The organism is Agromyces sp. NPDC058110 (assembly GCF_042884735.1).
Taxonomy (GTDB): domain Bacteria; phylum Actinomycetota; class Actinomycetes; order Actinomycetales; family Microbacteriaceae; genus Agromyces.
The window spans coordinates 57,109-114,779 of record NZ_JBHVTI010000006.1 but is presented as its reverse complement, the minus strand read 5'-3'; the positions used below and the strand labels follow the sequence as shown (position 1 = coordinate 114,779).

At 71.2% G+C, this 57,671-nt stretch carries 44 protein-coding genes (2 of these 44 only partly in view); 27 read left to right on the top strand and 17 right to left on the bottom strand.

Annotated features, from left to right (window positions below; all coding sequences use genetic code 11):
- The 3 genes from ACFVS8_RS15605 to ACFVS8_RS15595 all read left to right on the top strand — a co-directional run.
- A protein-coding gene (locus ACFVS8_RS15605) for a hypothetical protein (protein ID WP_387064156.1) crosses the window boundary here: on the top strand, positions 1 to 476 show its 3' portion. Its footprint begins 175 nt before the window's first position; 476 of the gene's 651 nt are visible here — the last part of the coding sequence; the start codon falls outside the window, past its left edge; it ends in the stop codon at positions 474 to 476.
- Positions 477 to 567: 91 nt separating this feature from the next.
- On the top strand, positions 568 to 1,206 hold the full coding sequence (locus ACFVS8_RS15600; protein ID WP_387064153.1) for a dihydrofolate reductase family protein: 639 nt from the start codon (positions 568 to 570) through the stop codon (positions 1,204 to 1,206).
- 157 nt (positions 1,207 to 1,363) lie between these two features.
- On the top strand, positions 1,364 to 4,447 hold the full coding sequence (locus ACFVS8_RS15595) for a carboxypeptidase regulatory-like domain-containing protein (protein ID WP_387064150.1): 3,084 nt from the start codon (positions 1,364 to 1,366) through the stop codon (positions 4,445 to 4,447).
- 31 nt (positions 4,448 to 4,478) lie between these two features.
- On the opposite strand, the gene ACFVS8_RS15590 is transcribed toward ACFVS8_RS15595, so the two are convergent.
- The gene (locus ACFVS8_RS15590; protein ID WP_387064147.1) at positions 4,479 to 6,671 is read right to left on the bottom strand and encodes a S9 family peptidase; all 2,193 of its coding nucleotides are present in this window, start codon (positions 6,669 to 6,671) and stop codon (positions 4,479 to 4,481) included.
- 183 nt (positions 6,672 to 6,854) lie between these two features.
- On the opposite strand from ACFVS8_RS15590, the gene efeU reads away from it, so the two are divergent.
- From efeU to efeB, 3 genes are read left to right on the top strand one after another with little or no spacing between them, the layout of a single operon-like run.
- Entirely contained in the window at positions 6,855 to 7,799 is a 945-nt protein-coding gene (gene efeU, locus ACFVS8_RS15585) for an iron uptake transporter permease EfeU (protein ID WP_387064144.1), read from the top strand.
- A 56-nt stretch (positions 7,800 to 7,855) separates the two neighbouring features.
- Positions 7,856 to 9,061, top strand: coding sequence for an iron uptake system protein EfeO (gene efeO / locus ACFVS8_RS15580; RefSeq protein WP_387064141.1), 1,206 nt, complete (start codon positions 7,856 to 7,858; stop codon positions 9,059 to 9,061).
- On the top strand, positions 9,061 to 10,386 hold the full coding sequence (gene efeB / locus ACFVS8_RS15575; protein ID WP_387064139.1) for an iron uptake transporter deferrochelatase/peroxidase subunit: 1,326 nt from the start codon (positions 9,061 to 9,063) through the stop codon (positions 10,384 to 10,386). Before efeO ends, efeB begins: the two co-directional genes overlap by 1 nt.
- 60 nt (positions 10,387 to 10,446) lie before the next feature.
- Here efeB and ACFVS8_RS15570 read toward each other — a convergent pair whose 3' ends face one another.
- The gene (locus tag ACFVS8_RS15570) at positions 10,447 to 10,839 is read right to left on the bottom strand and encodes a hypothetical protein (RefSeq protein WP_387064136.1); all 393 of its coding nucleotides are present in this window, start codon (positions 10,837 to 10,839) and stop codon (positions 10,447 to 10,449) included.
- 176 nt (positions 10,840 to 11,015) lie between these two features.
- On the opposite strand from ACFVS8_RS15570, the gene ACFVS8_RS15565 reads away from it, so the two are divergent.
- Positions 11,016 to 14,135 carry a glycoside hydrolase N-terminal domain-containing protein gene (locus ACFVS8_RS15565; RefSeq protein WP_387064134.1) on the top strand — a complete coding sequence of 1,040 codons (3,120 nt, stop codon included), beginning with the start codon at positions 11,016 to 11,018 and terminating at the stop codon, positions 14,133 to 14,135.
- A 126-nt stretch (positions 14,136 to 14,261) separates the two neighbouring features.
- Positions 14,262 to 14,477 carry a hypothetical protein gene (locus ACFVS8_RS15560; RefSeq protein WP_387064131.1) on the top strand — a complete coding sequence of 72 codons (216 nt, stop codon included), beginning with the start codon at positions 14,262 to 14,264 and terminating at the stop codon, positions 14,475 to 14,477.
- Between the two features lie 10 nt (positions 14,478 to 14,487).
- On the opposite strand, the gene ACFVS8_RS15555 is transcribed toward ACFVS8_RS15560, so the two are convergent.
- Positions 14,488 to 16,056 carry a PLP-dependent aminotransferase family protein gene (locus ACFVS8_RS15555; RefSeq protein WP_387064129.1) on the bottom strand — a complete coding sequence of 523 codons (1,569 nt, stop codon included), beginning with the start codon at positions 16,054 to 16,056 and terminating at the stop codon, positions 14,488 to 14,490.
- A 45-nt stretch (positions 16,057 to 16,101) separates the two neighbouring features.
- Here ACFVS8_RS15555 and ACFVS8_RS15550 point away from each other — a divergent pair, with 45 nt between their 5' ends.
- The gene (locus tag ACFVS8_RS15550) at positions 16,102 to 16,815 is read left to right on the top strand and encodes a pyridoxamine 5'-phosphate oxidase family protein (protein WP_387064126.1); all 714 of its coding nucleotides are present in this window, start codon (positions 16,102 to 16,104) and stop codon (positions 16,813 to 16,815) included.
- 246 nt (positions 16,816 to 17,061) lie between these two features.
- Here ACFVS8_RS15550 and ACFVS8_RS15545 read toward each other — a convergent pair whose 3' ends face one another.
- Entirely contained in the window at positions 17,062 to 17,535 is a 474-nt protein-coding gene (locus ACFVS8_RS15545) for a LysM peptidoglycan-binding domain-containing protein (protein ID WP_387064123.1), read from the bottom strand.
- 171 nt (positions 17,536 to 17,706) lie between these two features.
- Between ACFVS8_RS15545 and ACFVS8_RS15540 the strand changes: the two genes are divergently transcribed.
- The 3 genes from ACFVS8_RS15540 to ACFVS8_RS15530 all read left to right on the top strand — a co-directional run bounded on the left by ACFVS8_RS15540 (position 17,707) and on the right by ACFVS8_RS15530 (position 21,988).
- On the top strand, positions 17,707 to 20,784 hold the full coding sequence (locus tag ACFVS8_RS15540; RefSeq protein WP_387064121.1) for an AAA family ATPase: 3,078 nt from the start codon (positions 17,707 to 17,709) through the stop codon (positions 20,782 to 20,784).
- A gap of 173 nt (positions 20,785 to 20,957) precedes the next feature.
- Positions 20,958 to 21,482: a glutathione peroxidase gene (locus tag ACFVS8_RS15535; protein ID WP_387064118.1), complete on the top strand. Its 525-nt coding sequence runs from the start codon at positions 20,958 to 20,960 to the stop codon at positions 21,480 to 21,482.
- Positions 21,479 to 21,988, top strand: coding sequence for a GNAT family N-acetyltransferase (locus tag ACFVS8_RS15530; protein WP_387064115.1), 510 nt, complete (start codon positions 21,479 to 21,481; stop codon positions 21,986 to 21,988). The genes ACFVS8_RS15535 and ACFVS8_RS15530 overlap by 4 nt, the downstream gene beginning before the upstream one ends.
- A gap of 63 nt (positions 21,989 to 22,051) precedes the next feature.
- Here ACFVS8_RS15530 and pepT read toward each other — a convergent pair whose 3' ends face one another.
- The gene (pepT, locus tag ACFVS8_RS15525; RefSeq protein ID WP_387064113.1) at positions 22,052 to 23,359 is read right to left on the bottom strand and encodes a peptidase T; all 1,308 of its coding nucleotides are present in this window, start codon (positions 23,357 to 23,359) and stop codon (positions 22,052 to 22,054) included.
- A gap of 122 nt (positions 23,360 to 23,481) precedes the next feature.
- Between pepT and ACFVS8_RS15520 the strand changes: the two genes are divergently transcribed.
- Positions 23,482 to 24,114 carry a TetR/AcrR family transcriptional regulator gene (locus ACFVS8_RS15520; RefSeq protein WP_387064110.1) on the top strand — a complete coding sequence of 211 codons (633 nt, stop codon included), beginning with the start codon at positions 23,482 to 23,484 and terminating at the stop codon, positions 24,112 to 24,114.
- Positions 24,115 to 24,269: 155 nt separating this feature from the next.
- On the opposite strand, the gene ACFVS8_RS15515 is transcribed toward ACFVS8_RS15520, so the two are convergent.
- Both ACFVS8_RS15515 and ACFVS8_RS15510 read right to left on the bottom strand, forming a co-directional pair.
- Positions 24,270 to 27,044: an immune inhibitor A domain-containing protein gene (locus ACFVS8_RS15515; protein WP_387064108.1), complete on the bottom strand. Its 2,775-nt coding sequence runs from the start codon at positions 27,042 to 27,044 to the stop codon at positions 24,270 to 24,272.
- A gap of 365 nt (positions 27,045 to 27,409) precedes the next feature.
- On the bottom strand, positions 27,410 to 28,096 hold the full coding sequence (locus ACFVS8_RS15510) for an HAD hydrolase-like protein (protein ID WP_387064106.1): 687 nt from the start codon (positions 28,094 to 28,096) through the stop codon (positions 27,410 to 27,412).
- 184 nt (positions 28,097 to 28,280) lie between these two features.
- Between ACFVS8_RS15510 and ACFVS8_RS15505 the strand changes: the two genes are divergently transcribed.
- Together ACFVS8_RS15505 and ACFVS8_RS15500 are read left to right on the top strand one after the other, a co-directional pair.
- On the top strand, positions 28,281 to 28,724 hold the full coding sequence (locus ACFVS8_RS15505; RefSeq protein WP_387064103.1) for a hypothetical protein: 444 nt from the start codon (positions 28,281 to 28,283) through the stop codon (positions 28,722 to 28,724).
- Between the two features lie 63 nt (positions 28,725 to 28,787).
- Entirely contained in the window at positions 28,788 to 29,390 is a 603-nt protein-coding gene (locus ACFVS8_RS15500; protein WP_387064100.1) for a 2'-5' RNA ligase family protein, read from the top strand.
- A gap of 16 nt (positions 29,391 to 29,406) precedes the next feature.
- Here the strand turns inward: ACFVS8_RS15500 and nucS are convergent, their stop codons facing one another.
- Positions 29,407 to 30,102 carry an endonuclease NucS gene (gene nucS / locus ACFVS8_RS15495; protein ID WP_387064097.1) on the bottom strand — a complete coding sequence of 232 codons (696 nt, stop codon included), beginning with the start codon at positions 30,100 to 30,102 and terminating at the stop codon, positions 29,407 to 29,409.
- Between the two features lie 128 nt (positions 30,103 to 30,230).
- Here nucS and ACFVS8_RS15490 point away from each other — a divergent pair, with 128 nt between their 5' ends.
- Positions 30,231 to 30,644, top strand: coding sequence for a hypothetical protein (locus tag ACFVS8_RS15490; RefSeq protein ID WP_387064094.1), 414 nt, complete (start codon positions 30,231 to 30,233; stop codon positions 30,642 to 30,644).
- 70 nt (positions 30,645 to 30,714) lie between these two features.
- Here the strand turns inward: ACFVS8_RS15490 and ACFVS8_RS15485 are convergent, their stop codons facing one another.
- Entirely contained in the window at positions 30,715 to 32,046 is a 1,332-nt protein-coding gene (locus ACFVS8_RS15485) for an MFS transporter (RefSeq protein ID WP_387064091.1), read from the bottom strand.
- A gap of 464 nt (positions 32,047 to 32,510) precedes the next feature.
- On the opposite strand from ACFVS8_RS15485, the gene ACFVS8_RS15480 reads away from it, so the two are divergent.
- From ACFVS8_RS15480 to ACFVS8_RS15450, 7 genes are all read left to right on the top strand, one after another.
- On the top strand, positions 32,511 to 33,779 hold the full coding sequence (locus ACFVS8_RS15480) for an ABC transporter substrate-binding protein (protein ID WP_387064088.1): 1,269 nt from the start codon (positions 32,511 to 32,513) through the stop codon (positions 33,777 to 33,779).
- Between the two features lie 4 nt (positions 33,780 to 33,783).
- Positions 33,784 to 34,797 carry a carbohydrate ABC transporter permease gene (locus ACFVS8_RS15475; protein WP_387064085.1) on the top strand — a complete coding sequence of 338 codons (1,014 nt, stop codon included), beginning with the start codon at positions 33,784 to 33,786 and terminating at the stop codon, positions 34,795 to 34,797.
- A complete protein-coding gene (locus tag ACFVS8_RS15470) occupies positions 34,790 to 35,701 on the top strand; it encodes a carbohydrate ABC transporter permease (RefSeq protein WP_387064083.1) in 912 nt (303 codons plus the stop codon). Before ACFVS8_RS15475 ends, ACFVS8_RS15470 begins: the two co-directional genes overlap by 8 nt.
- Before the next feature lie 3 nt (positions 35,702 to 35,704).
- Positions 35,705 to 36,766 (top strand): LacI family DNA-binding transcriptional regulator, encoded by a 1,062-nt coding sequence (locus ACFVS8_RS15465; RefSeq protein ID WP_387064080.1) that lies wholly within the window; start codon positions 35,705 to 35,707, stop codon positions 36,764 to 36,766.
- Between the two features lie 166 nt (positions 36,767 to 36,932).
- Positions 36,933 to 38,099, top strand: a complete 1,167-nt coding sequence (locus ACFVS8_RS15460; RefSeq protein WP_387064078.1) for a Gfo/Idh/MocA family protein — start codon at positions 36,933 to 36,935, stop codon at positions 38,097 to 38,099.
- Positions 38,100 to 38,318: 219 nt separating this feature from the next.
- Complete coding sequence (gene tdh / locus ACFVS8_RS15455) at positions 38,319 to 39,362, top strand: L-threonine 3-dehydrogenase (RefSeq protein WP_387064075.1); 1,044 nt, start codon at positions 38,319 to 38,321, stop codon at positions 39,360 to 39,362.
- A gap of 2 nt (positions 39,363 to 39,364) precedes the next feature.
- The gene (locus tag ACFVS8_RS15450; protein ID WP_387064073.1) at positions 39,365 to 40,540 is read left to right on the top strand and encodes a glycine C-acetyltransferase; all 1,176 of its coding nucleotides are present in this window, start codon (positions 39,365 to 39,367) and stop codon (positions 40,538 to 40,540) included.
- 10 nt (positions 40,541 to 40,550) lie between these two features.
- Here the strand turns inward: ACFVS8_RS15450 and ACFVS8_RS15445 are convergent, their stop codons facing one another.
- Positions 40,551 to 41,318, bottom strand: coding sequence for an SDR family NAD(P)-dependent oxidoreductase (locus tag ACFVS8_RS15445; RefSeq protein WP_387064070.1), 768 nt, complete (start codon positions 41,316 to 41,318; stop codon positions 40,551 to 40,553).
- Between the two features lie 108 nt (positions 41,319 to 41,426).
- Here ACFVS8_RS15445 and ACFVS8_RS15440 point away from each other — a divergent pair, with 108 nt between their 5' ends.
- Entirely contained in the window at positions 41,427 to 42,533 is a 1,107-nt protein-coding gene (locus ACFVS8_RS15440; protein ID WP_387064067.1) for a LacI family DNA-binding transcriptional regulator, read from the top strand.
- Here the strand turns inward: ACFVS8_RS15440 and ACFVS8_RS15435 are convergent, their stop codons facing one another.
- The 5 genes from ACFVS8_RS15435 to ACFVS8_RS15415 form a co-directional block, all read right to left on the bottom strand.
- Entirely contained in the window at positions 42,534 to 43,922 is a 1,389-nt protein-coding gene (locus ACFVS8_RS15435; protein WP_387064065.1) for an MATE family efflux transporter, read from the bottom strand.
- A gap of 108 nt (positions 43,923 to 44,030) precedes the next feature.
- Positions 44,031 to 45,089, bottom strand: a complete 1,059-nt coding sequence (locus ACFVS8_RS15430; protein ID WP_387064062.1) for a hypothetical protein — start codon at positions 45,087 to 45,089, stop codon at positions 44,031 to 44,033.
- 8 nt (positions 45,090 to 45,097) lie between these two features.
- Positions 45,098 to 46,969, bottom strand: coding sequence for a substrate-binding domain-containing protein (locus ACFVS8_RS15425; RefSeq protein ID WP_387064059.1), 1,872 nt, complete (start codon positions 46,967 to 46,969; stop codon positions 45,098 to 45,100).
- 147 nt (positions 46,970 to 47,116) lie between these two features.
- Positions 47,117 to 49,633: a hypothetical protein gene (locus ACFVS8_RS15420; protein WP_387064056.1), complete on the bottom strand. Its 2,517-nt coding sequence runs from the start codon at positions 49,631 to 49,633 to the stop codon at positions 47,117 to 47,119.
- A gap of 187 nt (positions 49,634 to 49,820) precedes the next feature.
- A complete protein-coding gene (locus tag ACFVS8_RS15415) occupies positions 49,821 to 52,901 on the bottom strand; it encodes a hypothetical protein (RefSeq protein WP_387064053.1) in 3,081 nt (1,026 codons plus the stop codon).
- Positions 52,902 to 53,102: 201 nt separating this feature from the next.
- Between ACFVS8_RS15415 and ACFVS8_RS15410 the strand changes: the two genes are divergently transcribed.
- Positions 53,103 to 55,097, top strand: coding sequence for a M13 family metallopeptidase (locus ACFVS8_RS15410; RefSeq protein ID WP_387064050.1), 1,995 nt, complete (start codon positions 53,103 to 53,105; stop codon positions 55,095 to 55,097).
- A gap of 104 nt (positions 55,098 to 55,201) precedes the next feature.
- Positions 55,202 to 56,110, top strand: a complete 909-nt coding sequence (locus ACFVS8_RS15405) for a serine hydrolase (protein ID WP_387064047.1) — start codon at positions 55,202 to 55,204, stop codon at positions 56,108 to 56,110.
- A gap of 49 nt (positions 56,111 to 56,159) precedes the next feature.
- Here the strand turns inward: ACFVS8_RS15405 and ACFVS8_RS15400 are convergent, their stop codons facing one another.
- A complete protein-coding gene (locus tag ACFVS8_RS15400) occupies positions 56,160 to 56,990 on the bottom strand; it encodes an esterase/lipase family protein (RefSeq protein WP_387064044.1) in 831 nt (276 codons plus the stop codon).
- Positions 56,990 to 57,394, bottom strand: coding sequence for an NUDIX domain-containing protein (locus tag ACFVS8_RS15395; RefSeq protein WP_387064041.1), 405 nt, complete (start codon positions 57,392 to 57,394; stop codon positions 56,990 to 56,992). The genes ACFVS8_RS15400 and ACFVS8_RS15395 overlap by 1 nt, the downstream gene beginning before the upstream one ends.
- A 75-nt stretch (positions 57,395 to 57,469) precedes the next feature.
- Between ACFVS8_RS15395 and ACFVS8_RS15390 the strand changes: the two genes are divergently transcribed.
- Positions 57,470 to 57,671, top strand: the 5' end (the start) of a protein-coding gene (locus ACFVS8_RS15390) for an alpha-hydroxy-acid oxidizing protein (RefSeq protein ID WP_387064039.1). It continues 1,109 nt past the right edge of the window; 202 of the gene's 1,311 nt are visible here — the first part of the coding sequence; its start codon is at positions 57,470 to 57,472; its stop codon lies off the right edge, out of view.

The following is a 57,671-nucleotide window of genomic DNA, read 5'->3' as shown; positions in this document are numbered from 1 at the left end:
ACGAGCCGTTCGACGCCGAGCGCGCGTCGGCCGAGGCCCGCGAGGTGCTGCGCGAGCTGATCCACGAATTCGACCAGGTCGCCGAATGGGCCGAGACCGAGCGCGAGTCGGCTGCCAAGCGCGAGGGGCGCTCGGCGCACCAGCACGACTACCACCGGTCGGACTCCTGGAACCTCCGACTGCGTGAGCGCATCAACGAGGCCGTCGCAGCCCGCCTCGGCGAGCTCCGGGGCGACCCCGAGTATCTCGCGGAGTTCGCCGAGCGAGCCCGCCAAGACGCGTGGGCCGAGCTCTCCGACGCGATCGAGCAGCGCCTCGCACGCGACTGGCCCGACATCGAGGTCGACGAGACGTACATCGCCGAGCGTGATGACCGCATGGCGGGGGTCGCGTCCGACCTGCTGAAGGACCTCGACGAGGTGCGGCAGCGGCGCGAGGAGCGCGACGCGCTCGACGACGCCTTCGGGGGTTGGTAGGCCGCTCGCCGTGCGGCTTCAGCGACTGGTCGGCCCGACCTGACGCGGACTGGTCTTCACCGCGTCGGCGGCTCGGAGTAGCCTCGCGCGCATGAGCATCGACGACGGCCTCGTGGTCGCGACCCTGACCATTTCGCTCGACGGCTTAGTCGCCGGGCCGAACCAGACCCTCGAGAATCCGCTGGGCGAGGGCGGCGAGAGCCTGCACGCCTGGATGTTCGAGGACCCCGATTCCAGTCAGCCGGTGATCGACACGATCCTCGGCGTGGCCGCTGTGATCCAGGGTCGCAACATGTTCGGGCCCATCAGGGGCGAGTGGCCGGATGACTCGTGGCGCGGCTGGTGGGGCGAGGACCCGCCCTACCACTCGCCCGTGTTCGTGCTCACCCACTACGAACGCGATTCCCTCGAGATGGAGGGCGGCACGACTTTCCACTTCGTCACGGGCGGCATCGAGGAGGCGTTCGCTCGGGCGCGCGAGGCGGCCGGCCCCGACGGGCACATCTCGATCGCCGGCGGCGCGAGCACCGTGCGGCAGGCGCTGCTCGCGGGCGTGCTCGACCGGCTGGTGCTGAGCGTGGCGCCGATCACGCTCGGCGCCGGCGAGCGGCTCTTCGACGGCGTGACGATCGGCGGCGAAGCGCCCGGCGGCTCCGGCATCGCGCTGAAGCCGATCGACGTGCTCGCGACGCCGCTGGCGACGCACATCACGTACGAGGTGGTGCGGTAGCACCGCCCGGTCTCGCGGCGCGGCCGTCCCCGGTGATTCGACTCCGTTTCGACCTTGAGCGCGGACCGGGTGCTGGTGTTGACTACCCCTGATCTCCGAGTCGTCCAAGCGGCTCGGCGACGCCCTACCCGAACCCCGAGTGCCCCTGCGAGTGCCGTTGCCCCGACCCGTTCCGACGCAGGCTGCCGTCCGCGCAGCCTTCGCCGTCGTTCTCACGATCCTGCTCCTCGCCGCCGGAGTCGCGCCCGCAACGGCCGGGAGACTGCCCGACCCGACCGCGACGGAGGGGCCGGGGGAACCCGCGCCGAAGGCCGACTCGCCGTCGGCCGTCGTGCCATCGGGTGCAGGGACGTTCACGGGCACCGTCACGGGGTTCGAGGGGGTCCCGCTGGCAAACGTCTACGTCACACTCGATTATTTGGGTGAGAACCACAACGACTACTCGGTCGAGACGGTCTCTGTGATTACGGATGCGGCCGGTCGATATCGAGCAGAAGGGCTGCTGCCCGGCCCATACGACCTGTCGTTCGGCTACGTCGGCGCGCTTTCCGAGTACAAGTACGCGGAATGGAAAGCCATCGGCTGGGGACAGGGCAGCGGCGACCCCGGATCCCTGCGACTCGGTCGTGACGAGGTGCGCGAGGCCAACGCACGGCTCATCGCCACGGGCGTGATCACCGGCCGGGCTGTCGCGGCCGACGGGGGTGCCGCCGGTGGGGTGAGCGTCTACCTGATCGGTTCCGGGAGTGGCTCGGCGTTCGTGCGGTACAACGCAGATGGGACGTACCGCATCGAACGGGTTCTGCCGGGGACGTACAAGGTCAAGTTCGTCCCGTCGTATGCCGGCCCCTACCAGGAGCAATGGTGGCCGAATCGGCACGACGCATCGCTCGCGGAGGAGGTCACGGTCGCCGAGAACGGCGTCGTCACCGGAGTGGATGCCCGGGTCGAACGGGCCGGCTCGATCGCAGGAGTCGTCACGTCGAACGGGCGGCCGCTCGCCGGGGTCAACGTCGTGGCGGAGCGCCAGGTCGAGGGATCGGACTCGACGTGGGCGAAGACCGACGCGAACGGGAGGTACAAGATCGTCGGACTCGAGAGCGACGAGTACAAGCTCCACTTCTTCGGCCGTGCGGACGAGGCCTGCAAGCTCGATCGTTGGTGGCCGAACGCTTCGGCCCCGGTCGATGCCGAGATGATCGCATTGCCGTTGGCAAGCGATCTGGTGGGGTTCGATGCCGAGTTGCCCGCTTCCTCGGTCATCGCGGGAGTGGTGACAGCGCCGGGCTCGAACAGTATCCAGGTCTCGCTCCATCGGGGCGGGAGCTGGAGAACGATCTTGGCCGACGCCTCGGGCGCCTATCGATTCTGCACGACGCCCGGCAGCTACACGCTGGGCTTCAACGCAGGCCAGCCGTACCGCGCCGAGTGGTGGAACGACCGTGACTCCTTGTTCGAAGCCGAGTGGTTCGACGTCGCCGAGGGAGAGACCGTAGACGGTCTCGTCACGGAGATGACTGCAGGCGCCACCGTCTCCGGCACCGTCGCAGTCGCGGACGGTTCCGCGCCGCCGATCACAACGGTCACCGCCTACGGCACCGCTGAGAACGGGGAGTCCTGGGATGGCACGACGACCTCGAGTGTCGGTGGCTCATACGCGTTCGTCGGGTTGCGACCTGGACGATACACGCTCAAGTTCTCGGTCGATGTTCGCCCGAGCAGGTGGCTCGATCAATGGTGGGGCGGCGTCCGAACGAAGGCCGCCGCGGTGCGCTTCGACGTTGGCCGCGACGCGGTCGTGGATGGCATGGACGCCCTCCTCGACGAGGGGGCGTCCATCACCGGGTCGGTGACGGATTCCTCAGGTCGGCCGATCCAAGGCGCATCGGTCGGCGTCTCTCTTCCGGCTGACGACACACAGCGGAGTCCGGGAGCGAAGACCGATGCCGAGGGCCGGTACGAGATCGTGGGCGTCCCGTCCGGCACGTACCCGATCGATATCTCGCACAGTGCCTTCTTCTCGAGCCGGCTGGGGCCGGTGGCCGTGGTCCAAGGCGCCGTGTCGTCGGGTCACCAGTCATCGCTTGTTCGACGTTCTTCGATTCAGGGCCGGATCACGCACGAGGCCGGATGGAAGATCACGAAGGGAGTGACCGCGTACCTCTACCGAGAGTCAGGCGGAACCTGGAAATCGGAGGATGCTGCCTCTCTCGGCTCCGACGGGAAGTTCTCGTTCGACTGGTGCCGAGCGGGCAGGTACAAGCTGCAGTTCCGTCCGAGTGATGGGTATGGATATACGGGCGAGTGGTGGAGGGACCAACGGGATCTCGCGTCGGCCGAGATCATCGAACTCACGGAGGGTGCAGTATTCACAGCCGACGCAGTGCTGTCGGGTGGGCGAGTCGGGTTCAGCGGGGTGCAGATCGTCGGCGCTCCCGCGGTCGGATCCGAGCTGCGGGCGAAGGCGTCGTCGTCGACGTCGGGTGTGGTCCTCCGATATCAGTGGCTCGAGAACGGTTCGGAGATTCCCGGTGCGGTCGATCCCGTCTACACGCCATCCGCTGACCAACTCGGGAGTTGGCTCAACGTGCAGGTGACGGCGTCGGCGCCTGGCTACGTCGAGGTGTCCTCCACGCAGTACAACGCCGTGCTCGTCAAGCTCGGCACGCTCGACTTCGCGGAACCGACGGTATCCGGAGTCCCGAGGGTGGGCTCGAAACTCTTTGTCGTCGCCACGTCGAGGACGGAGAAGGCTGAGTTCGACTACGTGTGGTCGGCAGATTCCGTACCGATTCCCGGAGCCGTACGCTCCTCGTTCACGCCTACCGCTGCGCAGATCGACAAGCAGATCTCGGTTCGCGTGACGGCAACGGCGGCTGGGTACGCGGCGCGCGCGAAGCAGGTCGAGGGCATTGGCGGGGTCCTACCCGGGTCGTTGGCGATCTCGGGCCCGGCGATCTCGGGCCCGGCGTTCACGGGCAGACCCACCATCGGCAGGGCGATGAGCGTCACGGTCTCGTCCGCTCCTTCTGCGAAGTTCGCGTTCCAGTGGCTGGCCAACGGCGTGCCCGTGAGAGGGGCGACCGCGAAGTCGTTCGTTCCGACGGTCGCCCATGCCGGCAAGCGGATCTCAGTCCAGGTCACCGCCTCGGCGGCGGGTTACACCACGACGAAGCGGACATCGTCGCTCACGCTGCCCATGCCGGGAGTTCCGCCGAAAGCCCCGTCGGCTTGGCGGTAGGCGGGGCTCCTCGAGACGAGCGGCGGAGAGGTCACGCGCCGCTCGGGTGCGCGCCCGCCCGGTCGATGACCCACGCGTAGGCGAACGCCCGCTCGCGCCAGGCCGAGTATCGGCCGGAGACGCCGCCGTGCCCGGCCGCCATCTCGATCTTGAGCAGGGGGTCGGCCCCCACCTCGCGCAGGCGCGCGACCCACTTGGCTGGTTCGACGTAGAGCACGCGCGTGTCGTTCAGCGAGGTGACGGCGAGGATCGGCGGGTAGCCGTGCTCGTGCACGTTCTCGTACGGCGAGTACGACTTCATGTACGAGTAGACCTCCTCGTCGTCGAGCGGGTTGCCCCACTCGTCCCACTCGATGACCGTGAGCGGCAGTGAGGGGTCGAGGATCGACGTCAGCGGGTCGACGAACGGCACCTCGGCGAGGATGCCCGAGAAGTACTTCGGCGCGAGGTTCGCGACGGCGCCCATGAGGAGGCCGCCGGCGCTGCCGCCCTGCGCGACGAGCCGGTCGGGCGAGGTGATGTCCTGGTCGATGAGGTGCCGCGCGGCGGCCACGAAGTCGGTGAAGGTGTTGCGCTTCTCGAGCTTCTTGCCGTGCTCGTACCAGAGCCGGCCCATCTCGCCGCCGCCGCGCACGTGCGCGATCGCGAACACCATGCCGCGGTCGAGGAGCGACAGGCGGGGGATGCCGAACCCCGGATCCATGGATGCCTCGTACGAGCCGTAGCCGTAGAGCAGCGTGGGCGCGGGCTCGCCCAGGTCGACGAGGTCGTGCCGGTAGACGAGCGAGATCGGGATGCGGGTGCCGTCCTTCGCCGTCGCCCACTCTCGGCGCTGCGCGTAGCGGGTGGCGTCGTAGTCGCCGAGCACGGCCTGGCGCTTGCGGAGCCGGCGCTCGCCGGTCGCGACGACGAGGTCGAGCACGGTCGACGGCGTCACGAAGCTCGTGTAGCCGAGGCGCAGCATGGGCTGCTCCCACGAGGGGTTGCCGCGCAGGCCGACGGCGAAGAGCGCCTCGTCGAACGCCAGCTCGTGCAGCGTGTCGTCGGGCGTCGCGTCGGCGGGCAGGCCGGCGGGGGGCAGCTTGGCGATGGCGACGCGCGAGAGGCCGTCGCGGCGGTACTCGAGCGCCACGAAGTCGCGGAACGCGTCGACGCCCTCGAGCCGCACGCCCTCGCTGTGCGGCAGCAGCATGCGCCGCGGGCCCTCGGGGTCGTCGGCGGCGACCGAGACGAGCTCGAAGTTCACGGCGCCGTCGTTGTGCACGATGAGCAGGCGGTCCTTGCCGCCGGCGACGACGTGCTCGACGTCGTACTCCACGCCCTCCTTGCGCGGCCACACGACCTCGAACGAACCCGTCGGGTCGTCGGCGTCGAGCAGCCGGGTCTCGCTCGTGATGTTCGAGCCAGCCTCGATCACGAGGTAGCGACGGCTGCGCGTGAGCCCGACGCCGAGCCAGTAGCGCTCGTCGGGCTCGTGGAAGACCTTCACATCGGCGGATGCCGCGGTGCCGACCTCGTGGCGCCAGATGGTGTCGGGCCGCCACGACTCGTCGACGGTCGCGTAGAACACGTAGCGGCCGGAGGGATCGAAGATCGCGCCGCCCGCCGTGTCGTCGATGACGTCGTCGTACTCGCGGTCGCTGCCGTCGAGCGCGCGCAGGCGCAGCGTGTACCGCTCGTCGCCCTCGACGTCGGTGCCGTACAGCAGGGTCGATCCGTCGGGCGTGACGTCGAAGCTGCCGAGCGAGTAGAACTCGTGGCCCTCGGCCTCGACGTTGTCGTCGAGGAGCACCTGCTCGCCGGGCAGGGTCGCGGGCGCCGCGGCCGGGCCGCCCGCGGCATCCGTCGACGTCGGGTCGGGCTCGACCGCGGGCTCGACCTCGAGCACCGGCGGCTCCCAGTCGTCGGGGCCGGCGATCGGCGCCCGGCAGTGGATGCCGTACTGCTGCCCCTCGACGGTGCGGGTGTAGTACCACCAGTCGCCCTCGCGCGTCGGCACCGAGAGGTCGGTCTCCTTCGTGCGGGCCCGGATCTCCTCGAAGAGCTGCTCCTGCAGCACCGAGAGGTGCTCGGTGCGCGCGTTCGTGTACGCGTTCTCCTCGTGCAGGTGGGCGAGGACCTCGGGGTCCTCCTTCGCGCGCAGCCACTCGTAGTCGTCGACCACGGTGTCGCCGTGGTGCGTGCGTTGGGTCGGTCGCTTCGGGGTCTTCGGCGGAGTCAGCACGGGCTCCACGCTACGCGCATCGCCCCGACGTGCCCAGCGGATGCCGGTGGCGGGCGGGTTGTCCGTGAAACCGCTCGGGCAGCTCGCCGTGGCCCGGTCATGGTGAGGATCCCGTACTTGCAATCTGGCGAAGTAAGGCTAGCCTTAGCTCATTCCACCCCTGTTCGTCCTCTGGAGACGTCTGTGCTCGCCACCTACCTGATCGGCCTCCGCGAAGGCCTCGAGGCCGGCCTCGTCGTCGGCATCCTGGTGGCGTACCTCGCCAAGCTCGGACGTCGCGACCTGCTCGGCAGGCTCTGGCTCGGCATCGGGCTCGCGATCGCCGTCGCGCTCGGAGTCGGTGCGATCCTCACCTGGGGCCCGTACGCCATGACGTTCCAGGCGCAGGAGATCCTCGGCGGCGTGCTCTCGATCGTCGCCGTCGCGATGGTCACGTGGATGACCTTCTGGATGGGCTCGCACGGAGCCAGCCTGTCGAAGGAGCTCCGCAGCAGCGTGGATGCCGCGATCGACCGCTCGTGGTTCGCCCTCGTCGTGCTCGGGGCGATCTCCGTCGGGCGCGAGGGCATCGAGACCGCCCTGTTCGTGTGGGCGAATGCGGCCGGCGGCAGCGAACCGCTGCTCGCGACGCTCGGCGCCGTGCTCGGCATCCTCACCGCCGTCGTGATCTCGTGGGGCATCTCGCGCGGGCTCGTGCGCTTCAACCTCGGCCGGTTCTTCACGTGGACCGGACTGTTCCTGATCTTCGTCGCGGCCGGCGTGCTGGCCTACGGCGTCGGCGACCTGCAGGAGGCCTCGGTGATCCCCGGCTGGGGCACCCCGGCCTACAGCCTCGTCGGCATCGTGCCGCCCGGCAGCTGGTACGGCACGGTGCTCGCCGGCATCTTCAACTTCACGCCCGAGCCCACGTGGGCGCAGGTCTTCGCGTGGGTCGCGTACGTCGCGATCACGGTTCCGCTGTACCTGCTCATGCTGCGCCGGCGCGGTCGCGCCCGCGCCGCTGCGGCCGCCGCGCGCGCTGAGGCCGCTCCCGCGGCCGCCGCGCCGGAGCCCGCCGAACCCGCCCGAGCGGCCGGCTCACCTGAGCCCGCCCGAGCCACCCGACCCGCCCGCGCCGACGCGAACTGACCGGCCCGCGGCATCCGCACCACCGCACTTCACCCCGACCCAGATCAGGAGCACCAATGAACCGACGTGTCCTCGCGGCATCCGCCACCGCGACGCTGTTCGCGCTCGCCCTCTCGGGCTGCGTGGCCAAGGCCGACCTCGCCGAGGCGATCGCGGTCGACATCACCGACGACGGATGCGCGGTCGCGACCGACACCTCGAAGGCGGGCGCCGTGACGTTCAGCCTGAAGAACGCCGGTACCGACGTGAACGAGTTCGAGATCCTCGCCGACGACCAGCTGCGCATCGTGGGCGAGAAGGAGAACATCACGCCCGGCCAGAGCGTCGACTTCGTCGCCCAGCTCGAGCCCGGCGATTACTACACGGCGTGCAAGTTCCAGCAGGTGGGCGCACCCATCGGCCTCGCGGCGTTCACCGTCACCGGCGAGGCGTCGGAGGTCTCGGCCGACGAGCAGGCGCTCAGCGACCAGGCCGTCACGGAGTACCTCGCGTACGTGCGTTCGCAGGTCTCCGAGCTGCTGCCCGCCGTGCAGGAGCTCGCCGACGCCTACGCGGCCGGCGACGACGAGACCGCGCGACAGCTCTTCGCGACGACGCGCGTGCCCTACGAGCGCATCGAGCCCACCGCCGAGGCGTTCGGCGACCTCGACCCGAAGATCGACTTCCGCGAGGTCGACGCCGTGGCCGACGGCATCGACTGGACCGGCTTCCACCGCATCGAGAAGGACCTGTGGCCGCCGGCGCAGGGCGACCTCAACTCCGACGGCCAGGACGCGTTCCTCGACTGGGCGCCGTCGACCCCCGAAGAGCGCCAGGCGTTCGCCGACCAGCTCGTCGAGAACGTCACCGAGCTGCACGACCTCGTGACGGCCGACGACTTCACGGTCAGCCTCGCCGACATCTCGAACGGCGCCATCGGGCTGCTCGACGAGGTCGCGGCCGGCAAGATCACCGGCGAGGAGGACTGGTGGTCGGGCACCGACCTCTACGACTTCCAGGCCAACGTGCAGGGCGCGTACGTCGCGTTCGGCGCGGTGCGCACGCTCGCCGAGTCGAAGGGCGACGACGGAACGGCCCTCGCGGCCGAGATCGACGACCAGTTCACGGCGCTGAACGACCTGCTGGCGCAGTACGGCTCGCTCGACGAGGGCTTCGTGAACTACGCCGAGCTCACCGACGCCGACAAGAAGGCGCTGAGCGACCAGGTGAACGCCCTCTCCGAGCCGCTGTCGCAGCTGACCAGCACTATCCTCGGAGTCTGATGACCCGACCCGCGGCACCCGACCAGCCCGAGCAGACCGCAGCCGAACCCGATTCCGGGGTCAGCCGCCGGCACCTGCTCGGGCTGTTCGGCGCCGGCGCCGCAGGTGCGGCGGTCGGCGTCGCGGCGGGTGCGGCGGGCGTCGGCGTGGCCATGTCGACCGGTGCGGCGAACGCGGCGGGCAGCGGCGCGGCATCCGTCTTCCCGTTCTACGGCGAGCACCAGGCGGGCATCGTCACGCCCGCGCAGGACCGGCTGCACTTCGCCGCCTTCGACGTGTCGGCGACGCTCGACCGCGCCGGGCTCGTCGAGCTGCTGCAGGACTGGACGGATGCCGCGGCGCGCCTCACCCAGGGCCTCGAGGTCGTCGAGGGCGGCGCCGTCGGCGGGTCGGACTACGCCCCGCCGGTCGACACCGGCGAGGCGCTGGGCCTGCCCGCCTCGGGGCTGACCATCACGTTCGGGTTCGGCCCTGGACTCTTCACCGATGCCGACGGCGGCGACCGATTCGGCCTCGCAGCTCGTCGTCCGGCGGGCCTCGAGCCGCTGCCCCGTTTTCAGGGCGACGCGCTGCAGCCCGAGCGCAGCGGCGGCGACCTCTGCATCCAGGCGTGCGCCGACGATCCGCAGGTCGCCGTGCACGCCATCCGCAACCTCAGCCGCATCGCCTTCGGCCGCGCCAGCCTGCGCTGGTCGCAGCTGGGCTTCGGCCGCACCTCGTCGACGTCGACGACGCAGCAGACGCCGCGCAACCTCTTCGGATTCAAGGACGGCACCGCGAACATCAAGGCCGAGGAGACGACGGATGTCTCCGAGCAGGTGTGGGTGGGCGCCGACGACGAGCCCGCGTGGCTCGCGGGCGGCTCGTACCTCGTGGCCCGCCGCATCCGCATGATCATCGAGAACTGGGACCGCGTGCAGCTCGGCGAGCAGGAGATGCTCGTCGGCCGCGCCAAGGGGTCGGGTGCGCCGCTTTCGGGCGGCACCGAGTTCACCGAGCCCGACTTCGAGGCCGAGGGACCGACGGGCGCGCCGCTCATCGACACGAGCTCGCACGTGAAGCTCGCGCACCCCACGGTGAACGGCGGCGTGCGCATGCTGCGCCGCGGCTACAACTTCGTCGACGGCAACGACGAGCTCGGGCGCCTCGACGCCGGCCTGTTCTTCCTGTCGTTCCAGCGTTCGCCCGAGCAGTTCATCACCGTGCAGCGCAGCCTCGCGGCCGACGGCTTGAACGAGTACCTCAAGCACGTCGGGTCGGCGATCTTCGCGGTGCCCGCCGGCATCCGCTCGGGGGAGCACGTGGGTCAGGCGCTCTTCGCCTGATCCGAGGCGAGCGTGGGCCGGGCGCTCTCCGCCGACCCGACGCGCGCGTGGGCCCGTGGCTCAGCCGGAGCCCTCGACGACCTTCCACTGGTCGTCGCCCTGCCACTGCAGGGTTCCGGTGACGTGCTCGCCGTCGCGCACGGCGTTGAACTCGATGTCGCCCGGCTGCCCGCCGACGATGCCGGTGCCGCCGCCGAACGTCGGCTGCTCGTAACCGAGGCCGACGAGGGCGTCCTTGCGCTGCTGCTGATCCCAGGTGCCCGACAGGAACGCGAGCAGCAGCACCGCAGTGAGTCCGCCGGCGACGAGCACCACCGCGCCGATGTCGCGCATCCACCGCCGCGCGCGCAACTGCCCGAGGAACGTCAGCACCGCCCCGGCGACGACGGCGAGCAGCGGGAAGAGGAGCGGCCACGGGCTCCAGGGCTCGAGCGCGACCGTGACGGGATCCATCCGCTGACTGTATCGGGTGTCGTCTGATCGTTCATCGAGCCCTCCATACATCTGATGTGTTCTTCGGCTATTGGGCGAGATGATCAAGAATTCAGGGTTGTGCCAATCACACATCGGATGTTTGACTCAAGTGCACTCGTCCCAACGAAGAGACGGAGAACCTCGTGGACAGCCCCATGGCCTTGGCACTCTCGCGTCGCGGATTCCTCATCGCCGGGGGTGCCGCCGGCGCACTCCTCGCGACCTGGACCGCCGCACCCGCTCCCGCAGGTGCGACCGTACCCACCGCGTCGCCGGGGTCGCTCGAGATCCCGCCGGTGCCCCGCCGGTCGCTCTGGTACCGACTGCCGTCGACCGGATGGGTGACCACCGGCACCGGTGACCGCCTGACGGCTACCTCGGCATTGCCGATAGGCAACGGCCGGCTCGGCGCCATGCTCTACGCGGGCGTCGACCGGGATCGCATCCAGCTCAACGAGCAGAGCCTCTGGGGCGGCGCCAACGACTGGGACGGCGCGTACGACACCGGCGTCACCGGGTTCGGCTCGTACCGGAACTTCGGCGAGCTCGAGGTGGCGTTCGGCGGGGCGACGCAGCCTCCGGTCGTCACGGCCGACCTCGGCGGCGGAGTCAACTCCTCGGGGAACGAGACCGAGGCGAAGACCTACGACGGGTCCGCGAGCTCCAAGTGGTGCGTCATCGCGCCGAACAACGGGGCCACTGCGTGGCAGGCGACCTGGCGGGTCGCACTGCCCGATCCGAAGGTCGTCTCGGCCTACTCGTTCACGAGCGCGAACGACGTGCCGGCGCGCGACCCGCAGGACTGGCGGTTCGAAGCCTCGAACGACGGCAGTGCCTGGACCACGCTCAGCACCGAACAGCACGCATCGACGCCGTTCACGGCTCGGGGCCAGAGGCTCGACTTCACGGCGACCAACTCGACGGCCTATCGGTACTACCGGTTCGTCTTCGTTCCCAAGGTCGGCACGAGCCATTTCCAGGTCGCCGAGATCGCGCTCGCAGGAGTCGCGTTCGCCGGCGGACAGGGCCCGGTGCCCGCCGACTACCGGCGCTTCCTCGACCCGACGACCGGCCTGCACTCGACGGCCTACTCCACCGACGAGGGCCAGCACGTGCGCGAAGCCTTCGCCAGCCGCGCCGACGACGTCATGGTGATCAGGTACCGCACGGATGACCCGGCCGGACTCACGGGCACCATCTCGCTCTCGTCGGCGCAGACTGTGGACAACCCCGTCACCGCACCTGCGACCGTCGTCGCGGAGGCCGGCGACCGACTCTCGTTCGCGGGCGAGATGCGCAACAACCTGAGGCACGCCGCCGAGGTGCGTGTGCTCGCCGAGGGCGGCACGGTGGCCAGGACGGGCGCATCGGTCGCCGTCTCGGGCGTGCACACGCTCGAGCTCCGCATCGACCTCCGCACCGACTACAAGCTCGACGCCGCGGCGGGTTGGCGATCGGGCGTCGCTCCGGCCGGTGCCGCGACCGGTGCCCTCGACGCGCTCGCCTCCCGATCGTTCGAGAGCCTCTTCGAGGCCGCGGCGGCGAATCTCGGAGAGGTCATGGGGCGGGTCTCGGTCGACTGGGGCGGCTCGGCCGACGAGGTGGCGGCGCTGCCCACGAACGAGCGGCTCGTGCGCTACTCCGACGGCACCTCTGCGGACCCCGAGCTCGAACAGCTGCACTTCCACTTCGGACGCTACCTGCTGGCGTCGTCGTCGCGCCGCGACGGCCTGCCGGCGAACCTCCAGGGCCTGTGGAACAACGAGAACCAACCGGCCTGGGGATCGGACTACCACACGAACATCAATGTGCAGATGAACTACTGGGCGGCCGAGACCACCGACCTCGGCGACAGCCACGAGGCGCTCGCGCACTTCATCGAGCAGGTCGCCGTGCCGAGCCGCGTGGCGACCCGCAATGCCTTCGGACAGGACGTGCCGGGGTGGACCGCGCGCACCAGCCAGAGCATCTTCGGCGGCAACGGGTGGGAGTGGAACACCATCTCGAGCGCCTGGTATGCGCTGCACCTCTTCGAGCACTGGAAGTTCTCGCAGGACTCCGCGTTCCTCGAGCGGTACTACCCGCTCGTGAAGGAGATCTGCCTGTTCTGGCAGCACGAGCTCGTCGAGAAGGCCGACGGCAGGCTCTACGCCCCGAACGGCTGGTCGCCCGAGCAGGGCCCGCGCGAAGACGGGGTCATGCACGACCAGCAGATCATCTGGGAGCTGTTCACCGACTACCTCGAGATGGCGACCGTGCTCGGGGTCGACACGTCCTTCCAGGACGAGGTCGCCGCGATGCTCGGCAAGCTCGCCGGCAACAGGATCGGCAGCTGGGGCCAGCTGCAGGAGTGGCAGACCGACCGCGATGTGCGCACCGGCTCGGCGAACGGCATCGACGCCCTGCACCGGCACACCTCCCACCTGTTCGCGGTGTATCCCGGTCATCAGATCAGCGTCGAGCAGACGCCCGAGCTCGCTGCGGCCGCGTTGGTCTCGCTCAACGCCAGGTGCGGCGTGCCCGACGGCGGCGCGATCACCGTCGACTCCGTCAGCGGAGACAGCAGGCGCTCGTGGACCTGGCCATGGCGCACCGCGCTGTTCGCCCGCTTGGGCGAGCCCGAGAAGGCGTACACCATGGTGCGAGGGCTCTTCCGCCACAACACCCTCACCAACCTGTGGGCCACGCATCCGCCCTTCCAGATGGACGGCAACTTCGGCATGACCGGGGCCCTCGTCGAACTGCTGCTGCAGAGCCACGACGGCACGATCCGACTGCTCCCGGCCCTGCCCGCCGCGTGGGCGGCCAAGGGGTCGTTCAGCGGCCTGCGCGCTCGCGGCGGCTACCGCGTCGACCTCTCGTGGGTCGACGGCGAGGTCACCGAGTTCCGCATCCTCGCCGATCGCACTCGGCGCACCGGGCCCGTGACCGTCGTGGTCAACGGCGAACGCCGCGTGGTGATCCCGGAGTCGCCCCGGCCGCCGATCGACCTCGAGGTGACGTCGACGGCCGAACCGCGACGCGTCGCGGGCAAGGTGCAGATCGCCGTGCGGGCGAAGAACACGGGCAACGTGTGGGCCGATATCCGCCTGACGACCGAGTGGGGCACCTTCAAGGCGACCAAGGTGCAGCCGGGCGCGTCGGCGTTCCACGTCTTCGCGACTCGGGAGAAGTCGGTGGCCGCGGGATCAGCCACGGTCGCCGCCTACCACTGGGACGGCAAGGGGGGCCACTACATCACCGAGGAGGTGCCGTTCGAGGCGTTCCGGGCCTGAGGGCCTGCGGCTCAGGCGACGGCCCGATCTCCTCAGGAGGCCGGCCGGCGAATAGGGCGATCGGCCGATGGGCGGCCGCTACCTCAGGGAGCAGATTCGTGGCAACGACGCAATCCGGAGGACCAGATGGACCACGCAGCAGCCCTCGCCGCACTCGACCTGTACGCCGCAGACGCAGCCCGATCCGAGGCGCTCATCGCCCGGCACCGCCTGGTGTCCGAGCACCGCGCGCAAGCCGACGCCGAGCAGGCCACGACGCTCATCGTCGAGGCTCAGCGCGCTCGCGCGGCTCGCCACGGGCGTCGGCCCAGGTTTCCGCGGGCGCCCCGGATCGCGTTCTGAGCCGAGCCGCTCACGCGCCGAGCGCCGCCGAGCGGATGAGCGCCAGCGCGTCGGCGAGTTCGCGATCGCCGACGCCGGCGTAGCCCAGCACGATGCCCGGCTCGCCGTCGCCCGCCGACGCCGAGTACTCGTCGAGGCGGGCGACCGCGATGCCCGCGGCATCCAGCTGTCGCACGACGGCGTCGACACCGTCGTGATCGGGCAGCCGCAGCACGGCGTGCAGTCCGCCGTCGAGCCCGACGAGTCGTGTTCCGGGCAGGTCGCCGAGCGCGGCGAGCACGAGCCGGCGCCGGTGGGCGTAGTCGCGTCGGGTCGCCGCGATGTGACGCCGGATGGTGCCGGTCGTGAGCAGGTGCGCGACGGCGAGCTGCACCACGCCCGCCACCGGCGACGGGCTCTCCTCGCGGACTCCACCGATCGCCGCGCGCAGGGCGTCGTCGTGGGGGAGCACGGCGTACCCGAGGCGCAGCCACGGGGTGACGATCTTCGAGAAGCTGCCGATGAGCACCACGCGGCGGTTCTCGCGGGGCTCGCCGGCCTCGGCCGACCCCGTCGCCGGCCCGTCGAGCGACGCGAGCGTGGGCATCGGCGGTCCGACATGGCGGAACTCGCTGTCGTAGTCGTCTTCGAGCACGACCGCGCCCGTTCGTCGCGCGTGCTCGAGCAGTTCGAGGCGGGCGGCCACCGGCAACCGCCCGCCGAGCGGGTACTGGTGGCTGGGCGTCACGAGGATGGCGTCGGCCGGGCGGTCGAGGCCGCGCAGCAGGTCGAGGCGCAGGCCGTGCTCGCCGACCGGGATCGGCACGAGGTCGGCACCGGCCCGCGCGAGCGTACGCCGTGCGTTCGGGTAGCCGGGATCCTCGACCGCGATGAGCGGGCGCCTGCCGAAGCGGTCGCCGAGCGCGGTGCCGATCAGACCCGTCGCCTCGCTGGTTCCGGCGGTCACGACGATGTCGTCGGGGTCGCACGCGAAGCCGCGCGCGTGCCGCACGTGCTCGGCGATCGCGGCCCGAAGGGCGGGCTCCCCGAATCGCGGCGGGTCGTCGACCGGCACCCGGCTCGCCGCGGCGTGGCGCCAGGCCGACCGCCACGCGCGCTCGTCGAGCCGGCCGACCGACGGGCGGCCCGGTCGCAGGTCGAGCCGGGGTGCGTGCTCCGCGCCGATCACCCCGGCAGTCCGCTCGGTGCCGGTCGCGGTGGTGTCGGGCGCGCGCCCGATCGGAGCGGCGGAGGTCGGGGGCGGGCGCCTGCGCGCGGCATCCGCAGTCTGGGAGCGGGAACCGGGGCGCCCGCCGAGCTGTGCGACGAGGGTCGGCGCGCCCTGACGCAGCTCGACGTAGCCCTCGCCGGCGAGCTGTTCGTAGGCGCTCACGACCGAGCTGCGGGCGGTGCCGAGCTCGGCGGCCAGCACACGGGTCGAGGGGATGCGGTCGCCGGGGCGCAGCGCACCCGAGAGGATCGCATCGCGCATGGCCTCGACGATCTGCTCGACGACCGGGCGCGAGTCGAGCCGGTCGATGGCGAGGAGCGGGCCGTCCATGTGCACTCCGATCGTGAACTGGTATGCACAGTGTTGCACGAACTGGACTGTATGCAAGTCCAGTCGGTGACGAGACTGGGTCGCATGATGACCTCCGATCTCCTGACCGACCCGGTGCCCGACGTGGCAGGGCCGGGAGCCGCCCGCCGCATCCGACGACTCTCCGAGCGCCAGGTCGTCGACCGCGCCGCCGTCGACGCGCTGCTCGACGAGGAACTGGTCGGGCACCTCGCCGCGGTCGTCGACGGCGTGCCGATCGTCGTGCCCATGGGGTTCGCCCGAGTCGGCGACCACGTGCTCGTGCACGGATCGACCGGGGGCGGCTTCGCGCTGCGAGCCGCGGCCGAGCGCGCGACGGTGGCCTTCGCCGTCACGGCGCTCGACGGCCTGGTCTACGCGCGCTCGCTGTTCGACAGCTCGATGAACTACCGCAGCGCCGTCGTCTACGGCGTGCTCGAGCCGGTCGGCGGCGCCGAGGCCGACGCCGCGCTGCTCGCACTGTCGGAACGTCTCATGCCCGGGCGCCCGGCGGAGGTGCGCGCCATGGTGCGCAAGGAGGTCGCGGCCACCCGCGTGCTGCGCCTGAAGCTCGATGACGTCGTCATGAAGGTGCGGGCGGCAGGCGTCTCTGAGGCGCCCGACGACGGCGAGGACCACAGCGTCTGGGCCGGCGTCGTGCCGCTCAGCCGCACGTGGGGGGCGCCGGAGCGCTCGGCGCTCACCCCGGTGCAGACCCCGACGCCCGAATCGGTGGTCGCTCTGACGACGCCACCGGTCGCGGACCGCAGACTGCCATAGGCCTCGAGGAATGCTCGGGTCGAGATCGTTCGGAAGGAGGTGCGCCATGTTCGTGTTCCTGATCGCGCTCGCGGTTCTCGCGGTCGCCGGGGTCGCTTCGACCTTCGTCGACCTCTCCCGCGACGGCTACCGCCGCACTCCGACGCTCGCCCGCTGACCTCGTGCACCGGCCGGTCGCCCAGGCGGCCGGCCGCCTGGCTGCCCGGCGGCCGAGCCGCGCGCCGGGCCCCGACCGGAGGCGCGCGCTCAGCCGGTCTTGGTCCAGTCGAGGTTGATCACGTCGCCGATGTAGACGGCTTCGCCGAAGTCGTGCACCTGCGGGTTCATGCGCAGCAACTGCTGCTGGGGCAGGTCGAAGCGCTGCGCGATGTCGAAGAAGCTGTCTCCGGACACGACCGTGTAGCTCGTCGGCATGCCCGTCTCGTCGACGATCGGCGTGCCCGTCGCGCCGTCTCGGGCGCCGAGGTCGACGGCCGGTCCCGGTTCGACGACGGGCGCCGGATCGTTCGGCACGGGATCGGGCGCCGGCTCGGCTGGCGCCTCTGCGACGGGCGTGGGGGTCGGCGTCGGCTCGGGTGCGGGCTCGGGAGTCGCCGTGACGGTGGCGATGATCGTCACGGGCGGCGGTGCCGGAGGGGGCGCGCAGGCGCTGAGCGCCAGGGTCGTGCCCACCGCCATCACGAGCGCGGATGCAGCTGCGCCGCCCAGTCTTCGATGCATTCCGCCCCGTTCCGCCACCGTGAGAATCCGTCGTCGGTGTGCCCCTCCTTCGGGGCGCACCGTCAGCCAGACTCCCGGATGCCGCTCGTTCGCGCAAGAGTCCTTCCGAATCGTTCTGCGCGCTCGGCGAACGCCCGCCCGGGTGTCGGCGGGTCGTGGCAGCATGAACAGGTGACCACGTCTGCGCCGGCCATGATCGGCCGGGACGCCGACCTCGCGAGGCTCCTGTCCGCTCTCGACGAGGTGCGCACCGGCGCGCCGTTCACCGTGATCATCGGCGGCGAGGCGGGCATCGGCAAGACCAGGCTCGTGCGCGAGTTCGCCGATCGGGTCGACGGCGAGGCGCGGTTCGTGCTCGGCCAGTGCGTCGACCTCGGCACGGTCGCCGCGCCGTATGCTCCCGTCAAGTCCGCCCTGCGGGCACTCGTCGTCGAGGAGGGCGCCGAGCGCGTGCTCGAGGCGGTCGGTCCCGGTCGGGCGGCCCTCATCGCGCTCCTGCCCGAGCTCGCGGCATCCGCCGGTCTCGAGGGCGTCGACCTCGATGCGGCCAGGGCCGGCAGCGCCGGGGTGATCAGGGGCGACACCGCCGCGAGCCAGCTGCACGAGGCGATCGCGGTGCTGCTCGAGACCCTCTCGCACGACCAGCCGATCGTGTTCGTGCTCGAAGACCTGCACTGGATCGACGCCGCGAGCCTCGCGCTCCTGCGGTTCCTCATGCGTGCGCTCGGGTCGAGCCGGGTGCTCACGGTGCTCACCTACCGCAGCGAAGACGTCACGCGGGGCCACCCCGTGCGGGCGTTCCTCGCCGAGGCCGACCGCGATCGCTGGGTCGATCGTCGCGAGCTCGCACGGCTCGAGTCGGGCGAGGCCGAGGCGCTCGTCGCCTCGCTCATGCCCGACGACATCGCGCCGACCGCGCAGTCGGTGCAGTCCATCGTTCGCCGGAGCGACGGCGTGCCGTTCCTCATCGAGGAACTCATCGGCCTCGACGGCTGCCGCGACGACGCGGAGGTGCCCGAGACGCTCCGCGACCTGCTGCTCGCGCGGTACGAGGCGTTGTCCGACCCCGCGCAGCAGTTGCTGCGCCTGATCTCGATCGGCGGCGTGCGGGTACCGCACTCCCTGCTCGAGGCCGTGAACGACGGCACCGACGAGGGCATCGACGCCGCGGCCCGCGAGGCGGTGCTGGGCGGGGTGCTCACGATCGAGGGCGACGAGTACGCGTTCCGGCACGCGCTCGTGCGAGAGGCGATCCTCGCCGACCTGCTGCCGGGCGAGCGGGCCAGGTTCCACGGCCGCTACGCCCGCGCCTATGAAGACGCGGCGCACGGCACCAGGCGGCTCGCCGCCGAGATCTCGTTCCACTGGCTCGGCGCGAACGACGCCGTGCGCGCGTTCCCCGCGACGCTCAAGGCCATGGCCGAGGCGCGGGCGGCCGCGGCCTACGGGTCGGCCGCGCAGCTGGGCGAGCGGGCGCTCGGCCTCTGGGACGTCGTGCCCGACCCGCAGGCCACGGCGAAGATGAGCAAGCTCGAGCTGATGGGCCGCACGGCGTCGCACCTCCGCAATGCGGGTGAGGGCGAGCGGGGGCTCGCCCTCGTGCGGGCGGCGCTCGAGGAGTGCCCGCGCGACGACCCCCAGTATCCGCGGCTGCTGCGCGACGTCGGGCTCTACCTCGCGAACGTCGGCCGCCAGGGGTCGATCCCCCTGCTCGAGCAGGCGCTCGAGGCGCTCGGCGACGAGGGCCGCGACGAGCTGCGCACCACGGTGCTCATCGCGCTCGCCGGCCGCTTCATGATCGAGTCCCGGCTCGACGACGCCATCGAGGTCTCCGAACGGGCGCTCCACGCGGCCGAGCGACTCGGCAACCCGAGGTTCGCGTCGACGGCCACCAACATCTCGGGCATCAGCCGCGCGGCGGCCGGAGACGTGCAGGGAGGTCTCGACCTGCTCGAACGGGCCCGCGAGCTCGCGGGCGACGACGGGCCGGCGCTGCTCCGCTACTGGGTGAACGCCTCCGACCTCTACTACCTGATCGGCGACTTCCGCGCCGCGATCCGCCTCGCCGAAGAGGGCCTCGAGCGCGCCCGCGAGCAGGGCGTCGAGCGCAGTTCGGGCGTGATCCTCGCGTCGAACGCCGTCGACCCGCTGCTCGCGGTCGGCGAGTGGGAACGGGCCGAGCTCCTCACCGCACGCGCCCTCGCCCTCGACCCACCGCTGCCGTTCACGGTCTACCTGAACCGGGCTCGCATGTGGACGGCGCTCTGGCGCGGCGAGGTCGACCGCGCCGCCGAGATGCATCGCGCGCTCCGCCCGTCGATGTCGCGGGTCATGGCGGCCGAGATGCAGACGCGACTCGGCGTCGGGCGCGTCGCCGCAGAGATCGCGCTGGCGCAGGGTGAGCCCGTACGCGCGTGGCAGGAGGTGCGCATCCTCCTCGGCGAGGAGTACACCCTGCCGCCGGGGTACGTGCTGCCGTTCCTCTGGGTCGCTGCGCGCACCGTCGCCGCCGTGCGCAACCATCGCGGCGACGCGGTCGCCGAGGAGCTCGCCGACGAGGTCGAGCAGAGCCTGCCGGCGCTCGTCGACCTGCTCGACCGCATGTCGTTCTGGCCGACCGCACCCACCTGGCGGGCGTTCTTCGACGCCGAGCTGGCGGTCGCGACCGACGCCGCTCCGGCGGCCGTCGGCGTGCCCGGCACCGACACCGAGGCGTGGCGATCCGCCGTCGAGCACGCCGCCGACCCCGCGGCGCAGCACTTCCTCGCGCCGTACGCGCTGCAGCGGCTCGGCGAGGCCGAGCTCGCCACGGGCGACCGCACCTCCGCGCGTGCGACCCTCCAGACCGCGCACGAGCGGGCCGTCGCCGGTGGGGTGACCGCCGTCACGAACCAGGTGGTTCGCATCGCGTCGGCCGCCGGGCTCCCGCTCGAGGGCGTCGGCGGCGGAGCGGCGGTCAAGGCGGCCGCGGCCGCTCGCGCAGCCAACGCGCCCGGCGAGCCGGCGGTGTCGAGCATCGCCGAGTCCCCGACGGCCGATGCGCTCGAGGCCGCGGCCGCCGTCGAAGAGCTCACGGCCCGCGAGCGACAGGTGCTCGAGCTCATCGCCGAGGGGCTCAGCAACCGTCAGATCGGCGAACGCCTCTACATCAGCGGCAAGACCGCCTCGGTGCACGTCTCGGCGATCCTCCGCAAGCTCGGCGCGTCCACCCGCACCGAGGCGGCGTACCGCGCCGGCGCGCTGCGCTGACGGCGGCCGCGGTGCCGCGCCTGCGCTGCCTGCCCTGCCGCCGTGCCTGCCCTGCCGCCGCGACGATGCGCCCGTCCGCGACATCCGCTGGGAGATTGCTGCGCACGGCGGCCAAGTCCCTGCGACGGGCGTAGCGTTGGGCCTACCCCCCAGTCCCTACGTTCGGAGGCGCGATGAGCACGCTCGACGAGATCCCCTTCACCACGATGGACGGCGGCACCGCGTCCCTCGCCGACTTCGAGGGAAAGGCCGTGATGATCGTGAACGTCGCATCGCGCTGCGGCCTGGCGCCCCAGTACGGCAAGCTCGAGGAGCTGCAGCGGCAGTACGGCGACCGCGGGTTCACGGTGATCGGGTTCCCGAGCAACCAGTTCCTGCAGGAACTCTCGACGAACGAGGCCGTCAGCGAGTACTGCTCCACGACCTGGGGCATCACGTTCCCGATCGTCGACCGCGTGCGCGTCAACGGCAAGAAGGAGCACCCGCTCTACACGGCGCTGAAAGAGACCCCGGATGCCGACGGCAAGGCCGGCAAGGTGAGCTGGAACTTCGAGAAGTTCCTCGTGGGCGCCGACCGTCGCGTGCAGCGCTTCCGCCCGCGCACCGAGCCCGATGCGCCCGAGGTGATCGCCGCGATCGAGGCCGCGCTGCCCGCGCAGGCCGGGCTCGGCGAACCGGAGCCCGCAGAAGAGCGATGATCGTCAGGCCTGCGACGGTCGCCGACGCCCCCGCGATCGCGAGCGTGCACTGGCGGAGCCACCAGACCACCTACGTCGAGCCGGGGCGGGTCGCCCGTGACGTCGTCGAGAACTGGACGATGCGCGATCGCGTGCTCGCCTGGACCGCCAACACGGCGATCTCGTCCGGCGTCTACGAGCCCCCGGAGGGCTTCCGCGCCATGCGGGTCTGGGTCGCCGAGGTCGACGGCGCGGTCGTCGGGTGGGCGAACACGAGCGGGGGTCGCGACGCAGACCGCCCGCGCGACCTCGAGCTCGAGGGCCTCTACGTGCTCGACGAGCACCACGGCACCGGGGTGGGTCAGGCGCTCGTCGACGCCGCGCTCGAGGGCCGGCCCGCGTTCCTCTGGGTGCTCGACGACAACCCTCGCGCGCAGGCGTTCTACCGCCGCAACGGGTTCGCGCCCGACGGCGACGAGAAGGTCGACGACCTCTGGCACGTGCGCGAGCTGCGCTACGTGCGCTGAACGCGTCCGGCGCGGAGCCGGCACCGCGCCGCCCGGGCGTGAGCCGCTCGGCGGCGAGCCGGGTCAGCCGCGCGTCGCGCCGCGGAACTCGGGCGTGGTCCACACCTCGGCGAGGCGCACCACGGTGGCCGCCGCCGCCGCCATCTCCTGCACCGACGCCCACTCGCGCACCGAGTGGAACTCGTGTCCGCCGGTGAAGAGGTTCGGCGTCGGCAGGCCCATGGCGCTCAGCTGCGATCCGTCGGTGCCGCCGCGGATCGCGGTGCGCAGGGGTTCGAGTCCTTCGGCGCGGATCGCCTGCGCCGCGGCATCCGTCACCTGCGGGAACGCGTCGACGTAGGTGCGCATGTTCGGGTACTGCGCGGTGATCTCGACCGTGGCGCGGGCTCGGGGCTCGCGTGCGAGCACCTCGTCGACGGTGCGGCGGAGCACCTCGCCGTGCGCGGCGAGCTTCTCGTCGTCGAAGTCGCGGAGGATGGTGCGGACGACGGCGTGCGACGCGCCGCCCTGCACCTCGTACACGTGGATGAACCCGTCGCGGCCCGAGGTGCGCTCGGGCGTGAGGTCGGCGGGCAGCGCCGCCACGATTTCGGCGGCGAGGCGCGCCGCGTTCACGAGCTTGCCGGTCGCGAAGCCGGGGTGCACCTCGTGGCCCTCGATCGTGACGATGCCCTCGGTGGCCGAGAACGTCTCGTCCTGCAGCTCGCCGATCTCGGATCCGTCGACGGTGTACGCGCAGAGCGCGCCGAAGCCCTCGACGTCGAACGAGCGCACGCCGGTGCCGATCTCCTCGTCGGGCGTGAACGCGAGGCGCAGCGTGGGCCGCGGCAGCCCGGGGTTCGCGAGCAGGTGCGCGACGGCGGTCAGGATCGCGGCGACGCCGGCCTTGTCGTCGGCGCCGAGCAGCGTGTCGCCCGAGCTCGTGACGAGGTCGTGGCCGACGTGGTCGCGCAGCTCGACGATCTCGTCGGGGTCGAGCACCGTGCCGCCGCGGGGCAGCTCGAGGCGGCCGCCGTCGTAGACGCGGTGCACGATGGGCTCGACGCCGTCGCCCGGCGCGTCGGGGCTCGTGTCCATGTGCGCGATGAGGCCGATCACGGGCACCGGCCCGTCGGAGGCCGAGATCGTCGCCGGAACCGTCGCGTACACGAAGCCGTGCTCGTCGAGTCGCGCGTCGTCGATGCCGAGGGCGAGCAGGTCGTCGACGAGCACCCGGCCGAGGTCGAACTGGCGGGCGGAGCTCGGCGTCGTGCCGCCGTCGCGGTCGGACTGCGTGCCGACCCGCACGTAGCGGTCGAAGCGCTCGAGCAGCGCGGGCGCGAGCGACTCGGCGAGGGGGGATGTGAACGGTGCGGATGCTGCGGCGGCCATCCCTCCAGCGTGCCACAGGGCCGCCCCGAGCACACGGGCGGGAGTGCCCCGCGTGCGTCGGCCGCGGCATCCGATCGGGCGCGTCGGGGTAGCGTTGTCGCGACCCCGAGGAGCCCCACCGCATGAAGCCCGGACCCAGGCGCAGCATCAGCCAGGCCGACATCGTCGACGCCGCATTCGAGATCTTCGAGGAGAAGGGCGGCGACGCCGTCTCGATCCGCGGGGTGGCTGCGCGCCTCGGCCTGACGCCCACGGCGATGTACACGTACTTCACGTCGAAGAACGCGCTGCAGCGGGCGATGGTCGAGCAGGTGTTCTCGAAGCTTGACGTGGGTGCGGCATCCGATCCGTCGGTGCCCTGGCGCATCCGGGTGCATCGCCTCGCGGCCGACCTGCGCGCGCGGTTCGCCGAGCACCCCGGCGCGATCGTGCTCGTGGCGGGCGGCCCGCTCGACGGACGGCATGCGCTCACCTTCGGCGAGACGCTGCTCGAGGGCTTCACGGGCGATGGGATGCCGCTGGCCGACGCCGCGCGCGCGACGGCCGCCGTGCGGGCCCTCGTGCTCGGGGCGATCACGCTGGATGCCGCCGCAGCCGGCTCCGACGCCGGCGCGGCCGATGCACCCGCGCCGCTCTGGACGGAGGCCACGCAGCATCCGCTCACCGAGGCCGCCGCACTGCTCGACGACGGCGACGCCTTCGCCGAGAACCTCGATCGCCTGCTCGACGGCTTCGGTTCGGCGCGGGTCGCGTAACCGAGCGCATCCGCTCCGGCCGGCGCGCCGGCACCCGCTCCGGCCGGCGCTCCAGCCGCGGCTTCGACCGGCGCTCCGGCCCGGCACCGCCCGCCGGACGTGCGACGAGGCGCCGACCCCGAAGGATCGACGCCTCGTCGTGGCATCCGCTCGGATCAGCCCTGGGGAGGAGTGATCTTCACGAGTGCGGCCCGGTTGCCGAGCAGCGGGAGCTGCACGTCGACGCCGGTGCCGTAACCGACACCCGCGTCACCCGGGTTGCCCGTGCCGAGCACGGAGAACCCGAGGTCCTCTCCGTAGAGATCGGTGGCAGGCGAACCGTCGGGGTTCACGACGCGCGTCGAGTACGGCGCACCGTCGACCGACGGAACCACGACCGAGCCGTTGGCGTAGCGCCAGAACAGGCCGCCGTCGCGGAACTCGAGGCCCGGCGCCCAACCCTTGTTGTCGCTGAACGACTTGACGGCGGGCAGCGCCGGCACGTCCGTGCAGTACTCGGTCAGGGCGTCATCGGTGATGCACTCCTTGAAGGGGTACGTCTTCTGCACGCCGAACGCCGCGTTCGAGGACTGCGCCCTCGACGGCATGTTCTTCAGCGTGCTCGGGTCGATGGTCGCCGCCTGGCCGGTGCGGCGCAGCGGGTCGAAATGGCTGTCGACGATGAGCAGTCCGCCCTTGGCTCCACCGCTCGGCAGGGCCGTGAGGTTGGATTGCACGTGGTTCGTGTCACCGTACGAGGTGTCGCGGTACCAGACCAGCGCGCCGGGGGCGTTGTACTTGATCTTGTCGACCTTCCACGCGCCCTCGTCGGTCTGGTAGACCGTGTCGTACGCGTACTTCAGGCCCTCGTCGAACCCGTCGAAGTTGCGCCACTCGACCATGTAGTACTGCGCCTTGGTCGAGGTGCCCGTGTCGATGCGCCAGCCGGGGCCGGTGCTCGACGCCCACGATGCGACCGTGTTGGTCCAGCCGTTGTCGCCCGACTCGACGTCGTCGCTCCAGGTGGTGGCGCCGTCGGCGACGAGCGAGAAGTCGTCCGAGAACCAGCCGCGGTCCTGGTAGGCCGCGTCGGTCGCGAGCCGCAGGCGCACGCCGATCGTCTGCCCGGCGTAGGCCGAGACGTCGATGTAGTCGTGGCGCCATCCGTCGCTCGAACCCGTGAGGCCGTACTTCTTGCCGCCGAAGGTGGCCAGGTTGCCGTTGGGGTCGGGGTAGCCGTCGGGAGTGGTGACCTCGCCGCCGGCCTCGGTGAAGACCCTCTGGTCGGTCCACGTGGTGCCGCCGTCGGTCGAGACCTCGACGAAGCCGAAGTCCCAGTCCTCTTCGATGATGTAGTCGTTCCACATCCAGAACTTCGCGTCGGTCGCGCCGGCCGGCACGTCGACGGTGCGGGACAGACGGATGTCGGCCCAGTCCTGGTCGGCGCCGGTGTACCACGCGTTCGCGCCGCTGTGCGGCGTCGTGAGCGTGCTCACCTTGTCGGGGAGGTTGATCTTGACGCCGTCCTGCGTGCCCTTGAGGGGGCGCGAGTTCTGGCCGATCAGCACCGACTTCGCCTTGTCGCCCGGGTTCACGACGAGCGGGTCGGCCCAGCCGAGCACCCACTTGTCCCAGAGGCCCATGTGGGTCGGCATCGACTGGAAGATCGGGCCGGAGTGCGAACCCGACGACATGAGGTCCCAGAAGTCGATGTCGGAGTCACCGACGCCGGAGGTGTCGTACAGGTCGGGCAGGCCGAGGTCGTGGCCGTACTCGTGCGCGAACACGCCGACGCCGGAGTCCTCGGGCTGCACGATGTAGTTCGACAGCTTGAGGTTCGTGCCGGGGATGTCGGCTCCGCCTGCGACGGCGGAGGAGTGGGCCCAGATGGCGTAGGTGCCTTCGTCGCCGCCGCCGCCGGACTTGTCGGCTCCGGCGTGCACGAGCACGACGTGGTCGATGACGCCGTCGGGCTCGTTGAAGTTGCCGTCGCCGTCGCGGTCGCCCTGGTCCTCGATGTCGTATTCGGCCCACGGGAAGTTCGGCTGAGCCGCAGCGAGGGCCGCGACTGCGTCGATGGGCAGCTGGCCGGCGCCGAGCGGGTTGTCGGGGTGGCCCTGCATGTCCTGGATCGCGCCGGCCTCGTAGACGCCTTCGTCGTTCAGGTGGCAGACGCTCGCGCCGTAGTACGCCTCGGAGTGCGGCACCGTGACCCAGGGGGTCGCCGTGCCGGTCACCGTGTAGGCGCCCTGCGACATCTCCTCGTACATCGACTTCATGGTGTAGCCCGAGATGTCGATGCCCTTCTTGCCATCGGGGCCCTTGAGGTCCTTGCGCACGCGCTCGGTGATGCCCTTCTTCGAGAAGAGCATGTCGTTGTAGTGCTTCGGCGAGAAGTCGGGCACCCACATCGAGTTGTTGTCGAGGTTCGCGAGGTTCGCCGGGTTGGGGAGGTTGTTGTGCAGCGGACCGCTCTGCACGTCGCCCGGCTTGCAGTCGGTGGCGCCGAACGAGGTCGGCACCTGCACGCCCGTGAAGTCGTCGGCGGCGTTCTCGTCGAACTCGACGAGGATCGTCAGGAGCTTCGCGGTCTGCGTCTCCTTCGCCGACTTGTAGAGGCTCTTCAGCCACTTCGGGCTCTTGCCGGTCTTGATCGACTTCGATTCGAGCTTGGCGAGCCCTGCTGCGGCGACCGGGTTGCCTGCCGTGAACTTGCGCTCGAGTGCGTCGGCCTTGACGAGTGCGGCCTGCTGCTCTTGCGCGGTCACCCCCGCCTCGACCGTCTGGTCCACGCCGAACGCGGCCTCGGCGCGCGGTTCGACGTAGTTCATGTAGTACTCGGAGTCGCTGATGATCGGCGGCTCCGCTGGTGCTGCAGATGCGCTCGAACCGACCGCGCCCGTTGCCGCCAGGGTGGCAGCAGCGAGTGCGATGACCGGAACGATCGCCACCGCGCGCTTTTTCGCACGCGTGGAGATTCCAGACATTCTTCTCCCCTCGGTGCGGCCGACGAGGGAGTCCGTCGACCGCGACGTCGTCCGTCGGTGGGCGGACGTACGGGGAAATCTAGCTGTGGCCCGTTCGGGGGGTAAACCCCCAACCTATGGATTCGCAGAATATTTGCGTTGAAAGGTCTGTGATGTCGATCGTGCGCGCCGGATGGTCATGTTGCGCACGTCTGAGCCGCGACGGTGCACGAAATGACGGATGCCGCGAAATGACGCCCGTTGCGTACGGCGGGGCGGCGCCGCGAATCGGCGGCCGGGTGCCGCGACGGGCCCCGAACTCGCGAGACGGCGGATGCCGCGGCGCGGCGTCAGCCGAGCAGCAGCCCGCGCAACTGGTCGGCCGAGTGCACGACCGCCATCGCGCCGTCGGCCTCGGCGGGCGAGCCGTAGCCCCACTCCACGAGGATCGTCGGCACGCCGTTCGCGGAGGCGCCGAGGGTGTCGTACCCGCGGTCGCCGACCATGACCGAGTGCTCGGTGTCGATGCCGACGGCCTGCAGGCGCCGCAGCGCCTCGGCCACGACATCCGCCTTCGTGCTGCGGGAATCGTCATCGCTCGCGCCGGCGATGACCGTGAAGTAGCGGCTGAGTCCGGCGTTCTCGAGCACGGCGTTCGCCATGGTCTCGGGCTTCGAGGTCGCGAGCGCGATCGGCACGCCCGCGGTGTGCAGGCGCTCGAGCACGCCGGCGACGCCGGGGAACACCGGGGAGTGCAGCAGACGGTTGGCGTAGTCGGCGCGGTAGATCGCGAGGGCTCGCTGGGCGGACTCGTCGTCGAAGCCGTCGAGGAGGCGGAGGCTGTCGAGCAGCGGCGGCCCGACGTAGGCGAGCAGTTCGTCGGAGGCGGGCACGTCGAGGCCGAGCTCGGCGAACATGTGCGCGAGCGAGGCGGTGATGTCGGCCGCGGAGTCGACGATGGTGCCGTCGAGGTCGAACAACACGGCGGCCCAGGTTCGGGTGGGCGCCAGGGCGTTGGTGTGGCTGGGGGAGATCACCGTGACATCCTATGGCCCGTTATTCCGAGTGACACTCAGGTTTCGTTCGAGATGTCGCGTGCAGGTCTCGTGCGGAGGTCGCGGCTCGTGCGGAGGTCGCGGCATCGTGGGGGATATCGCGTCCGTCGCACGGTCGGTAGCCTGACCCCGGGGGGCGCGTCGGCGCACGGAACGGGGGAAGCTCATGTTCGTCGGGAGAGTTCGGGCGCGTGGGGGAGCGGTCACCGCTGCCACCGCAGGCGCCGTTGCGGGGCTCGCCCTCGTCGCGTCGGCCGCCCTGGTGGGGTGCAGCGGTTCGAGCGGCTCGGGCACCGACGCCTCGTCGAGCCCGACCGCGTCGGCCGGACAGTTGCCCCCCGTGATCGTCGACCTCGGCGACGTCGACGGCACGACGGTCGAGGTCGCGCTCGGCAACTCGATCGACCTCACCGGCGACGACGAGCACTTCACGGCGTGGTCGGCCGAGATCGCGGATCCGTCGATCGTCGAGTTCGTGCCCGGCAGCGACGACGGCTCGGCGCAGTTCAACCCGGGGCTCACGGCGACGGCGGCGGGCGAGACCGAGGTGTCGCTCTCGAACGCCGAGTCGGGCGACGAGGTCGCGTTCACGGTGGTCGTCACCGAGTAGCCGCTGGGGCCCGTCTCACGTCACATCATCGCCGGGCGTCGCCGGATCTGGTTGCATGGCCCGATGAGCGCGCCGGCCTTCATGACCGATCCCGAGCAACTCCGTTCGCTCGAGGGGCAGCAGTACCTCGTGCTCCGACCCGGTGGCGGGGTGTCCGAACTCTTCTCGCAGACGCAGCGCCGCGTTCGTGGGCTGATGCCGGCCGGGAGTCCCCACCCGAACGCCGGGCACGTCACGCTCCGGGGCTTCTGGGAACCGGGGCGCGTCGCCGCGCTCCGCGAATCGATCCGCGGATGGGCTGCGGCCGTCGCAGCGATCGAGGTCGCCGTCGACCGCGTCGACTCGTTTCCCGCACCGTTCCAGGTCGCCATCCTCAGGCTCGCGCGCACCTCGTCGGTCGTCGGCGCGTGCGCGGGCCTGACCGAGCACCTGGGCGAAACGGACTTCGCCCGGATCGGCGAGCTCCCGCTCGACGAGTGGGTGTTCCACATGTCGCTCGCCTACGGAAGCGCAGTGCCGTCGCGGGAGTGGCTCGAAGTCGCGAGCGGGCTGGCGGATCTCGCGGTCGAACGGCCCGCGGTCGTCGTGGGCGAGCTGGAGTTCGTCTGGTACGACGGCGGCGAGCACCGAGAGGTCATCCCGCTCGGGCCGACGGTATCGGAATAGCTCCGCCTGTCGTGGCTCAGAACAGCCGGGAGTCGCTGTCGTCGAGGCCGCGCATCGCGTCGTAGTCGAGCACGACGCAGCGGATGCCGCGGTCTTCCGCGAGCGTGCGGGCCTGCGGCTTGATCTCCTGCGCGGCGAACACCCCCGACACGGGTGCGAGCAGCGGGTCGCGGTTCATGAGCTCGAGGTAGCGGGTGAGCTGCTCGACGCCGTCGATGTCGCCGCGGCGCTTCAGCTCGACCGCGACCGAGGCGCCCGAGGCATCCGTCGCGAGGATGTCGACCGGGCCGATGGCCGTCATGTACTCGCGGCGCACGAGCCGGTGCCCGTCGCCGAGGAGTTCGATCTGCTCGGCGAGGAGCTTCTGCAGGTGCGCCTCGACGCCGTCCTTCTGCAGGCCGGGGTCGATGCCGAGCTCGTGCGACGAGTCGTGCAGCACCTCGTGGATCGACACGACGAGCTGGTCGGCCGTCTTCTTGTGCGTGACCTTCCAGACCTCGACGATGCCGGCCTCGCGCTGCTCGTCGTCGGGCGCGACGGTCTCGAGCGTGCACGGCGGGCTCATCCAGTTGAGCGGCTTGTAGCTGCCGCCGTCGGAGTGCACGAGCAGCGAGCCGTCGCCCTTGACCATGAGCAGGCGCTGGGCGAGTGGGAGGTGGGCCGAGAGCCGCCCCGCGTAGTCGACGGAGCAGCGGGCGATGACGAGACGCACCCGTCGAGTTTAGGCGTCGGATGCCGCAGGCGACCCCCGCGGTCCGCTCCCGTCCCGTGTCGGAGGCGCTGGGTACGCTCCAGGAGCGGCCCCTCGCCCGAGTCGATGGCCGCCCGAAAGGAGCGGCGATGACCGAGATCGCACGCGTGACGCGCACCTCCACCGCACCGGCATCGCGGTTCTTCGAGAGGTGGTGCGACCTGCCCTCCCACCCCGAGTGGGCACCGAGCATGGAGTACTTCGTCCTCGACGGTCCGTTCGCGCTCGGGGCCACCGGCCGCTCGCGCGCGGTCGGCGGGGCGGAGACGCGGTTCACGGTCACCCGCGTCGGCCCCGGCTGGTCCTACGCCGACACGACCGACCTCGACAGCGCCTCGCTGACCGTGCTGCACGAGGCGGTCGACGGCGAGCACGGCACCACCGTCACCTTGACGGGGCTGCTCGACGGCGATCTCGCAGCCGTTCCCGGTGAAGCCCTCCGGGTCGCGTTCGAGCGAGACCTCGAATCACTGATCGCACTGCTCGAAGTCTCGCCCGCCTGACGCGTCGCCTCCTGAGGCGGTGCGGTGCTGACGCCCCGGGGCTCGGGATTCACGGCTCGGGGTTCACGGCTCAGGCGTCGGATGCCGCGGCGGAGGCCCCGCCGGTGGTTCCGGTCTCATCGGGGTGCTCCTCGACGCCCGTCGCGCCCGGCTTGCCGGTGCGCTCGCGCGCCGCGGGGGCCGCGAGTCCGGCCATGACCATGAGCACGAGGATCACGAGCAGCGCGTTCAGCAGCCCGAACTGCTCGCCGAGGAAGCCGATGAACGGCGGGCCCACGAGGAACGCGCAGTAGCCGATGATCGCGACGGCGCTCACGCGGGCCGCGGCCTTGGCGCGGTCGGGCACGTCGGCGGCGGCGGACATGCCGACCGGGAAGCCCATCGAGGCCCCGACGCCCCAGAGCACGGTTCCGATGATGACGACCCAGAGTTCGCTGCCGAAGATGAAGAGGCTGAGGCCGAGCACGCCGGTGGCGGCGAGCACGCGCAGCGTGAGCACGCGGCCGAAGCGGTCGATGAGCGGACCGCCGAGCACGCGGGCCGTCGTCATCGAGACGGCGAAGACCGTGAACACCGCGGCGCCCGCGGCGGGTTCGAGGCCGTGGCCGTCGACGGCTGCGAGCGTGAGCCAGTCGTTCGCCGATCCCTCGGCGAACGCCATGCCGAGCATGATGACGCCGATGAGCAGCAGCTGCACGTCGCCCCAGACCCGGAGGCTGTCGCGGAGGCGCTCGGTCCACGGGCGTGCCGGCGCGGCATCCGCTCGCCCTTCGGCCCCGGCCGCGGCTGGGGCGTCGGCCGGGTCGCCGAGCTCGTCGCGATGCGGCACGAAGCGCACGGCGACGACCGCGCCGACGGCGATGAGTGCGGCGATCGTGCCGAGGTGCCCGATCACGGCGATGTCGAGGGCCGCCGCCGCCGCGGCGATGCCGGCGCCCGCGACCGTGCCGAAGGAGAAGAACGCGTGCATGAGCGGCATGACCGTGCGGCCGATCTCGCGCTCGGCCTCTGCGCCCTCGACGTTCATGATGACGTCGACCGCGCCGTTGCCGAATCCCGCGAAGGCGAGGCCGATGGCGATGAGCGGCACCGACGGCAGCACCGATCCGCCGATCCCGACGAAGACGAGCCCGAGCGAGACGGCGATGAGGGTGCCGGCCATGCCGATGCGGGCGCCGAACCGTGCCATGAGCGGGGGAGCCGCGATGAGGCCGAGCACCGAGGCGATCGATCCCGCGAGGATGACGAGGCCGACGCCCTGCGTGCTGAGCCCGGTCTCGTCGCGCACCTCGGGCAGCCGGGCGACCCAGCTCGCGAGGCTCAGCCCCGACAGGAAGAAGATCGCGAAGACGGCGTTGCGCCACGCGGTCAGTCGGCGTCGGGTCGTGGTCGGTGCGCTCATGGTGCTCGGCTTCGTCGTCGGGGGCGGATGCCGCGCGACGGCGTCATCTCGATCGGAGGAGTCGAATCGATTCGACCCGTGTCTGAACGACCCTATCCGCACGTCATCGAGGTCGCAACACCGCCGCGAACAACGCCGCGACGGCCGACCGTCGACTGCCGACCGCGGGCGCGACCAGACGACTCGGGCGGTGGCCGATCGTCCCGAATTCGGATCGGATGCTGCCGGAGCGCGGCTGAAACGCGCGATGCCGGTGCGCGCACGAAATCGCCGTGATCGTGGCGGACGCGGCGCCTCGGCGTTCCGTCGGCCCGACGGAACGCGCAATCGAGGTGCGCGAAACCGCGCGTTTCCCGCACTTGCACGCAGTCGGAATCCGTGGGTATGGTCGCCACTGCTAAACGATTAACACCCGAAGCCGCCAGCTTCGAACCCCCGTTGCAGCCCGTGTCCAAAGGAGGACCATGCGCCACGCCCCGAAGTCCCGCATCACCGCGTCGCTCGCCGTCTCGGCTGCCGCGGCCATCGCACTCGCCGGATGCTCCGGTGCAGGCGGAGCCGGTGCCGACGGCGACGTCACGCTCACCTACGCGATCTGGGACCAGAACCAGCAGCCCGCGATGGAGCAGATCGCCGACGCCTTCACCGAGGAGCACCCGAACGTCGACGTCGAGATCCAGCTCACGCCGTACAAGGAGTACTTCACGAAGCTCCAGACCGCTGTCTCCGGTGGCGCCGCGGCCGACGTGTTCTGGATGAACGGCCCGAACTTCCAGCTCTACGCGGGCAACGGCGTGCTTGCGCCGCTCGACGACGACGGCATCGACCCCGCCGACTACCCCGAGGGCCTCATCGACCTCTACACCTACGACGGCGACCTCTACGGCGCCCCGAAGGACTTCGACACCGTCGCCCTCTGGTACAACACGAAGCTCTTCGACGCCGCGGGCGTCGAGTACCCGATCGCCGACTGGACCTGGGACGACCTCAAGGCTGCTGCCGCGAAGCTCTCCGACCCGGCGACCGGCGTCTACGGCATCACCGCCAGCCAGTACGGCCAGGAGAACTACTACAACTCGATCGCGCAGGCCGGCGGCGAGGTCATCTCAGCCGACGGCACGACCACGGGGTACGACACCCCCGAGGCGCTCGCCGGCATCGAGCTCTGGACCGACCTCATCGCCGACGGCTCGTCGCCGAACGCGCAGCAGATGACCGACACCAACCCCGAGGACTTCTTCCTCTCGGGCAAGTCGGCCATGTTCCAGAACGGCTCGTGGGCGGCGATCGCCTACGCCGACAACCCCGACATCGCCGACTCGGTGAACGTCGCGCCGCTCCCCGCCGGCCCCGAGGGCAACCAGAGCGTGATCCACGGCGTCGCGAACGTCGCGAACGCGAAGAGCGCCCACGTCGACCTCGCCAAGGAGTTCGCCGAGTTCGCCAGCTCGAAGCAGGCCGCCGACATCCAGGCCGACTCCGGCACCGTGATCCCGGCGTTCAACGGCACGCAGCAGGCCTGGGTCGACGCCCTGCCGCAGTTCGACCTGCAGGTCTACATCGACGCCCTCGACACGGCGGTCCCGTACCCCGTGTCGAAGAACACCTCGGCGTGGACCTCGATCGAGAGCGAGGTGCTCTCGCAGGTCTGGGCCGGCAACCTGACGCCGAAGGACGGCCTCGCGCAGCTCGCCGAGCAGATGCAGGCTGCGCTGGACGCAGAGTCGGAGTGACCCGATGACCGACCTGATCGCGCAGCGCACCGCGGCGCCGATCTCCGAGCTCGATCGGGGGCGGCCCGACGTCGCCCTCGGCGAGCCCGGCCGGCCCGGCCGGGGCGGGCGCCGCGGCAACCAGCGCGGCACCCGCCGCCGCGGTCCATCGCAGTCCGCCTGGTGGGCGCTGCTGTTCCTCGGCCCGACGGCCCTCGGACTGCTCGTCTTCTACATCTGGCCCACGTTCCGCACCCTCATCCTGTCGTTCACGAAGTCCGGCCCGTTCGGCGGCTCCGAGTTCGTCGGGTTCGAGAACTACGTGCGCCTCATGCAGGACCACGAACTGCTGGGCGCGCTGCGCAACACCGCGGTGTACACGATCATCGCGCTCGTCGGCATCCCGATCGCGGTCGCGATCGCGGCGCTGCTGAACACCGCGGGCCTGCGCGGGCGCAGCGTCTACCGCACGCTCTACTTCATCCCCGTGGTCACGATGCCCGCGGCGATCGCGCTCGTGTGGCGCATGATCTACAACGGCGACTACGGCGTCTTCAACGAGATCCTGGGCGTCTTCGGCGTCGACGGCCGCTCGTGGCTCACCGACCCGGGCACCGCGCTCGTCGCGATCGCGGTGGTCGGCATCTGGGCCGGCCTCGGCACGAACATCGTGATCTTCCTCGCGGGCCTGCAGGGCATCCCCGAGACGATCATGGAGGCCGCCGACCTCGACGGCGCGGGCCCGGTGCGCAAGTTCTTCTCGATCACGATCCCACTGCTGAGCCCGTCGATCTTCTTCGTGAGCGTCATCAGCGTGATCGGCGCACTGCAGGTGTTCGATCTCGTCTACATGATGCTGGGCCGCAACAACCCGGCCATGCCGAACACGCGCACGATCGTCTACCTCTTCTACGAGGCGGGCTTCCTCGACAACGAGCGCGGCTACGCGGCTGCGATCGCCTTCCTGCTGCTGATCATCATCCTCGTGCTCACGGTCGTGCAGTTCCGGCTCCAGAAGAAGTGGGTGCACTATGAGTGACCTCGCCCTCGACACCCGGGCGATGACGGCGGCGGATGTCTCGCCCGAGGCATCCGCGGACCGTCGCCGGCCGGCGGGCGCCAGGCGTCGTCACCGCGGGCACTGGCTCGTGCACCTGCTGCTGGCCGCCGGCGCGATCGTCATGGTGTTCCCGTTCGTCTGGCAGACCCTCACCGCGTTCAAGACGTTCCAGGACTCGGTGCAGGTGCCGCCGGTCGTGATCCCCGACCCGTGGGTGTTCACGAACTTCGCCGAGGTCTTCGACTCGATGCCCTTCGGCCAGATGTTCCTCAACTCGGTGCTGCTCACGGTCGGTCGCACGGTCGGCCAGGTCGTGCTGTGCACGATGGCGGGCTACGCGTTCGCGCGCATCCCGTTCCGCGGCCGCAATGCGCTCTTCGTGGTGTTCCTGTCGGTGCTCATGGTGCCGTCGCAGCTCTACCTGCTGCCGCAGTACGAGATCATCCAGACGCTCGGGTGGATCAACACCATGCAGGCGCTCATCGTGCCCGGCCTGTTCAGCGCCTTCGGCACCTTCCTCATGCGGCAGTTCTTCATGTCGATGCCGTCGGAGCTCGAGGAGGCCGCGCGCATCGACGGGGCGAACCCGTGGCAGACGTTCTGGCGCATCATGGTGCCGCTCGCGAAGCCGGGCATCATCGCCCTGACGGTCTTCACGGTGCTGTGGTCGTGGAACGACCTGCTCTGGCCGCTCGTGGTCACGACCGATCCCGCGAAGATGCCGCTCTCGGTGGGCCTGTCGCAGCTCGTCGGGCTGCACGGCACTGACTACCCTGTGCTCATGGCGGGCGCCCTGCTCGCGACGCTGCCGATGCTCGTCACGTTCATGATCCTGCAGAAGCAGTTCATCCAGGGCATCGCGTTCTCGGGAACGAAGGGGTGACGGATGCCGCATTCAGCTGAGTCCGCCGCGCCGAAGCGTCGCCCCACGCTGCGCATGGTCGCCGACCTCGCGGGCGTCTCGACCGCGACGGTCTCGTACGTGTTCTCGGGTCGCTCGGGTTCGAACGGGTCGGGCGTCGCCGAGGAGACCGCGCGCCGCGTGCTCGCCGCCGCCGAGGAGCTGCACTACCGCCCCAACCGCTCGGCGCGCGCGATGCGCACGGGCCGCACCGGCATGATCCAGCTCTCGCTGCACATGCTCAGCGACCCGTGGTCGCTCGCGGTCGCCGATGCGGTCAACGTGGAGGCGAACCGCCACGGCCTGACCACGCTCATCCTCGCCGACGGAGACTGGCACACGGCGCTCGACCGGGTCGAGAGCGACGTCGCCTACCTCGACGGCGCGGGCCACGACGACGTCGCGCGACGCAAGCTCGCCGACCTCGTCGAGCGCGGCCAACGGCTCGTCGTGTTCTCGGAGCACCTCGAGCCCGACGGCTACGACGTGATCCGCTCCGACGCGATCCCGGGCTGCCACCTCGCGATGGAGCACCTGCTCGAACGGCACACGGCCATCGGATGCCTCGTGGCCGGGGCCGCGGTCACGGGAGCCGCCCATGGCGTCACCCGGTACACGCCGTACCTCGAGCGGCTGCGCGCACACGGCATCGAGCCCGACCCCGCGTGGACGGCGACATTCGTCGACACCCAGGCCAGTGCGTTCCAGGCGGCCGTGCGACTGCTGTCGGGGGAGCACCGACCGACGGCGATCTACGCGTCGACCGACTTCGCGGCGATCGCGGCGATCAACGCGGCGCACATGCTGGGACTCCGGGTACCGCACGACGTGGCCGTCGTCGGCGTCGGCAACACGCCCGATGCCCAGCTCGTCGCGCCGACGCTGACCACCGTCGGCCCGACGGACTTCTACGAGCGCCAGGCCGAGCTCATCATCGGGCGCGCGCTCGATCCTGAACGGTCGGCGGGCGAGCTGCACGAGTTCCCCTGGTCGCTGCACCCCGGCGGGTCGACCGACCTCGACGCACCTGCGCCGCGACCCGCCTGACACCGGCCGTCCTTCGGCGCCCGGCCACCTCGGCACCGGCCACCTCGGCACCCGACCCCGGCGACACCGGCCCCGGCGACACCCGGACCGGCCGCACTTCGCACGCGGCCCGCCCGCGGCATCCGTCGCCTCCCTCATCCGCACCACCCTGTAAGGAGCACCACCCGTGGATCTCACCATCGGCATCGTCGGCTTCGGCGCACGCGCGAGCCTCAGGCACGAAGCGCACCGACCCGGCGAGGGCAGCCGCATCACCGCGGTCTGCGACCTCTCGGACACCGCACGTGCCGCGGCCTCTGCCGAGTACCCCGATGCGCTCGTCACCGACTCGCTCGACGAACTGCTCGCCTCGGGCATCGACGCCGTCATGGTGCTCACGCCCGACGACACGCACGCGCGCATCGCCATCAGGGCCCTCGAGGCCGGCGTCGCCGTGTTCTGCGAGAAGCCGCTCGCGATCGACCTCGCCGACGCCGACGCCGTGCTCGAGACCGCCCGGCGCACCGGCACGCGACTGTACGTCGGCCACAACATGCGGCACATGCCGGTGGTCGTGCTCATGCGCCGCCTCATCCTCGAAGGGCGCATCGGCGAGGTCAAGGCCGTCTGGTGCCGCCACTTCGTCGGCAACGGCGGCGACTACTACTTCAAGGACTGGCACGCCGACCGTCGCCGCACGACCGGCCTGCTGCTGCAGAAGGGCGCGCACGACCTCGACGTCATCCACTGGCTCGCGGGCGCCTACGCCGACCGCGTCTCGGCGATGGGCTCGCTCAGCGTCTACGGCGGCATCGACGACCGACGCGACCGTTCGGGCGAGCGCATGCCCGACTGGTTCAGCCTCGACAACTGGCCGCCGGCCTCGCTCACCGGGCTGAATCCCGTGGTCGACGTCGAGGACGTCTCGATGGTGAACCTGCACCTGTCGAACGGCGTGCTCGCGAGCTACCAGCAGTGCCACTTCGCGCCCGACTACTGGCGCAACTACACGGTGATCGGCACGGAGGGGCGCATCGAGAACCTCGGCGACACCGCCGGCTCGACGGTCGCCCTCTGGAACCGACGTCACCAGGGTGCCGCGGTGCCCGACGAGTCGTTCACCGTGCCCGAGGTCGCCGACGCCGGGCACGAGGGCGCCGACGCGCTGCTCATCGCGGAGTTCCTGCGGTTCGTGCGCGACGGCGGGCTCACCGAGACTTCGCCCGTCGCCGCGCGCGAGGCCGTGGCGGCCGGCGTGCTCGCGACCGAGTCGCTCCGCGGCGACGGATCCGCGCTCGCCGTGCCGGTGCTCGCCGAGGACCTCGTCGCGTACTTCGAACGCGGCCAGGTCTAGGCGTCCGCGGTCGCGTCCGTCGAGGCATCCGTCGTCGGCGAACCGGTCGCCGTGTCCTCCGTCGCCCGACGCTGAGGGCACCGGCGAGGCCCGTCATCGGGGCCGCTCCGCTCACCCGCGCCCGATACGATGGAGTGTCATCCGGCGCACCCACCGGACCTCTCGCATGAGCCGCCGCACCCAGCGGTTCGTGCGCTCGAACAACGGAGTTTCCCCAGCATGAAGGCTCTCTTCAAGCCCGCCCCCGGCGCCGGTTTCGAATTCGTCGAACGGCCCGAACCGATCATCGGCCCGGCCGACGTGAAGATCCGGGTGCTCCGCACCGGAATCTGCGGCACCGACCTGCACATCGAGTCATGGGACGACTGGGCCGCCGAGAACATCGCCACGCCGCTCATTCCCGGGCACGAGTTCTCGGGCGAGGTCGTCGAGGTCGGTCCGCTCGTGCACGACATCGCCGTCGGCGACCTGGTGTCGGGCGAGGGTCACGTCGTCTGCGGCATGTGCCGCAACTGCCGCGCCGGTCGCCGCCAGATGTGCATCCGCACGCTCGGCGTCGGGCTGCACCGCGACGGCGCGTTCGCCGAGTACGTCGTGATCCCGGGCGCGAACGTCTGGGTGCACCACGCCCCCGTCGAGCCCGAGGTCGCCGCGATCTTCGACCCCTTCGGCAACGCCGTGCACACCGCCCTCGCGTTCTCGGTGGTGGGCGAAGACGTGCTCGTCACCGGCTGCGGCCCCATCGGCCTCATGTCGATCGCGGTCGCGCGCCACGTGGGCGCCCGCTTCATCGTGGCGACGGATGTCTCGCCCGCCCGTCTCGAGCTCGCCCGCTCGATGGGCGCCGACGACGTCGTCGACGTGTCGACCGAGCGCGTGCGCGAGGCGCAGGGCCGACTCGGCATGCGCGAGGGATTCGACGTCGGATTCGAGATGTCGGGCTCGCCGCGCGCGCTGCCCGAGATGATCGAGAACATGAACCACGGCGGGCGCATCGCGATGCTCGGCCTGCCGAGCGAGCCCTACGCGATCGACTGGGGCAAGGTCGTGACCCACATGCTGACGGTCAAGGGCATCTACGGCCGCGAGATGTTCGAGACCTGGAACTCGATGAGCGCGATGCTGCAGACGAGCCCGGTGCTGGGCGACCGGGTCGCGTCGATCATCTCGGAGCGGTACCCCGCCCATGAATGGCGGCAGGCGTTCGACACGGCCAGGTCGGCCGGGGTCGGCAAGGTCATCCTCGACTGGACGGAGGTCTGAGCATGTACGGATCGGTGCAGCACCAGTTGCAGACGGAGCTCGACGAGATCGAGCAGGCCGGGCTCACCAAGCGCGAGCGGGGCATCCTCGGCCCGCAGTCGTCGGAGGTGTCGGTCGCCGGGCAGGAGGTGCTGAACTTCTGCGCCAACAACTACCTCGGGCTCGCGAACGACCCGCGCATCGTCGCGGCAGCGCACCGCGGGCTCGACGAGTGGGGCTACGGCATGGCGAGCGTGCGCTTCATCTGCGGCACGCAGGAGCAGCACCTCGAGCTCGAGCGACGCGTCTCGGAGTTCCTCGGCTACGACGACACCATTCTGTTCTCGTCGTGCTTCGACGCGAACGGCGGCGTCTTCGAGACGCTCTTCGGCCCCGACGACGCGATCATCTCCGACGAGCTCAACCACGCGTCGATCATCGACGGCATCCGCCTCTCGAAGGCCCGCCGCTACCGCTACAAGAACCGCGACCTGGTCGACCTCGAAGCGCGCCTGGCCGAGGCATCCGATGCGCGTCGCCGGGTGATCGTCACCGACGGCGTGTTCTCGATGGACGGCTACATCGCGCCGCTCGCCGAGATCTGCGACCTCGCCGACCGCTACGACGCCCTCGTGTTCGTCGACGACTCGCACGCCGTCGGCTTCGTCGGGGAGCACGGCCGCGGCACGCCCGAGCTGTGCGGCGTCGAGGGCCGCGTCGACATCACGACCGGCACGTTCGGCAAGGCGCTGGGCGGGGCATCCGGCGGCTACGTCGCAGCCCGCCAGGAGATCGTCGACCTGCTGCGCCAGCGTGCGCGCCCGTACCTCTTCTCGAACACGCTCGCGCCCGCGATCGTCGCCGGCACCCTCGAGGCGTTGTCGCTGCTCGAGTCGTCGGGCGAACTGCGGTCGCGCCTGAACGCCAATGCCGCGCTGTTCCGCGAACTGATGACGGATGCCGCGTTCGACCTGCTGCCGGGCGAGCACGCCATCGTGCCGGTCATGTTCGGCGACGCCGTGATCACCGGGCGGGTCGCCGACGAACTGCAGAAGCGCGGGGTCTACGTCACGGCGTTCTCGTTCCCGGTGGTGCCGCGCGGTGCCGCGCGCATCCGCGTGCAGCTCTCGGCGGCGCACTCCGAAGACGAGATCCGTCGCTGCGTCGAGGCCTTCGTCGAGGCGCGGGCCGCGGTCTGAGACCAGCCGTTCAGCGCCGGCCGCGCTCGCCCATGCGCATCGCGAGCGAGGCCGGAGCCAGGCGGCTGAGCGCGACGAGCGCGCGGTAGCGCAGCGACGGCACCGACACGGGCTTGCCGCGTGCCGCATCGCGCAGGCCCTCGGCCACCACGTTGCGGGCATCGAGCCACATCCAGGGCGGCACGCCCTCCTTGCCCGGCGCGAGGCCCATGCGCTCGTGGAAGTTCGTGTGGGTGAAACCGGGGCAGACGGCCGTGGTCGTCACGCCCTGCGCCGCGTACCTCGCGTTCGACCAGCGGCTGAAGCTGATGAGCCATCCCTTGCACGCACCGTACGTGCCGCGCGGGATGAAGCCCGCGACGGAGGCGACGTTGACGATGCGCCCGCGACCCCGCGGCAGCATGTGTGCGAGCGCAGCATGGCTCAGCCGCATGGGCACCTCGATGTGCAGGGCGAGGTGCTTCACCTCGTCGTCGATGTCGTTGGCGGCGAAGTCGAGCGGCAGTCCGAACCCCGCGTTGTTCACGAGCAGCTCGATCGGCCGCCCCGGGTCGGAGATGCGCGCGACCACCTTCGCGAGGTGCCGACGCTTGAGCAGATCGGCCGGCAGCACCTCGACACCCACGCCGTACTTCGTTCGGAGGCGATCGGCGACCTCCTCGAGCGCGTCCTTGTCGCGTGCGACGAGCACGAGGTCGGCGCCGGTCATGGCGATCTGGCGGGCGAACTCGGCTCCGAGGCCCGAGCTCGCACCCGTGATGAGGGCGGTCTTCGGCATGCGGCCCAGCCTAAGGCGCCGGTCGCGTCTCGAATCGATTCGAGGTCGATGACCTATGATCGGGCGTATCGGCGAGCCCGCCGACCCGTCAATCGAGGATGCCCGCGCATGTCCGAGTCCGCCCGACCGACCCTGTCCGACGTCGCCGCGCGCGCCGGCGTCTCGGCCTCGACGGCCTCGCTCGCGTTCAGCGGATCGGGCCCCGTCTCCGACGCGACGAAGCAGCGCGTGCTCGCTGCGGCCGCCGAACTCGGCTACGCCGGCCCCGATCCGCGCGCCCGATCGCTGCGCCGGGGCCGTTCGGGCATCGTGGGCGTCGTGCTCGAGCAGCGCGTGCGCACGGCGTTCCTCGATCCGGTGAAGATCCAGATGCTCGACGGCATCACCGAGGGCATCGCGCCGCTCGGCGCCGGACTGCTGCTGCTCACCGACGTGGGCGCCGTCGACCTGCCGCTCGTCGACACCGCTGGCGGCATTCCCCCGACGCCGGCGCTCAGCGTCGAGAACGCCCCGGTCGACGCCGTCGTGCTCATCGGCTGCAGCCCCCGGCTCAGCCAGACCGTTGCGGCGCTTCGTCGTCGCGGCATCCCGACCGTCGCCATCGAGGGTGCAGCCGGCTCCGACATCCCCGAGATCTCGATCGACAACCGCGATGCGACCCGCCGCGGCGCCCAGCACCTGCGCGATCTCGGGCATACGGATGCCGCGATCGTCACGCTCCCGCTCGATCCCGCCCGCACGCGCGGCCCGCTCACGATGGCCCTCGAGGCCGGCAGCACGTCGGACACGGCGAGCGAGCGCCTGCGCGGTGCGCGCGAGGTGTTCCCGCACGCCACCGGACGCGCCGCCGCCGCCAGCTCGATCGAGGAGGGCCTCGAGGCCGGCCGTGTGCTGCTCGCCGATCCCGCGACCCGGCCCACCGCGATCATCGCGCAGAGCGATCTGCTCGCCGCCGGCGTGCTGCAGGCCGCGGAGGAGCTGGGCGTGGCGGTGCCGGCGGAGGTGAGCGTGCTCGGGTTCGACGGCATCCGCGTCGACGGGCTCCAGCACGACCTCACGACGCTCGTGCAGCCCTCGGTCGCGAAGGGGCGTGCGGCCGGCGAGGCCGTCGTGCGCATGCTCGCCGACGACGGAGAGCCGCCCGCCTCGCGCTGCTTCACGAGCGTGCTGCACGTCGGCGAGACGACGGCGCCGCCCCGCGCGCACACGGACTGATCAGACGGCGCCCGTGACCATCCACGCCGCGCCCCGCGCGCGGAGCGACAGCGTCACCGCCCGCGCGGCGAGATACCCGATGGCGAACGCCGCGGTGAGCAGCGCGAGCGACGTCGCATTCGGCAGGCCCGCGGCATCCGAGGCCCACACCGTGCCGAGCGCGAGCGGCACGAACACGGCGAGGTTCACGAGGCCGGTCCAGGCGAGGTAGCGGGCGTCGCCCGCGCCGATGAGCACGCCGTCGAGCACGAACACGAGCCCGCCGAGTGGCGCCGAGAGCCCGAGCACCACGAGCGACGGCGGCAGGAGCGCCGCGACGTCGGCCGACGACGTGAACACCGCCGGCAGCACCCATGCGGTCGCGGCGACGAGCGCGCCGAGCCCCACGCCCGACCAGACGCCCCACTGCACGCAGCGGCGCAGCACGGCCCGCACCTGCTCGACGTCGCCCTCGCCGAGCCCCTTGCCGATGAGCGCCTGCGCGGCGATCGCGAGTGCGTCGAGGGCGAACCCGAGCGTGAAGTAGATCGTGATGGCCACCTGGTAGGCCGCGAGCTCGTCTGGCCCGAGCGAGGTCGCCGCCCACGTCGCCAGCAGCAGCGCGGCACGCAGGCTCGCCGTGCGCAGGAACAGCCACCCGCCCGATGCCGCGCCCCGCAGCAGCCCCTCGCGGTGCGGCCACGGGTTGGCGCCCACGCGCACGGCGTGACGGGCGACCACGACCACGTAGACGGCGACCATGCCCCATTGCGCGATGACCGTGCCGACCGCCGACCCGGCGATGCCGAGTCCGACGCCGTAGATGAACACGAAGTTCAGCCCGATGTTCACGGCGAACCCGATGCCGGCGACCCAGAGCGGGGTCGTCGTGTCCTGCAGGCCGCGCAGCAGGCCCGTCGCCGCGAACACGAGCAGCATCGCGGGCAGCCCGAGCATCGAGATCGACAGGTACGCGGATGCCGCGGCGCTGATGTCGCCCGAGGCCCCGAACACGCCGACGAGCCACGGGGTCGCGAACCAGCCCAGCACGGCGAGGATCGCACCGAGCCCGGCCGCCAGCCACAGCCCGTCGACGCCGGCCGACACCGCGGCCCGCTCGTCGCCCGCGCCGAGGCGCCGCGCCACCATCGGCGTGGTCGCGTAGGCGAGGAACACCATGAGTCCGATGATCGTCTGGAGCACGGCGCTCGCGATGCCGAGGCCGGCGAGCGGTGTCGCCCCGAGGTGGCCGACCATCGCGGTGTCGGCGAGCAGGAACAGCGGCTCGGCGATGAGCGCGCCGAGCGCCGGCACGGCGAGACGCAGGATGTCGCGGTCGACCGTTCGCGCCGGTGCCCCCGGCGTGGTGCCGGGCGTGGGCGTGGCTGGTGGTGTGGGTTCGGCGTCCATGTGCGGACTCGAGCCTATGCTGCGCCTCCGACGCGGCATCCGCTCAGGGGTGCGGCGGGCGCTCACCCGCGGGATCCGCTCGCCGCCGTCCGCGTGCGCCGCCCTCGCTCAGGTGCGCGGCTGCTCGCCCTCGTCGGTCGCCCGCTCGAACGCGCGCTCCCACTCCTGCAGCTCGGCGCGCTTGCCGACGAGACCGTCGAGCGAGACCTGGAAGTGCAGTCCGCGACGCGCATTGACCTGCTTGATGTTCTGCACGAGCTCCCCGGACACCGCGGTGACGGCAGTGCGCACCTCCCGGATGCGCTCGTCGGGGTCGTCCCAGAGCTGCGGGTGGGTCAGGATGTCGAGCAGGTAGTCGCGGTCGAGCGCCCCGGTGAGCCTGCGCAGCGTGGCGTCGAGTTCGATCGCGGCCAGCCCGCGCTGGTCGGCGCCGCTGCGCTGGTCGAGACGGATGAACAGCTCCTCGACGTTGGTCGCGATGCCCGCGACGTCGGTCGCGGTCTGCGCCGCGACCGCGTTGCCCGTCGCTCCGACCTGCGCGTACGCAGCGGAGAGCGACCGCAGGGTCGCGACGTGCCGGCGGATCGGGTCGGGCAGTCGGCCGTCGCCCTGCCCCTTGCGGCGCCGGGACCGGACTACGCCGAAGGCCGTCGCGGCCCCCGCCGCGATCACGGCAGCCGTGATCGCGAGCCCGAGCACGAGCCCGCCGCCCGCGCCGGCGTCGCCGATCGAGGCCCCTGGCCCATCCGCGGCCTGCACGCCCTGCACGGTCGCGGCCAGGGCCTGGTCGAGCCCGCCGCTCGCCTCGGCCTGGTTCGCGATCTGCATCGCCTCGCCCGACTCGAGCACGTGCGAGCCGGCGGACAGGTCGTCGCCCACCGCGACGATGATCGTGTCGTAGTCGGTCGACTCGGCCAGCTGGGCGACGATCTCGGTTCCGGATGCCTCGAGCTGCACGTTGTCGGAGAAGACGGCGATGCCGATCGAGTCGTCGCCGACCAGGCCGGTCAGCTGCGCCTGGAGCGCCGACGCGTCCGCGACCTCCGACGAGACGTAGACGGGGCCGCCCTGCAGCGCGTCGGAGGCGTCGTCGACATAGCCGTCGGCGAAGACCATCGTGAGGCGGGCGGGAGCGTCGAGCCCTGCGTCGACGGTGAGGTGAGACATCCGACGCCCTAGAAGTTGTTGATGACCGACGCGAACACGAGGTCGATCTTCGCGGGGTCGGAGGCGTCGAACCACTGCCCGCCGGTCGCCTCGGCGATGCGCTGCAGCGCACCCGTGTCGGCGCCCTCGCCGTACGCGATCGGGAAGACGCGCACCGGGGCGTCGTCGCCGCCCTCACCGCTCGCCTTGCCGATCTTCGCGATGAGCGAGTCGATCGAGATCGACGAGTCGGTGTCCTGGCCGTCGGAGAGGACGACGATCGCGTTGATGCGGCCCGGTTCGGCGCGCACCGACATCTCGTCGTACGCCGCCGCGACCGCGTCGTAGAGGGGCGTGCCCTGCCGGTTGGCGTAGCGGAGGTCCTCGATCGACGAGCGCAGGTTCTCGCCGTCGGATCCGAGCGGCGAAACGCCGCGCAGCTCGATGAGGTTCTTGCCCGCCGCGGACTCGACGTCGGTGGTGAATGCCCACACGCCGACCTCGTCGGTGGACCGGAAGTGGCCGAGGGTCGCCTGGGCGCCCTGGATCGCCCCGTCGAGGCGGGAGCGGCCGTCGCCGATCGGCTCGTCCATCGACCCGGAGATGTCGATGACCTCGAGCACCGACGAGGGCTTGCGGATCTGGGTCCACTGATCGAGCGCAGCCGAGACCACGTCGACGGCCGGGCGCGGGAGCGTGACCGCCGGTCCGGCAGGGTCGACGCCGAACCGCTCGGTGAACAGGTTGCCGAGCGGCACCGACTCGTCGAGCGGCCGGAATCCGTACTGCGGCAGGATCGCCTGCGCCGGCTCGGTCGCGAGGAAGTCGACGAACGCCGCGCCCGCGGTCGCCTGCGCCGGCGTCACCCAGTCGGCGCCGAGCACCGTCACCGGGTTGTCCGACCAGATCGAGCCGCCGGACGGATACACCGCGACGAGCTTCTCCTTCGGCGGGGTGAGGGTCTCCCCGGGCTGCACGGTGTGCGAGTCGGGGTTGCCCTGGTTGTAGTTCAGCAGCGACGTCTCCTCGAGCGCCACGGCCGAGACGTACCCGGAGCCGCCCGACCCGTTCTGCGTCTCGTCGTAGAGGGTCGTGAGCACCTTGCCGGTCGTGTCGCCGTAGTGGATGACGCACTCCTCGAACACGCGCGAGAACTCCTCGGCCGCGGCGACGTCGGCGGCCGTGAGGTCGCTCGTCTTGCCGGATGCCTCGTACGACTGCATCAGGATCGCCGAGAGCCCGGTCGTCGACGTGTTCGGGTTCGTCTTCGAGATCTTGAACGACCCCCAGATCGGCTTGCCCACGCTGCCCCAGCCCTCGGGGTCGGCGCACAGCTGCTCGAAGTCGCCGATGCCGATCTCGGCGTCGGGCCAGCCGAGCGCCTTCGCCATCGTCTCGGGCACGCCGAACACGACGGGCGTGTGCGTGAACGACACGGGCTCGCCCACGAGCGAGGCGGATGCCGCGGCCGCGACGCGCTCGGTCCACACCGTCGATGCCGGCGACCACAGCGTCGGCCAGCGGCGAGGGTCTTCATCGGGCCAGTCGCCGCCCGCCGTCAGGAACCGCGTCGCGTCGCCCGACGAGACGTTCACGGGCCGCACGGTCGCGCACTCGTCGAGCGCATCGTGCTCTGGCGATTCCTTGAACGCCTTGGCCAGGGCGTCGAGCATGTTGACCTTCTCCGACGAGGTCGCGACGACGACGCTCGTGCAGCCGTCGTCGACGAAGTCGCCGCCCTCGACGGTGCCCTGATCGACGCCGTCGCCTCCGAACGTGCAGGCGCTCAGGGCGATCGCGGCCACCGTCACGACCGACATCGCGAGCCACGCGCGCACACCTCGCCTCGAGGTCGTCGGGAACGGTGGGCGGGCGGCCGTGCGCCGCGGAACGGGTGCCATGGGAACAGGGTACGTGCCGCGGGGGCCATGCATCACGCGCAGATGCCGACCGACCGCGCCCGGGCTCGGCGGGGGAGTCCGCGAATGGCGAAGGCCGGCCCCCTCGGAGAGAGGACCGGCCTTCGTTGACGCGTCGATCTGGAGCGATCAGACCTTCGCCTTGCGATAGTGAGCGGCGACCGCAGCGGACTCCGACGAGAAGCACTGCTCGGGGTTCGTCGCGTTGTAGAAGCGCTGACCGGGCATGTGGTAGATCCACTCGGGGCTGCCCTGGTTGCCCTTGATAGGAGCCCAAGCGGGGCAGTCCCACGTCCCGTTGACCGGCGGAGCGACGTTCGGCGCCTGCACCGAGGCGGTGCCCGCGGAGCGCGCGGCGACCGTCTGGTAGCCGGCCTTGCGCGCGGTGATCGTCACCGCGACGCTCTTCCAGACATCCGAGTACCCGAGCTTGTACGTGCGACCCGTCGCCCCGCTGATGACGGACCCGTTGCGGTACCACTGGTACGACAGAGTCGCCCCCGATGCGGCCGAGGCGACCGCGCTCAGCGTGTAGCCGTACTTGGCCGTGCCGGTGACCTTGGCGCTGAGCGACATCGTCCCGGCTGCGATCGCCGCGGTCCCGCCCGAGGTCTTCGACGCCGTCGTGTAGGCGCCCTTCCTGCCCGTGACGGTGACCGTGAGGGACTTGCCGAGGTCGGCCGCGGTGAGCACGTAGGTCGACTTCGTCGCGCCGCCGATGGCGACGCCTGCACGCTTCCACTGGTAGCTGAAGGCGGCGGTCGGCTTCCACGTGCCGGGCACGGCGGTCAGGGTCTTGCCCACGGCGCGGGTTCCGCTGATCGTCGGGGTCGGCGCGCTGAACGTGCCAGCGGCGATCGCGGCCCCGGCCGTCGAGGTCTTCGACGCGGTCGTGTAGGCGGTCTTCCGGCCGGTGACCGTGACGGTGATCGTCTTGGCGTGATCGGTGGTCGTGAGCACGTAGGTCGACTTGGTCGCGCCCGAGATGGCGGCGCCGTTGCGCTTCCATTGGTAGCTCAGCGTCGTGCCGGAGGTCCACGTGCCTGGCACGGCCGTCAGGGTCTTCGCGACGGCCTTGGTGCCCGAGACCGTCGGCGTCGGCGCGGTCAGGGTGCCGTATGCGACCGTCGCTGCGGCCGAGGTCCGGGTCAGGGTCGTGTAGCCGGCGGCCTTGCCCGTGATGGCGACGCTGAGGGCGGCCTTGAGATCCGCGGTGGGCACCGCATAGGTCGACTTCGTCGCGCCTGGGATGGTGACGCCGTTGCGCTTCCACTGGTACGTGAAGGTCGCGCCCGGCTTCCAGGTGCCGGGCGTCGCGGTCACGGTGCGGCCGACGGCGACCGTGCCCGAGACGGTCGCAGTGGGTGCGGAGAACGTGCCGATCGCGACCGCGGCCGTCGCGGCCGAGTTCAGCGACACCGTCGTGTACCCGGCGAGCGAGCCCGAGACGCTCACCGTGAGCTTGCCGCCGAGGTCGGCGGCGACGGGCGTGTAGGTCGACTTGGTCGCTCCGGTGATCGCGGTGCCGTTGCGCTTCCACTGGTAGGCGTAGGTGATCCCGGAGGGCGTCCAGCCCGATGTCGCGGTCAGCTGCGAGCCCACCTTGGCCGTGCCCGTGATCTTCGGTGCGGATGTCGCGAGCAGACCCGCGACGACGGCGGCGGTGGGGGTGGAATCGATGGAGGTGCTCGTGTAGCCGGCCAGCTCACCGGTGGCCCGGACCGCGATCGTCGCGCCGCGGTCTTCGGCCGTCAGCGTGTACGACGTGCCGATCGCGCCCTCGATCGCGACTCCGTCGCGGTACCAGGTGAACGTCGGCGTCAGCGCGGGAGACCAGTTCTCCGTCGCTGCGACGAGTGTGCTGCCGACCTGCGCGACGCCGGAGACCGTCGGGGCGACCGGCACCATGGGCAGCCGCGGTACGCTCTCGGTCGCGTCGGAGCGAGCCGTTCCCTCGCCCCATGACGAACGTGCGGCCCGCACCTCGACGCGGATCGCCGCACCGATGTCGTCGAACGTCACGTCGTAGCTCTGCCCCGAGGCGCCCGCGATCGGAACCTCGTCGCGGAACCACTGGTAGCCGAAGTCGAGGCCGGTGACGTTCCAGGTACCCGGATGGGCGTCTAGGGTGCTGCCGACGGACAGTTCGCCTGTCACCGTGGGTGCCGTGAGCGCGACGATCTCGGCGGGCAGCAAGGAAATATCGCCTCGAGAGTCCGCGACGCCTTCGGAGACGATGATGCCCTCGGCCGCAGTGCCTTCGACGATCGCGGGAGGCGCGTCGAGCGAAGGCGACCAGGTGCGCAGTACCTCGGAGGGCGCCTCGCACTCGTCGGCGCTGACTATATACATGCCGTCGGCCAGGCCGAACAGCTCGTATGCGCCGCTGGAGTCGGTCCGGACCTCTGAGGTCGCTTCGACGGGCACCCATGCGTCACCGTCGAGAACCGCGGCGCCGATGCAGACGTCGGCGGCGGGGTCGCCGGCAGGGTCGGTGACGACACCGGTGATCACCGCGGTCGTCGGAAGCCCGGGGTCGCCCTCCTCGGCGAACGCGGGCGATGCGGGCAGGGCGGCGGCGATGATGAGCGCTGCCGAGGCTGAGGCGACGAGCGACTTCGCTCGCACGCGGGAAGGCGTGGTCAACGTACTCCGATCGATGTGGCGACCGTGCGAGCCTATGTGAGGCTTCCTTCGAAATCCCGGCGATCGGCAGCCGTCGGCACCCCCAGAACACGGGGTGCGCGTCGGCGACCGACTGACGGGAGCCGGTCCCGGAACGGCGAAGGCCGGTCCCCCCGGATCGAGGGGACCGGCCTTCACGACGACGAACTCAGTCCGCGTAGCGCGTGAACGTGTTGCAGTTGTACGTCTCGAAGAAGGTGCCCGGTTCGACGATCCAGTAGAGGTCGCCATCGTAGGTGCCGCCACCGATGTAGTGCGCTTCATCGCCGGCCGGAGCGGACCAGTCGGCTGCCCAGCACTCGGAGTTGCCGTACGACACGTACCGCCCCGGCTTCAGCATCGTGCCGACCGCAGCGATGCCGTTCCCGGCCATCGTCGAGCTCGGGTTGCCGGTGCCGTCGTATCGGATCCACGATCCGCAGCCGATGGCCGCGACATAGCGATCGGTGGCGAGGATGGTGATCATCCGTCGCCCGCTTCCGCCGGGGTCGAAGCCGAGCACGGAATCCTCAGTACCGCTCGTCGAGGTGGTGCGCCACCAACGGCAGTTCGTCGTGCTGGACGTCGACGTGTAGTACGTGCCGGGCTGCACGTCGATGCCGACGCGGAACCAGTAGTCGCCGCTGAAGCTGGCCGGGCGGTTTGCCACGGCCGCCGTCTTGAGCGTTGCCGACTTCGTCGTGTACCCGGCCTTGCTCGCCGTGATCGTCACCGAGACGACCTTGCCTGCATCGACGTTGCCGAGCGTGTAGGTCGACGAGGTCTTGCCGCTGATCACTGCGCCGTTGCGGTACCACTGGTACTTCACCGTGGTGCCGCCGGGCGAGACCGAGCCCGCCGAGGCCGTGAGCGTGGAGCCGGCGCGCTGCGTGCCCGTGAGCTTCGCGCTGAACGTGATCGCGCCGGCGGCGATGTGGGCGGTTCCGCCTGAGGTCTTCGCCAGCGTCGTGTACGCGGTCTTCCGGCCGGTGACCGTGACGGTGATCGACTTGCCGAGGTCGGAGGCCGTGAGCACGTAGGTCGACTTCGTCGCTCCGGTGATCGAGACTCCGGCGCGCTTCCACTGGTAGCTGAGCGATGCGACGGGCTTCCACGTGCCCGGCACGGCGGTGAGCGTCTTGCCGACCGTGCGGGTGCCGGAGATCGTCGGCGTCGGACCGTGCAGGGTGCCGGGCGCGATGGCCGCTCCGGCGACGGACGTCTTCGCGGCGCTGGCGTACGCGGTCCTCCTGCCCGTGACGGTCACCGTGATCGTCTTGCCGAGGTCGGAAGCGGTGAGCAGGTAGGTCGTCTTCGTCGCGCCCGTGATGGCGACGCCGTTGCGCTTCCATTGGTAGCTCAGGGCCACAGTCGAGGGGCCCCAGGTGCCGGCGACCGCGGTGAGCGTCCGGTCGACGGCGCGGGTGCCCGACACCGTCGGCGTCGGCGCGGTCAGCGTGCCGTAGGCGACCGTGGTCGCGGCGGACGTCTTCGTGAGCGTCGTGTAGGCGGTCGCCTTGCCGGTGATCGTGACGCTGAGCGCTGCCTTGGCGTCGCCGGCGGGGATCGCGTAGGTCGACCTGGTCGCGCCCGTGATGGCGACGCCGTTGCGCTTCCACTGGTAGGTGAACGCCGCGCCGGGCTTCCACGCACCGGGGGTCGCGGTGACGGTGCGTCCGACGGCGATGGTGCCGGTGATCGTCGCGGTCGGCGCGCTGAAGGTTCCGACTGCGACGGCCGCGGTGGACGCGGTCGTGCGGACGACGGTCGTGTAGCCCGGAAGGGTGCCGGTGACCGAGACGCTGATCTTCGCGCCGAGGTCGGCGGCGACGGGCGTGTAGCTCGACTTCGTGGCGCCCGTGATCGCCGTGCCGTTGCGCTTCCAGACGTAGGCGTAGGCGACGTTCGACGGCTTCCAGCCCGGCGCGACCGTCAGCGGTACGCCGACCTTCGGGGTGCCCGTGATCACCGGGGCGGATGTCACGAGCGACGCGATCCCGATCGGTGCCGTCGCGGCCGAGACGGCCGAGACGGTCGTGTGGCCGGCCAGCACGCCGGTCACGCGCACGGAGATCGCGGCGCCGAGGTCTGCTGCACTCAGCACGTAGGTGCTGCCGGTCGCCCCGACGGGCGTGCCGTTGCGCAGCCACTCGATGCTCGTCGAGACGGCGGCGGGCGCCCAGCCGCCGGTGGCGGCGCTGAGCTGCTCGCCGACCTTGGCCGTGCCGGTGACGGTGGTCGTGCCGGGCGTGATCGTCGCTGCCGCGACGGCTCCGGTGGGGTCGGAGACCACGGTCACGGGCAGGTAGCCGGGCTTCGAGATGGTCGCGGCGACCGTGAAGAAGGCGTCGACGTCGTCGGCGGCGATCTCGTGGGTGTCGTCGACGTCGTCGATGGGGCCGCCGTTGCGGCTCCATCGCCAGGCGATGTCGGCGTCTTCGGGCCAGCCTTCGACGGTGGCCGTCAGGGAGGAGCCGAAGACGGCGTCGCCGTCGATCACGGGGCGCTCGCCGGGGGTGAAGGCTTGCAGCACGGGGCCGACGGCGGTGGAGGCGGCGGTGCCGGCGGTCCAGCCGTCGCGCGTCGCGGTCACCTCGACCGTGATGTTCGCGCCCAGCTCGTCGGCGGTGATCGTGTAGGCCTGATCCGTCGCGTCGGCGATGGGCGCGTCGTCGCGCAGCCACCGGTAGGAGAAGGAGAGCCCGCTGATGCTCCAGACGCCGGGATCGGCGACGAGTTCTGAACCGACGAGGGGTTCGCCCGTGATGGTGGGCGCGTCGGTGACGCTCACGGCCGCCGGCAGCAGGCGGATGTCTGCGGGAGCGGCGATGCCGTCGACCACGGCGATGCCCTCGGCGACCGTGCCGTCGACGATGACGGGCACGGCATCGAGTGAGGGCGACCACGTGCGGAGCGTGTCTGTCGGGCCCGTGCAGGTGCCGGCGCTGACCGAGTAGGTGCCGTCGGCGAGGCCGGTGAGCGCGTAGGCGCCGGTGGCGTCGGTGCGGATCTCGGCCCCGAGGTCGACGGGCGCCCACGCGGTGCCGTCGAAGACGTCGGCGGCGACGCAGAGATCGGGCGCGACGACGCCGGCGGGGTCGGTCACGACGCCGGCGATCGAGGGGGTGGTCGTGAGGGGTTCGTCGTCATCGGCGAACGCGGGGGCGCTCGGCACGAGCGTCGCGAGGACGAGTGCCGTCGTGGCGGTCGCGACCAGCGACCGGCCCCGTGGGATGCGGGAAATGGACAATGTTCTCCGTTCGGGGGAGTGAGGGTCGGTCGAGCATAGTCAGGTGGTGAGAATCTGCGGTCATCGGAATCCACATCCCCCCTCGGACTGGGGGCGTCGATGCCGGGTTTCGGCCCGGGTCGGGGTCGCGACACCTGCGAGTGCGCCATGAGTCGGACCACCGGCATCCGCTCGTCGGAGCGTCGACATAGGGTGGAACGCATGACCGACGTCTCGCTCACCTCCGGCATCGTGCACGACGAACTCGACGATGCGGTGCGTCCCCAAGACGACCTGTTCCGGCACGTCAACGGGCGCTGGATCGAGCGCACCGAGATCCCGGCCGACAAGGCCAGGTACGGCTCGTTCATCGTGCTGCACGAAGAGGCCGAGCGTGCCGTGCGCGACATCATCCAGGAGTCGCAGGACGCCGAGGCGGGCACCGAGGCGCGCAAGGTCGGCGACCTCTACGCGAGCTTCCTCAACGAGGAGCGCGCGAACCTGCTGGGCGCGACCCCGATCGCGGGGCAGCTCGGCGAGGTCTCGCTCATCGGCGACGTGCCCTCGTTCCTCGAGACGCTCGGCCGACTCGAGCGGCAGGGCGTCTCGGGTCTCGTGCAGCTGTTCGTCGACAACGACCCGGGCGACCCCGAGCGTTACCTCGTGTTCGCCGAGCAGGGCGGCATCGGCCTGCCCGACGAGAGCTACTTCCGCGAGGAGCGCTTCGAGCCGATCCGCGAGGCGTACCTCGCGCTGCTCGAGCGCATGTTCGGGCTCGCCCACCTCGACGACGCGGCCGAGCGCGCGCGCCGCGTGTTCGACCTCGAGACCGAGATCGCCGCCGCGCACTGGAACAACGTCGAGACGCGCGACAGCCACAAGACCTACAACCTCTTCAGCTGGTCGGATGCCGCGGCAGCCGCGGCGGGCACCTCGACCGAGTTCGACCTCTCCCTGTGGCGCGACGCCATGGGCGTGCCCGAGGGCGCGTTCGACGAGATCGTGCTGCGCGAGCCGTCGTTCGTCGAAGCCCTCGGAGGCATCGTCACCGCCGAGCGCCTGCCCGCCCTGAAGGACTGGCTGGCGTGGCAGGTCATCCGCGCGAACGCCGCCTACCTCTCCGACGACTTCGTCGAGGCGAACTTCGACTTCTACGGCCGCACGCTGAGCGGCACCCCGCAGATCCGCGAGCGGTGGAAGCGCGGCGTGTCGCTCGTCGAGGGCGCCATGGGCGAGGCCGTCGGCCGCATCTACGTCGAGCGGCACTTCCCGCCCGCGGCGAAGTCCGCGATGGACGAGCTCGTCGCGAACCTCATCGAGGCCTACCGCCAGTCGATCACCTCGCTCGAGTGGATGGGCGCCGAGACCCGCGAGCGCGCACTCGACAAGCTCGGCAAGTTCACGCCGAAGATCGGGTTCCCGGTCAAGTGGCGCGACTACTCGACGCTCGACCTCGTGCCCGACGACCTCGTCGCCAACGTGCGCGCGACGGCCGAGTACACGTTCCTGCGCGAGATCGGCAAGCTCGGCAAGCCGATCGACCGCGACGAGTGGTTCATGACCCCGCAGACCATCAACGCCTACTACAACCCCGGGTTCAACGAGATCGTGTTCCCCGCGGCGATCCTGCAGTTCCCCTTCTTCGACGAGGGTCGGGATGCCGCGGCGAACTACGGTGCGATCGGTGCCGTCATCGGCCACGAGATCGGCCACGGCTTCGACGACCAGGGCTCGAAGTACGACGGCGACGGCCGCCTGCTCGACTGGTGGACCGAGGCCGACCGTGCCGCGTTCGAGGAACGCACGAAGGCGCTCATCGCGCAGTACGACGCACTCGTTCCCGCACAGCTCGCGGGCGGCGAGGGCGCCGACGAGCACCACGTGAACGGCGCGCTCACGATCGGCGAGAACATCGGCGACCTCGGCGGGCTGGCGATCGCCTGGAAGGCCTACGTCATCTCGCTCGACGGCGCCGAGCCGCCCGTCGTCGACGGACTCTCGGGCGTGCAGCGCTTCTTCCTGTCGTGGGCCCAGGCCTGGCAGCAGAAGGGCCGAGACGCCGAGGTGATCCGCCTGCTCGCGATCGACCCCCACTCGCCGAACGAGTTCCGCTGCAACCAGATCGTCCGCAACATCGACGAGTTCTACACTGGGTTCGAAGTGACTCCCGATGACACGCTCTGGCTCGACCCGGCCGAGCGCGTGACCATCTGGTAGGCGAGCCGCCCCACCGGTTCATCCGACCCCCGTCCGACGCCTCCGCGCGTGCAGCCCGTCGTGGCGTCACGCGCTGAGCAGCCCAGAAAGACCGTGCAAGTACCGTGGTGACGCCGTCGCAGGGATCCGAGCGACGAGCGCGCCATTCCAACGTGCACCGGGGCAAGCACCGGGGCGTCGAGCCGGCCGAGAGCTTCGCTCGCGGGTTCAACGCGCTGAGCGACCTCGCCCTCGCCGGCGTGCAGGTCACGGCGCGTGCGACCGACCTCGCGACCGGCAAGGAGCTGTTCTCGGTCGACGACCACGTCGTCATGCCGACCGCCTCGATCGGCAAGGTGCTGCTGCTGGTCGAGGTCGCCTCGCGCCTGACGGGCACGAGCGCCGACGCGTTCACGGTGCTCGACCGAGCGCCGCGCGACGCGGTCGGCGACTCCGGCATCTGGCAGCACCTGCAGTCGCCGTCGCTGCCGCTCGCCGACCTCGCAGCCATGATCGGCGCCACGAGCGACAATCTCGCGACGAACGTGCTGCTCCGGCACGTCGGCCTCGAGGCCGTTCGCGCCCGCACCGAGGCGCTCGGCCTCACGCGCACCGCCCTGCTCGACCTCGTGCGCGACCACCGCGGCCCCGACGACGCCCCGCAGCTGTCGATCGGCTCGGCGAAGGAGCTCACCTGGCTCTTCGCCTCGCTCGCGCGCGGCGAGGTCGTGAGCCCCGAGGTCTCGCAGCGCGTCATCGGGTGGCTCTCGCTCAACTCCGACCTGTCGATGGTCGCGAGTGCGTTCGGACTCGACCCGCTCGCGCACCGTACGCCCGACCACGGCGTGCTGCTCGTGAACAAGACAGGCACCGACGGCGGCGTGCGCAGCGAGGTCGGCGTGCTGCGCGGCCCCCGCGCGAGCGTCTCGTACGCGGTCTCGACGTACTTCGCCGACACCGGTCTCTCGTCTCGGCTCGCGGTGCTCGACGGCATGCGAGCCGTCGGCATGGACCTGCTCGAGTACGTGCACTGACTCCCGCCGGGTGCTTCCGGGGCCGAGCGTCCGGGAGTGCCGGCTCCGGCTACCCGGCCGTCGTCGGCGGATCGCCCGCCCGGCGGGCGAGCAGCGCGATGCCCTCGACCACGGCGACCGCGGTCTCGGGTGCGCGCAGGATCATGAAGTGCCCGGCGGCCTGCACCCGCACGTTGGTCGCGCCGTCGAGCACGCTGCCCTCGGGCACATGCGGGTCGAACACGCCGAACACCGACACGATGCGCGCGTTCACGCTTCCGGCGCCGCCGAGCCGCACGATCGTCTCGTCATCGGGCCGAAGGTCGCGCATGGTGCGGTTCACGAACATCCGGGCGTAGCGCGAGCCGGCGAAGGGCGTGCAGATCGCGACCACGCCGAGCGCGGCGATGTCGGGCGGCCGCGCAGGGGGAGCGCCGAGGTCGAGCGGGTTCGCCGCGGCATCCGTCGTCGAAGCGGGCGCGGCGGCACGGGCGGCCGCGGCCGCCTCCTGGTCCATGAGCACGTGCTTGGCGACCAGCCCGCCCTTGCTGTGGGCGACGAACACGCGGCCGGCAGCCGGTGCCGGCTCCTTCGCGAGTGCATCGACCGCCCTTGCCGCCGTCACCGCGATCGGCAGGCGGTTCATGCTGAGGCCGCGCACGACCCGCACGCGATGCCCGGCGCGGTTGAGGGCGTTGCCGAGCGGGCGCATGAAGGTCCAGTGCTCGTAGACGCCGGGCAGCAGCACGACCTCGGGCAGCGCGTCGTCGCCCCGGCGCCACGCGCGCGACCGGCGATTGCCGCCGATGACGGCGAGCTGGCGCCAGCCCGCGTAGAGCTCGTCGAGCAGGGTCCACTTCACGAGCGTGAAGACCGATGGGCGCCTGCTCGAGCCCGACATCAGTCGATGGCTCCGGATGCCGCGAGCCGCCGCAGCACGTCGGCCCCCGCCGGCGGACACCTGCCGATATCGGCGGTGGTCACCCAGTGCAGGGCGCCGACCTCCGCCGAGGCGGTGGGTGCGGCATCCGTCACCGCCTCGAACACCCGCATGCGCACGAGGCGACCGTCGGGCTCGCCGTGCGCCTGCGTGACGACCTCGAACAGCTCGACGAGCGCCTCGGGGTCGAGCGCGAGCGCGACCTCCTCGTACGCCTCTCGGGCCGCCGCCTGCGCCGCCGTCTCGCCGTCGTCGATCTTGCCCCCGGGCATGTAGTACACGTCGCGCCCGCGCGCGGTGACCATGAGCACCTTGCGGTCGCGCACGAGGGCGATCGCGGAGACGAGGAGGTCTGGCAGCGGCATCCGTTCAAGCCTAGGTCTCCCAGGCCTTCGAGTGCCGTTACGCTGGCGGCACTGCCGACGCGAAGGAGCGAACCGATGAGCGAAGCCGACGAACGTGGATTCGGGCGGGCGGCGCAGTCCGAGGTGTACCGCGCCGGCCTGTCGGGCGTGCATCCGAAGGTGCCCGTCGACGTCGCCGCGCTCGAACGTGCGGCGAAGAAGGCGATCTCGCCCGCCGCGTTCGCCTACCTCGCGGGCGGTGCGGGCGCCGAGTCCACGATGGCGGCGAACCGGGCCG

Bases quoted from the DNA above. Each gene is read 5' to 3' on its own strand.
- ACFVS8_RS15600 (WP_387064153.1), top strand. From the start codon at position 568: ATGAGCATCGACGACGGCCTCGTGGTCGCGACCCTGACCATTTCGCTC.
- efeO (WP_387064141.1), top strand. From the start codon at position 7,856: ATGAACCGACGTGTCCTCGCGGCATCCGCCACCGCGACGCTGTTCGCG.
- efeB (WP_387064139.1), top strand. From the start codon at position 9,061: ATGACCCGACCCGCGGCACCCGACCAGCCCGAGCAGACCGCAGCCGAA.
- ACFVS8_RS15570 (WP_387064136.1), bottom strand. From the start codon at position 10,839: ATGGATCCCGTCACGGTCGCGCTCGAGCCCTGGAGCCCGTGGCCGCTC.
- ACFVS8_RS15565 (WP_387064134.1), top strand. From the start codon at position 11,016: ATGGCCTTGGCACTCTCGCGTCGCGGATTCCTCATCGCCGGGGGTGCC.
- ACFVS8_RS15560 (WP_387064131.1), top strand. From the start codon at position 14,262: ATGGACCACGCAGCAGCCCTCGCCGCACTCGACCTGTACGCCGCAGAC.
- ACFVS8_RS15550 (WP_387064126.1), top strand. From the start codon at position 16,102: ATGATGACCTCCGATCTCCTGACCGACCCGGTGCCCGACGTGGCAGGG.
- ACFVS8_RS15545 (WP_387064123.1), bottom strand. From the start codon at position 17,535: ATGCATCGAAGACTGGGCGGCGCAGCTGCATCCGCGCTCGTGATGGCG.
- ACFVS8_RS15535 (WP_387064118.1), top strand. From the start codon at position 20,958: ATGAGCACGCTCGACGAGATCCCCTTCACCACGATGGACGGCGGCACC.
- ACFVS8_RS15530 (WP_387064115.1), top strand. From the start codon at position 21,479: ATGATCGTCAGGCCTGCGACGGTCGCCGACGCCCCCGCGATCGCGAGC.
- pepT (WP_387064113.1), bottom strand. From the start codon at position 23,359: ATGGCCGCCGCAGCATCCGCACCGTTCACATCCCCCCTCGCCGAGTCG.
- ACFVS8_RS15520 (WP_387064110.1), top strand. From the start codon at position 23,482: ATGAAGCCCGGACCCAGGCGCAGCATCAGCCAGGCCGACATCGTCGAC.
- ACFVS8_RS15505 (WP_387064103.1), top strand. From the start codon at position 28,281: ATGTTCGTCGGGAGAGTTCGGGCGCGTGGGGGAGCGGTCACCGCTGCC.
- ACFVS8_RS15500 (WP_387064100.1), top strand. From the start codon at position 28,788: ATGAGCGCGCCGGCCTTCATGACCGATCCCGAGCAACTCCGTTCGCTC.
- ACFVS8_RS15490 (WP_387064094.1), top strand. From the start codon at position 30,231: ATGACCGAGATCGCACGCGTGACGCGCACCTCCACCGCACCGGCATCG.
- ACFVS8_RS15485 (WP_387064091.1), bottom strand. From the start codon at position 32,046: ATGAGCGCACCGACCACGACCCGACGCCGACTGACCGCGTGGCGCAAC.
- ACFVS8_RS15480 (WP_387064088.1), top strand. From the start codon at position 32,511: ATGCGCCACGCCCCGAAGTCCCGCATCACCGCGTCGCTCGCCGTCTCG.
- ACFVS8_RS15475 (WP_387064085.1), top strand. From the start codon at position 33,784: ATGACCGACCTGATCGCGCAGCGCACCGCGGCGCCGATCTCCGAGCTC.
- ACFVS8_RS15470 (WP_387064083.1), top strand. From the start codon at position 34,790: ATGAGTGACCTCGCCCTCGACACCCGGGCGATGACGGCGGCGGATGTC.
- ACFVS8_RS15465 (WP_387064080.1), top strand. From the start codon at position 35,705: ATGCCGCATTCAGCTGAGTCCGCCGCGCCGAAGCGTCGCCCCACGCTG.
- tdh (WP_387064075.1), top strand. From the start codon at position 38,319: ATGAAGGCTCTCTTCAAGCCCGCCCCCGGCGCCGGTTTCGAATTCGTC.
- ACFVS8_RS15450 (WP_387064073.1), top strand. From the start codon at position 39,365: ATGTACGGATCGGTGCAGCACCAGTTGCAGACGGAGCTCGACGAGATC.
- ACFVS8_RS15445 (WP_387064070.1), bottom strand. From the start codon at position 41,318: ATGCCGAAGACCGCCCTCATCACGGGTGCGAGCTCGGGCCTCGGAGCC.
- ACFVS8_RS15440 (WP_387064067.1), top strand. From the start codon at position 41,427: ATGTCCGAGTCCGCCCGACCGACCCTGTCCGACGTCGCCGCGCGCGCC.
- ACFVS8_RS15435 (WP_387064065.1), bottom strand. From the start codon at position 43,922: ATGGACGCCGAACCCACACCACCAGCCACGCCCACGCCCGGCACCACG.
- ACFVS8_RS15430 (WP_387064062.1), bottom strand. From the start codon at position 45,089: ATGTCTCACCTCACCGTCGACGCAGGGCTCGACGCTCCCGCCCGCCTC.
- ACFVS8_RS15425 (WP_387064059.1), bottom strand. From the start codon at position 46,969: ATGGCACCCGTTCCGCGGCGCACGGCCGCCCGCCCACCGTTCCCGACG.
- ACFVS8_RS15410 (WP_387064050.1), top strand. From the start codon at position 53,103: ATGACCGACGTCTCGCTCACCTCCGGCATCGTGCACGACGAACTCGAC.
- ACFVS8_RS15400 (WP_387064044.1), bottom strand. From the start codon at position 56,990: ATGTCGGGCTCGAGCAGGCGCCCATCGGTCTTCACGCTCGTGAAGTGG.
- ACFVS8_RS15395 (WP_387064041.1), bottom strand. From the start codon at position 57,394: ATGCCGCTGCCAGACCTCCTCGTCTCCGCGATCGCCCTCGTGCGCGAC.